At 33.1% G+C, this 57,671-nt stretch carries 57 protein-coding genes and 1 tRNA gene (1 of these 58 running past the window's edge); 16 read left to right on the top strand and 42 right to left on the bottom strand.

From position 1 onward, the window contains the following. Positions 1 to 342: 342 nt before the first annotated feature. Entirely contained in the window at positions 343 to 591 is a 249-nt protein-coding gene (locus tag FC70_RS03620; RefSeq protein WP_057889651.1) for a YkuJ family protein, read from the bottom strand. Between the two features lie 78 nt (positions 592 to 669). On the opposite strand from FC70_RS03620, the gene FC70_RS03625 reads away from it, so the two are divergent. After that, the gene (locus tag FC70_RS03625; protein ID WP_057889652.1) at positions 670 to 1,842 is read left to right on the top strand and encodes a pyridoxal phosphate-dependent aminotransferase; all 1,173 of its coding nucleotides are present in this window, start codon (positions 670 to 672) and stop codon (positions 1,840 to 1,842) included. Positions 1,843 to 1,899: 57 nt separating this feature from the next. Here the strand turns inward: FC70_RS03625 and FC70_RS03630 are convergent, their stop codons facing one another. The 5 genes from FC70_RS03630 to rbsK form a co-directional block, all read right to left on the bottom strand. After that, positions 1,900 to 2,922, bottom strand: coding sequence for a lysylphosphatidylglycerol synthase transmembrane domain-containing protein (locus FC70_RS03630; protein WP_057889653.1), 1,023 nt, complete (start codon positions 2,920 to 2,922; stop codon positions 1,900 to 1,902). A 2-nt stretch (positions 2,923 to 2,924) separates the two neighbouring features. Continuing rightward, positions 2,925 to 3,947 carry a glycosyltransferase family 4 protein gene (locus tag FC70_RS03635; protein WP_057889654.1) on the bottom strand — a complete coding sequence of 341 codons (1,023 nt, stop codon included), beginning with the start codon at positions 3,945 to 3,947 and terminating at the stop codon, positions 2,925 to 2,927. A 2-nt stretch (positions 3,948 to 3,949) separates the two neighbouring features. Continuing rightward, positions 3,950 to 5,152 carry a glycosyltransferase family 4 protein gene (locus tag FC70_RS03640; RefSeq protein ID WP_057889655.1) on the bottom strand — a complete coding sequence of 401 codons (1,203 nt, stop codon included), beginning with the start codon at positions 5,150 to 5,152 and terminating at the stop codon, positions 3,950 to 3,952. Positions 5,153 to 5,512: 360 nt separating this feature from the next. Continuing rightward, the gene (gene rpiA / locus FC70_RS03645; protein WP_057889656.1) at positions 5,513 to 6,217 is read right to left on the bottom strand and encodes a ribose-5-phosphate isomerase RpiA; all 705 of its coding nucleotides are present in this window, start codon (positions 6,215 to 6,217) and stop codon (positions 5,513 to 5,515) included. 24 nt (positions 6,218 to 6,241) lie between these two features. Then, positions 6,242 to 7,159 (bottom strand): ribokinase, encoded by a 918-nt coding sequence (rbsK, locus tag FC70_RS03650; RefSeq protein WP_057889657.1) that lies wholly within the window; start codon positions 7,157 to 7,159, stop codon positions 6,242 to 6,244. Between the two features lie 352 nt (positions 7,160 to 7,511). Here rbsK and rbsD point away from each other — a divergent pair, with 352 nt between their 5' ends. Further along, a complete protein-coding gene (gene rbsD / locus FC70_RS03655; RefSeq protein ID WP_057889658.1) occupies positions 7,512 to 7,907 on the top strand; it encodes a D-ribose pyranase in 396 nt (131 codons plus the stop codon). A 66-nt stretch (positions 7,908 to 7,973) separates the two neighbouring features. Further along, complete coding sequence (gene fucP / locus FC70_RS03660) at positions 7,974 to 9,326, top strand: L-fucose:H+ symporter permease (RefSeq protein WP_057889659.1); 1,353 nt, start codon at positions 7,974 to 7,976, stop codon at positions 9,324 to 9,326. A 130-nt stretch (positions 9,327 to 9,456) separates the two neighbouring features. Here the strand turns inward: fucP and ptsP are convergent, their stop codons facing one another. From ptsP to FC70_RS03675, 3 genes are all read right to left on the bottom strand, one after another. Continuing rightward, the gene (gene ptsP, locus FC70_RS03665) at positions 9,457 to 11,175 is read right to left on the bottom strand and encodes a phosphoenolpyruvate--protein phosphotransferase (RefSeq protein ID WP_057889660.1); all 1,719 of its coding nucleotides are present in this window, start codon (positions 11,173 to 11,175) and stop codon (positions 9,457 to 9,459) included. Beyond that, the gene (locus FC70_RS03670) at positions 11,175 to 11,441 is read right to left on the bottom strand and encodes a phosphocarrier protein HPr (protein WP_057889661.1); all 267 of its coding nucleotides are present in this window, start codon (positions 11,439 to 11,441) and stop codon (positions 11,175 to 11,177) included. The genes ptsP and FC70_RS03670 overlap by 1 nt, the downstream gene beginning before the upstream one ends. 130 nt (positions 11,442 to 11,571) lie before the next feature. Continuing rightward, complete coding sequence (locus FC70_RS03675; protein ID WP_057889662.1) at positions 11,572 to 11,754, bottom strand: hypothetical protein; 183 nt, start codon at positions 11,752 to 11,754, stop codon at positions 11,572 to 11,574. Positions 11,755 to 11,983: 229 nt separating this feature from the next. On the opposite strand from FC70_RS03675, the gene FC70_RS03680 reads away from it, so the two are divergent. Beyond that, a complete protein-coding gene (locus tag FC70_RS03680; RefSeq protein ID WP_057889663.1) occupies positions 11,984 to 14,209 on the top strand; it encodes an ATP-dependent Clp protease ATP-binding subunit in 2,226 nt (741 codons plus the stop codon). 50 nt (positions 14,210 to 14,259) lie between these two features. Here the strand turns inward: FC70_RS03680 and FC70_RS03685 are convergent, their stop codons facing one another. Beyond that, positions 14,260 to 14,853 carry an ECF transporter S component gene (locus FC70_RS03685; protein ID WP_057889664.1) on the bottom strand — a complete coding sequence of 198 codons (594 nt, stop codon included), beginning with the start codon at positions 14,851 to 14,853 and terminating at the stop codon, positions 14,260 to 14,262. A 122-nt stretch (positions 14,854 to 14,975) separates the two neighbouring features. On the opposite strand from FC70_RS03685, the gene FC70_RS03690 reads away from it, so the two are divergent. Further along, the gene (locus FC70_RS03690) at positions 14,976 to 15,671 is read left to right on the top strand and encodes a MucBP domain-containing protein (RefSeq protein ID WP_057889665.1); all 696 of its coding nucleotides are present in this window, start codon (positions 14,976 to 14,978) and stop codon (positions 15,669 to 15,671) included. 66 nt (positions 15,672 to 15,737) lie between these two features. Here the strand turns inward: FC70_RS03690 and FC70_RS03695 are convergent, their stop codons facing one another. The 6 genes from FC70_RS03695 to FC70_RS03720 all read right to left on the bottom strand — a co-directional run bounded on the left by FC70_RS03695 (position 15,738) and on the right by FC70_RS03720 (position 24,716). After that, the gene (locus tag FC70_RS03695) at positions 15,738 to 17,270 is read right to left on the bottom strand and encodes a C39 family peptidase (protein ID WP_057889666.1); all 1,533 of its coding nucleotides are present in this window, start codon (positions 17,268 to 17,270) and stop codon (positions 15,738 to 15,740) included. Positions 17,271 to 17,395: 125 nt separating this feature from the next. Next, entirely contained in the window at positions 17,396 to 19,318 is a 1,923-nt protein-coding gene (locus tag FC70_RS03700) for a DUF7657 domain-containing protein (RefSeq protein ID WP_057889667.1), read from the bottom strand. Positions 19,319 to 19,341: 23 nt separating this feature from the next. Beyond that, on the bottom strand, positions 19,342 to 20,415 hold the full coding sequence (locus tag FC70_RS03705; RefSeq protein ID WP_057890273.1) for an AI-2E family transporter: 1,074 nt from the start codon (positions 20,413 to 20,415) through the stop codon (positions 19,342 to 19,344). Positions 20,416 to 20,462: 47 nt separating this feature from the next. Continuing rightward, positions 20,463 to 22,040: a peptide chain release factor 3 gene (locus tag FC70_RS03710; RefSeq protein WP_057889668.1), complete on the bottom strand. Its 1,578-nt coding sequence runs from the start codon at positions 22,038 to 22,040 to the stop codon at positions 20,463 to 20,465. Positions 22,041 to 22,229: 189 nt separating this feature from the next. Next, positions 22,230 to 23,435 (bottom strand): hypothetical protein, encoded by a 1,206-nt coding sequence (locus FC70_RS03715; protein ID WP_057889669.1) that lies wholly within the window; start codon positions 23,433 to 23,435, stop codon positions 22,230 to 22,232. 171 nt (positions 23,436 to 23,606) lie between these two features. Further along, positions 23,607 to 24,716 (bottom strand): LCP family protein, encoded by a 1,110-nt coding sequence (locus tag FC70_RS03720; protein ID WP_057889670.1) that lies wholly within the window; start codon positions 24,714 to 24,716, stop codon positions 23,607 to 23,609. A gap of 179 nt (positions 24,717 to 24,895) precedes the next feature. Between FC70_RS03720 and tagD the strand changes: the two genes are divergently transcribed. Then, positions 24,896 to 25,285: a glycerol-3-phosphate cytidylyltransferase gene (gene tagD / locus FC70_RS03725; protein ID WP_057889671.1), complete on the top strand. Its 390-nt coding sequence runs from the start codon at positions 24,896 to 24,898 to the stop codon at positions 25,283 to 25,285. Between the two features lie 16 nt (positions 25,286 to 25,301). Here the strand turns inward: tagD and FC70_RS03730 are convergent, their stop codons facing one another. The 17 genes from FC70_RS03730 to recX form a co-directional block, all read right to left on the bottom strand. After that, positions 25,302 to 26,270 (bottom strand): glycosyltransferase family 2 protein, encoded by a 969-nt coding sequence (locus FC70_RS03730; RefSeq protein WP_057889672.1) that lies wholly within the window; start codon positions 26,268 to 26,270, stop codon positions 25,302 to 25,304. A gap of 23 nt (positions 26,271 to 26,293) precedes the next feature. Next, complete coding sequence (locus tag FC70_RS03735; protein ID WP_057889673.1) at positions 26,294 to 26,671, bottom strand: hypothetical protein; 378 nt, start codon at positions 26,669 to 26,671, stop codon at positions 26,294 to 26,296. Beyond that, complete coding sequence (locus FC70_RS03740; protein ID WP_083478627.1) at positions 26,664 to 27,572, bottom strand: glycosyltransferase family 2 protein; 909 nt, start codon at positions 27,570 to 27,572, stop codon at positions 26,664 to 26,666. The genes FC70_RS03735 and FC70_RS03740 overlap by 8 nt, the downstream gene beginning before the upstream one ends. Next, positions 27,565 to 28,425: a glycosyltransferase family 2 protein gene (locus FC70_RS03745; protein ID WP_057889675.1), complete on the bottom strand. Its 861-nt coding sequence runs from the start codon at positions 28,423 to 28,425 to the stop codon at positions 27,565 to 27,567. The genes FC70_RS03740 and FC70_RS03745 overlap by 8 nt, the downstream gene beginning before the upstream one ends. Before the next feature lie 4 nt (positions 28,426 to 28,429). Further along, positions 28,430 to 29,380: a glycosyltransferase family 2 protein gene (locus FC70_RS03750; RefSeq protein ID WP_057889676.1), complete on the bottom strand. Its 951-nt coding sequence runs from the start codon at positions 29,378 to 29,380 to the stop codon at positions 28,430 to 28,432. Between the two features lie 15 nt (positions 29,381 to 29,395). After that, positions 29,396 to 30,469 carry a glycosyltransferase gene (locus tag FC70_RS03755; protein WP_057889677.1) on the bottom strand — a complete coding sequence of 358 codons (1,074 nt, stop codon included), beginning with the start codon at positions 30,467 to 30,469 and terminating at the stop codon, positions 29,396 to 29,398. Beyond that, positions 30,469 to 31,821, bottom strand: a complete 1,353-nt coding sequence (locus FC70_RS03760) for a hypothetical protein (RefSeq protein WP_123827733.1) — start codon at positions 31,819 to 31,821, stop codon at positions 30,469 to 30,471. Before FC70_RS03760 ends, FC70_RS03755 begins: the two co-directional genes overlap by 1 nt. 35 nt (positions 31,822 to 31,856) lie before the next feature. Next, complete coding sequence (locus tag FC70_RS03765) at positions 31,857 to 32,450, bottom strand: YveK family protein (RefSeq protein ID WP_162253442.1); 594 nt, start codon at positions 32,448 to 32,450, stop codon at positions 31,857 to 31,859. A gap of 60 nt (positions 32,451 to 32,510) precedes the next feature. Further along, a complete protein-coding gene (locus FC70_RS03770) occupies positions 32,511 to 33,284 on the bottom strand; it encodes a DUF4422 domain-containing protein (RefSeq protein ID WP_057889680.1) in 774 nt (257 codons plus the stop codon). A 134-nt stretch (positions 33,285 to 33,418) separates the two neighbouring features. Next, entirely contained in the window at positions 33,419 to 34,852 is a 1,434-nt protein-coding gene (locus FC70_RS03775) for a flippase (RefSeq protein WP_057889681.1), read from the bottom strand. 3 nt (positions 34,853 to 34,855) lie between these two features. Continuing rightward, complete coding sequence (gene glf / locus FC70_RS03780) at positions 34,856 to 35,971, bottom strand: UDP-galactopyranose mutase (RefSeq protein ID WP_057889682.1); 1,116 nt, start codon at positions 35,969 to 35,971, stop codon at positions 34,856 to 34,858. Between the two features lie 23 nt (positions 35,972 to 35,994). Continuing rightward, the gene (locus FC70_RS03785) at positions 35,995 to 36,627 is read right to left on the bottom strand and encodes a sugar transferase (RefSeq protein WP_420835987.1); all 633 of its coding nucleotides are present in this window, start codon (positions 36,625 to 36,627) and stop codon (positions 35,995 to 35,997) included. A gap of 123 nt (positions 36,628 to 36,750) precedes the next feature. Continuing rightward, positions 36,751 to 37,842, bottom strand: coding sequence for an acyltransferase family protein (locus tag FC70_RS03790; protein ID WP_057889684.1), 1,092 nt, complete (start codon positions 37,840 to 37,842; stop codon positions 36,751 to 36,753). A gap of 75 nt (positions 37,843 to 37,917) precedes the next feature. After that, on the bottom strand, positions 37,918 to 39,639 hold the full coding sequence (locus FC70_RS09155; protein WP_083478629.1) for a glucosaminidase domain-containing protein: 1,722 nt from the start codon (positions 39,637 to 39,639) through the stop codon (positions 37,918 to 37,920). A 147-nt stretch (positions 39,640 to 39,786) separates the two neighbouring features. Continuing rightward, positions 39,787 to 40,722 (bottom strand): glycosyltransferase family 2 protein, encoded by a 936-nt coding sequence (locus FC70_RS03800; protein ID WP_057889685.1) that lies wholly within the window; start codon positions 40,720 to 40,722, stop codon positions 39,787 to 39,789. 18 nt (positions 40,723 to 40,740) lie between these two features. Next, positions 40,741 to 42,432 (bottom strand): hypothetical protein, encoded by a 1,692-nt coding sequence (locus FC70_RS03805; RefSeq protein WP_057889686.1) that lies wholly within the window; start codon positions 42,430 to 42,432, stop codon positions 40,741 to 40,743. A 24-nt stretch (positions 42,433 to 42,456) separates the two neighbouring features. Beyond that, the gene (recX, locus tag FC70_RS03810; RefSeq protein ID WP_112278658.1) at positions 42,457 to 43,254 is read right to left on the bottom strand and encodes a recombination regulator RecX; all 798 of its coding nucleotides are present in this window, start codon (positions 43,252 to 43,254) and stop codon (positions 42,457 to 42,459) included. 109 nt (positions 43,255 to 43,363) lie between these two features. Here recX and FC70_RS03815 point away from each other — a divergent pair, with 109 nt between their 5' ends. Both FC70_RS03815 and FC70_RS03820 read left to right on the top strand, forming a co-directional pair. Then, positions 43,364 to 43,570 carry a DUF1659 domain-containing protein gene (locus FC70_RS03815; RefSeq protein WP_057889687.1) on the top strand — a complete coding sequence of 69 codons (207 nt, stop codon included), beginning with the start codon at positions 43,364 to 43,366 and terminating at the stop codon, positions 43,568 to 43,570. Positions 43,571 to 43,602: 32 nt separating this feature from the next. Continuing rightward, complete coding sequence (locus FC70_RS03820; protein ID WP_057889688.1) at positions 43,603 to 43,836, top strand: DUF2922 domain-containing protein; 234 nt, start codon at positions 43,603 to 43,605, stop codon at positions 43,834 to 43,836. Here the strand turns inward: FC70_RS03820 and FC70_RS03825 are convergent, their stop codons facing one another. Both FC70_RS03825 and map read right to left on the bottom strand, forming a co-directional pair. Then, positions 43,837 to 44,745, bottom strand: a complete 909-nt coding sequence (locus FC70_RS03825; protein ID WP_057889689.1) for a YihY/virulence factor BrkB family protein — start codon at positions 44,743 to 44,745, stop codon at positions 43,837 to 43,839. Between the two features lie 174 nt (positions 44,746 to 44,919). Beyond that, complete coding sequence (gene map / locus FC70_RS03830) at positions 44,920 to 45,702, bottom strand: type I methionyl aminopeptidase (RefSeq protein ID WP_057889690.1); 783 nt, start codon at positions 45,700 to 45,702, stop codon at positions 44,920 to 44,922. Positions 45,703 to 45,841: 139 nt separating this feature from the next. Here map and FC70_RS03835 point away from each other — a divergent pair, with 139 nt between their 5' ends. Together FC70_RS03835 and FC70_RS03840 are read left to right on the top strand one after the other, a co-directional pair. Next, positions 45,842 to 46,294, top strand: coding sequence for a flavodoxin (locus FC70_RS03835; RefSeq protein ID WP_057889691.1), 453 nt, complete (start codon positions 45,842 to 45,844; stop codon positions 46,292 to 46,294). A gap of 11 nt (positions 46,295 to 46,305) precedes the next feature. After that, complete coding sequence (locus tag FC70_RS03840) at positions 46,306 to 46,713, top strand: GtrA family protein (protein WP_057889692.1); 408 nt, start codon at positions 46,306 to 46,308, stop codon at positions 46,711 to 46,713. A gap of 46 nt (positions 46,714 to 46,759) precedes the next feature. Here the strand turns inward: FC70_RS03840 and wecB are convergent, their stop codons facing one another. After that, positions 46,760 to 47,875 (bottom strand): non-hydrolyzing UDP-N-acetylglucosamine 2-epimerase, encoded by a 1,116-nt coding sequence (gene wecB, locus FC70_RS03845; protein WP_057889693.1) that lies wholly within the window; start codon positions 47,873 to 47,875, stop codon positions 46,760 to 46,762. A 252-nt stretch (positions 47,876 to 48,127) separates the two neighbouring features. Between wecB and ade the strand changes: the two genes are divergently transcribed. The 4 genes from ade (at position 48,128) to FC70_RS03865 (ending at position 52,266) form a co-directional block, all read left to right on the top strand. After that, positions 48,128 to 49,792: an adenine deaminase gene (gene ade, locus FC70_RS03850; protein ID WP_057889694.1), complete on the top strand. Its 1,665-nt coding sequence runs from the start codon at positions 48,128 to 48,130 to the stop codon at positions 49,790 to 49,792. A gap of 97 nt (positions 49,793 to 49,889) precedes the next feature. Then, complete coding sequence (locus FC70_RS03855) at positions 49,890 to 50,633, top strand: CPBP family intramembrane glutamic endopeptidase (RefSeq protein ID WP_057889695.1); 744 nt, start codon at positions 49,890 to 49,892, stop codon at positions 50,631 to 50,633. A gap of 555 nt (positions 50,634 to 51,188) precedes the next feature. Then, entirely contained in the window at positions 51,189 to 51,530 is a 342-nt protein-coding gene (locus FC70_RS03860) for a hypothetical protein (protein ID WP_057889696.1), read from the top strand. A gap of 79 nt (positions 51,531 to 51,609) precedes the next feature. Then, positions 51,610 to 52,266, top strand: a complete 657-nt coding sequence (locus FC70_RS03865) for a hypothetical protein (protein ID WP_057889697.1) — start codon at positions 51,610 to 51,612, stop codon at positions 52,264 to 52,266. A gap of 119 nt (positions 52,267 to 52,385) precedes the next feature. On the opposite strand, the gene FC70_RS03870 is transcribed toward FC70_RS03865, so the two are convergent. The 3 genes from FC70_RS03870 to FC70_RS03880 form a co-directional block, all read right to left on the bottom strand. Beyond that, positions 52,386 to 52,458, bottom strand: a tRNA-Arg gene (locus FC70_RS03870). 44 nt (positions 52,459 to 52,502) lie between these two features. Further along, the gene (locus FC70_RS03875; RefSeq protein WP_057889698.1) at positions 52,503 to 53,834 is read right to left on the bottom strand and encodes a DEAD/DEAH box helicase; all 1,332 of its coding nucleotides are present in this window, start codon (positions 53,832 to 53,834) and stop codon (positions 52,503 to 52,505) included. An 11-nt stretch (positions 53,835 to 53,845) separates the two neighbouring features. Beyond that, on the bottom strand, positions 53,846 to 54,847 hold the full coding sequence (locus FC70_RS03880; protein WP_057889699.1) for a Gfo/Idh/MocA family protein: 1,002 nt from the start codon (positions 54,845 to 54,847) through the stop codon (positions 53,846 to 53,848). 167 nt (positions 54,848 to 55,014) lie between these two features. Here FC70_RS03880 and FC70_RS03885 point away from each other — a divergent pair, with 167 nt between their 5' ends. Next, positions 55,015 to 55,383, top strand: coding sequence for a DUF4828 domain-containing protein (locus tag FC70_RS03885; protein WP_057890275.1), 369 nt, complete (start codon positions 55,015 to 55,017; stop codon positions 55,381 to 55,383). A 50-nt stretch (positions 55,384 to 55,433) separates the two neighbouring features. On the opposite strand, the gene FC70_RS03890 is transcribed toward FC70_RS03885, so the two are convergent. The 3 genes from FC70_RS03890 to FC70_RS03900 all read right to left on the bottom strand — a co-directional run bounded on the left by FC70_RS03890 (position 55,434) and on the right by FC70_RS03900 (position 56,944). Beyond that, complete coding sequence (locus FC70_RS03890) at positions 55,434 to 55,640, bottom strand: helix-turn-helix domain-containing protein (RefSeq protein ID WP_057889700.1); 207 nt, start codon at positions 55,638 to 55,640, stop codon at positions 55,434 to 55,436. Between the two features lie 8 nt (positions 55,641 to 55,648). Then, complete coding sequence (locus FC70_RS03895; protein ID WP_057889701.1) at positions 55,649 to 56,104, bottom strand: DUF2975 domain-containing protein; 456 nt, start codon at positions 56,102 to 56,104, stop codon at positions 55,649 to 55,651. A gap of 72 nt (positions 56,105 to 56,176) precedes the next feature. After that, entirely contained in the window at positions 56,177 to 56,944 is a 768-nt protein-coding gene (locus tag FC70_RS03900; protein WP_057889702.1) for a GH25 family lysozyme, read from the bottom strand. Positions 56,945 to 57,168: 224 nt separating this feature from the next. Between FC70_RS03900 and gntK the strand changes: the two genes are divergently transcribed. Continuing rightward, on the top strand, positions 57,169 to 57,671 hold the 5' portion of the coding sequence (gntK, locus tag FC70_RS03905) for a gluconokinase (protein ID WP_057889703.1). The gene runs 1,045 nt beyond the window's last position; 503 of the gene's 1,548 nt are visible here — the first part of the coding sequence; the start codon lies at positions 57,169 to 57,171; the stop codon falls past the right edge of the window.

Genomic DNA, 57,671 nt, shown 5'->3' on the forward strand with positions numbered 1-57,671 from the left:
ATTTGATTTGTCGAAACTTTATTCAGTTTTCAAAGTTCTACTCGATTGCTTAATTCGTAATTAAGCAACGTATATTATGTTATCATTCAAGCACTTCACTGTCAACAAGTTTTTTGATTTAATTTGATAATTAAAATCTCTCAAACCCCTGTAACAGCAAGAACAATCATACCAAGACAGTTAACGTAAGTCAACTAATTATTGTAATTTATTTTCAGTAATTAATTAACTTAAAATATCTTGACGAACTCTTTGACAACGAAAACAATCATAGCAAGAATACACAAGCTGGTCAAGCGTATTTAGTGATTTATTATCATTTATCTTGGTTTTATTCTAAATTTAGAATGTTGTTTGTAAATCAACTAAACAATCATAGATTTCAATAGCCGCTAAATCAGAATTATCAAATTCAAACTTTTGGTACGGACGATACTCTTCAACTTCATAAATACCAGAAGCATGCTTATAAGTAACTTTACATAGCTCAATACCAAATAATTCAAAACGTCTAACCTGAACAAGCTCATTTACATCTGTTTGCATTGCACCTAACCGATTAATTATTTTAACTAAAGACACCTGATTCATTAATTCACCTCATTTATAACTTACTTCTATAGATAATATGCTAAAATTGTAACTAATTTACATAAAGGAGATCTTCAAATGAGCCTATTTAGAAATGATTTAAACGAAACCCTTACTAAAATCGAGGTATCTGAAATCCGTCAATTTGATGAAGCAACAAGTTCAATTCCAGACATCTTAAAGCTTACGTTAGGTGAACCAGATTTCACCATTCCTGAGCACATTCAAAAAGTTGCCAAGCAGGCTATCGATGATAACTTCTCACATTATACTGGTAATGCCGGTATCCCCGAACTACGACAAGCCGCTGCTGACTTTCAAAACAAAAAGTATGGTTTACATTATAAACCAGAAAATGTTATTACAACCGTCGGTGCATCAGAAGCAATTGCTGCAGCACTTGGAACCATCATTAATCCTGGTGATGGTATTTTACTACCTGCACCAATCTATTCTGCTTATACGCCTTTAATTAATTTTTATCATGGACAAGAATTCCGCATGAACACTCGCGATAACGATTTTATTCTAACTCCTGAAATGATTGAAGATACCATTGCAGCAAATCCTAAAGTGAATTTTAAAGCAATCATTTTAAATTATCCAAGTAATCCAACTGGTGTAACCTACCGTCCAAATGACATTGAAGCAATCGTAAAAGTCTGTAAGCAACATCAATTATGGGTCGTTAGTGATGAAATCTATTCTGAACTTACCTATGGTGATCCTCATACTTCAATTGCAAGTTATCTACCAGAACAAACCATTCTTATTAATGGCTTATCAAAATCTCATGCCATGACTGGTTGGCGAATCGGATTTATTTTTGCAGACGTTGAAATGATTAACGAAATTAGTAAGGTTCATCAATATATGGTAACTGCGGCTACGTCTATTGTCCAAAAAGCAGCAGTTGAAGCCTTAACTAACGGAATTGATGACGGCAAAAAAATGGCCGTTGAATATCTCAAACGACGTGACTATGTCTATAGTGAGATGAAGGAAATGGGCTTTGAAATGGCCCGCCCAGATGGTGCTTTTTATATCTTTGCTAAGATTCCTAATGGTTATCTACAAGACTCGATGGCATTTTGTAAAGATCTAGCCCAGAAAAATCACTTAGCTATTATTCCTGGCCACGCTTTTGGAGACGAAGGTGAAGGCTACGTCAGAATTAGTTACGCTGCCGACTTATCTAAATTACATGAAGCGATGAAACGACTAAAAACGTACATGGACTCAAATAAATAACACGTAAAAAGAGGATGATTACAAACCAATTTGGTTGTGTAGTCATCCTCTTTATTTTTAATCACTAATTTTATGTTTTCTCTTTGGTTCAATTGCTAATGCAAACATCCCCGCAAACATCCCGAAATAATATGTTAAAATCCGCCATAGTAACATGGCTAAAATCAACTTACTATTTACAGTAATGAAGCTTGAGAATAAGACAGTAAAGCTATACTCTGCCCCACCCGAGCCACCAGGAATTGGAAATAACGAGATAATCATTACAATTAAGACATGCAAACTTGTTACCATAATTACATTAACGTGACTAATTCCTAACGACAGCATAATAAAGTATGGAATCAAATAGTAGAAGATTAATTGTACTAACGTCATGACTGCAACTTTAACTAATTTGAATCCTTCATGCTTCATTTTTAAGCTTTCCCGATAAAAGCTATCAATTTTAGCATCTAAATTAACTTTAACTGAGTTAAATTTATCTTCAGAACGAAACCACTTGACTGGGATAATAAATAAATTAACCAACCGCTTAGTCATACTATTCCAATACATAATCATTAATAAGCCAATTACTACCGCCAAATGAAAGACAAATCCTAAAATGACGAGTAGTGACAAAGCCTGCAATTTTTCCGCAATAAAGTGAAAGCCAATTACAAGACTAATTAAAAAATTAACTACAATCATGCTTTGAAAAATAACAAACTTCATTAACAAAACTGAGCTTGCCTGACCAGCATCGACTCCTGATTGCATCATCGCAATTAATTGTGCTGGTTGTCCCCCAGTTGAAAATGGAGTAATCCCATTAAATAGTTGTTCGACTAATGGCACTCTAACTGCATCCCTAAAAGTAAACTCTGTATCACGATCTGCCATAAATAATTTAACAATTAATGCTTCAATCAATATATAAACAATGATACAAATTAATGCAACTAACAGCCATCCCCAGTGCAATGTCTGAAAATCATGGACTAGCGATGCTAATTTAACCTTACGCAGTGAGTAAGCAAAAATGCCCATTCCAACGAGTAACATTAAAACTAAAACAAGTTTGTTTCGTCTTGACATTACTATACCTCTCTTGCTTGTTCCTCATAAAATTTATGCCATATTTTAGCTAGATTATCTTTAGAATATTTTTGTGATGCAATTACCGATTTATCATGTAGGAACTGAAGGCCTGCAGGATTATTTTGTAATAATTGAATTTTTTGATTCATTTCATCAACATCAGTTGCCGCTTCATAATAGCCATCAATGATTGCCCGATATAACTCTAAATCGCGTAATAACACTGGCGTACCACAACTGAAGGCCTCTAATACCGACATTGGAAACAATTCATTATATGAAGGTAATAAAAACAAGTCTGTCATATTATAGTAATCAACAATTTTTTCACGAGAAACAATCCCTGGAAAAGTTAAATTTACTGGTGGATTATCAACTACTTTTTTAAGTTCTGCATAACCGTCTGTCATTTTACCAAACGAAAAGCCACCCACCCAAACAAATTGCATATCTGGATTACGTCGAGCTAATTCAATAAAATCATTAACTCCTTTACGTTCTTGAATTTGGCCAGCACCCATTACCATAAATTTTGATTGATCAAAGCCAAGTTCGTCTCGAATTGCTGCTTTATGATCAGTAGTATATTCACTAAATTTATCTGGATCAACAAAGTTAGGAATATAAGTAATCTTCCCGCGATCAATCCCAACCGCTTCTAATTTACTAATAAATGAAGGATTAACCACCACGATATGATCCATTCGGCGATAAAAGGTAAGCACGTACCAATAAAAAATTGCTTTAAATGGTTGTGGTATTTTTAAACTTCCTTCTAATGTTTCAGGAAGGAAATGAACATATCCGATTTTTCGACCACGCCCAGGTAATAATGTCGACAAGAAAAATTGGGGGTCAATCGTATGGTAGTGGCTAATTTTAGAGCGTTGCAACTTATTAATTTTAATATCAAAGTCATCTTTAAAACGTTCATTTAATAAATTAACTAATTCAACATACGCACTACCAACCCCTTGTCCTGCAACTTTATTGGCTGATGAAAACATCGTAATTTTTATCATAACTACCCTCGTGGTCCTCTAAATAAATTAATTGGTTCACGTGCTGATTTAGCAAATTCAATTTCACTATCTTTATAAAATTGAATTACACGTGTTCCAAATGTTTGTGCTGAAATCTCATCTAATTTGGCATTTCGTTTGGCATTATCTTCTGTAGTAAAATTTGATCCACAATATTGCAACACACTAGTTACTAATTGTGATTTGGTTTCAAAGTTAACGCCAATTGCTGGATCGTCAATTAGCTCCATTGTATATGGACTCTTCATCACCACAATTGGTAATCCAGATGCTAATGCTTCAATGTAAGTTAACCCTTGCGACTCAGAATCAGATGCTGATACAAATACATTAGCTAGCTGATAATATTTTTGAACATCATTATTATTAATTTCACCAGTAAAAGTCACATGCCCAGCTAATTGAAGTTGTGCCGCTTGCTTTTCTAGCGTCTCTCTTGCTGGTCCATCCCCGACAATCAATAGTTGAATCTTTGGTTCAGATTCCAACATATCCGGTAGTGCTTCAATTAGTTCATGAATGTTTTTTTCAAATGCTAATCGACTCAATGATAATAACACTGGAGTCTCTGCTGTATAGCCTAGTTGTTCACGCATCAATTTAATTTGCGTTTCGTTATGCTCGATTCCATAACGATCCAAATTAACCCCAGTTGGAATTACCCGCATGGGCGTTTTAATTCCATATCCAGTTAACGTTGTCCGTACCCGTTCACTAGGAGCCACAATTCCCGTCATATTCATCATAAACACATTAACCATTTGTTTAACGTTACGAGGTTTTAAAATCCGTCCGTTAGCAATGTAATGTAGATAGTCTTGGTACATTGTATGATAAGTATGAATACATGGGATTTTTAATGAGCGTGCAGTAACTTTACCCATCCATCCTAATGAAAATTCAGTTTGCGTATGAATGATATCTAATTCTAACTCTTTACAAAGCTTATACGCTTTAAAAAGACCTCTAACCGCAATTCGACGATCAGAAAACGAAACAAACGGTACACTGGCAAAGCGATAAACACCTGGCTCAACATCTTCTGGTCCCACTTTTGGATCTGTAGTCGTAAAGATGTACACATTATGACCTTGCGCACGCAATTCATCTCTCAAAGTTTTGATAGACGTTGCTACTCCACTGACTTGTGGAAAATATGTATCTGTAAATAGCCCAATGTTCAATTTTCTACTCCTCCAGTCTCGTTAGCTACGCATTAATTTGAATTAATCTAGTTACAATTCTACTAAATGTGTGCTGTAAATTCAATTCAACCGTAAACACAATTATATCATTTTATCGCAGTTACACCGATTTTCCAAATCATTTATATCTGGAAAATATCGTACCATCTGTAGACTGCTATCTCATTAAATAACTTAATTTGCTCATCGACAATTATTATAGTCTTATCCCTGTCTAAAGCCCAAGTTATATCTTCGTCTTAACCCAATGTTAAACATATTATTATCCATAAAAAAGCTACTAACCCTTCATATTCAATGAAGAACTAGTAGCCAATGTTAAATACTTAATGTTTTAACTTATCCAAGTTGCTCAAAATCAAAACCATTTCGTGTACTTTTTTCAATTCCGTTTGGTGTCCCAACAATTACATAATCAACTAAATCTAAAAATAATCCATGTTCAACTACCCCAACCATGCTGATTAGTTCATCTGCTAAGGCATGAGCATCATCAATTTTGTCTAAATGTAAATCAATAATATAGTTTTCTGAATCAGTTAAGACATAGTTTCCATCAGTCATTCGGAATTCCGGTTGATATCCCTTAGCTTGTAATTTATCAAATAGATGTTTTGAGCCAAATGGAATCACTTCAACTGGTAATGGGAACTTACCTAATTGATGAACCATTTTGCTATCATCAACAATCCACATATTGGTTGTTGAATTAATAGCGACAATTTTTTCCCAAAGGTGAGCGGCACCACCACCCTTAATACCGTTAAAATCATCACTAATTTCATCAGCACCATCAATCGTTAAATCAATTTGATCAACTTCATCAATTGCTTTAACCGTAATACCTAAATTACGTGCCTGATTTTCAGTAAATTTTGACGTGGAAACACAAACAATATCCATGTTTTCATCGTGTACTCGTTTGCCTAAAGCATCTACCATGTAACGAATTGTGGACCCACTTCCTAGTCCAACAATCATGCCATTTTTAATATATTTAACGGCTTCATTACCAACCATTTGTTTTAATTCGTTTTGATCCATTTAGTTATCCTCCGATGCAATTAATTATTTACTAGCTTCTTCAATTTGAGCTAAAGTTGGGATTGATGGAATTGCACCCATTCCTTGAACTGTAATTGAGCTTGCACGTTGAGCAAATGAAATTGCAGTTTCCATGTTGCTTAAATCACTAGTTAATTGTGAACTAAGTGAACCAATAAAAGTATCACCGGCAGCAGTAGTATCCACGGCATTTACCTTAAACGCTGGTACAAATGCATGATCTGTATCATTTGCGTAAAATGCACCTTTATCTCCAACTGTGATTACTAAATTTTTAACGCCCATTTTTCTAAAGGCAGCAAAATTTTCTAACATTGATTGTTCGTCAGTAACTTTAATTCCAGTCAAAGTTTCACTTTCAGTTTCATTAGGAACCAAAATATCAGTATATTGTAGAAGTTCAGGTAAAATTGAATCCGCTGGAGCTGGGTTCAGAATAGTAGTAACACCATTTTCTTTAGCAAACTTAAATGCTTCCAGCGCTGCAGCTTGTGGCGTTTCAAATTGAGCAATCAAGAAATTTGATTCTTTAATTTGCGCATGGGCACTTGCAATATCTTCACCAGTTACTTCTTGATTAGTTCCACCATAAACCACAATACTGTTTTGACCATTTTCATCTAATAGGATAATTGCTGAACCGGTACCAACCTTATCATCTTTAGAAACATTACTGGTATCAACATTGTCATCGCTTAAACTCTTAACCATAAATTTACCGGCATCATCATTACCGACTTTACCAATAAAGTTAACCTTGGCACCAGCACGAACAGCAGCGATCGCTTGATTAGCACCCTTACCACCAGCAGCGCTACTCTTATCAGCAGAGGAAATTGTTTCCCCAGGTTGTGGAATTCGTTTGATTGTGACAATTGTATCAAGATTTAAGCTTCCTAGAACTGTAACTGTGTTTGACATGAGTGAATCTCCTTGAGTGTTAAATTTTATTTTTAAGTAAAACGTTTTACGTGTTATAAAATAACAACGTGTTTTCAACAAAATATATTATCATACCTCGAATTAATTGCCAATATATTTTTATTTTTTTATTAAAATCTACTTAGTTGTTTAAGCATACAATCCCTACTATATCAACGTTTTCAAATGCTGATATTTACCATAAACTATGTGACAATTTTAACTTACTTCCTTAAAAGGTGGTTGCAATCGTTTCCAATAAATGATATTATCTTTCATGTTGTTTTAAAAGTTTTACTTGCTAGGTAAAACGTTTTATCTATATTTATATTCACAGGAGGTACTACGATACATGAAGAAAACCACAGTAATAAATTCACACTTGTCAACTGTAATTGCCGGTATGGGACATATGGATTGGCTTAGTATAGGTGATGCTGGAATGCCAGTTCCTGCTGATACTGAAAAGATTGATTTAGCTTTAACAAATAACCTTCCTAGCTTCATTGATGTATTGAAAAACATCATCAGTGAACTTGAAGTCCAAAAGATTTATTTGGCTGATGAAATCAAAACTAAGAATCCAGAACAACTTACTGCTATTAAAGAAGTTTTACCTGGAATCGAAATTGAATTCATGCCACATACAGATTTAAAGAAGAGCCTTTCAAAGACGCATGCATTTGTTCGAACTGGTGAAATGACCCCATTTTCTAACATTATTTTAGAATCTGGCGTAACTTTTTAAGCTACTATAACAAATTTGTAAGCGGATTATTCACTAATATACAAGCATAAGGGAGAAACAAGAATCTTGGAAAACACTATTAAACCAGCCAAAAAACATAGCTGGACTCAACTATCTGATGGGTATTTAAATAAAACCCCATTACTACAATTCATTATCATCTCACTTATTTTTCCTATGTGGGGTTGTGCTGCCAGTCTAAACGACATTTTGATCACACAATTTAAAACAGTTTTTACATTAAATGATGCATCAACTGCTTTCGTTCAAACAGCTTTCTATGGTGGTTACTTCTTAATTGCCATTCCAGCATCACTAATTATTAAAAAGAGTTCATATAAAATCGCTATTATGACCGGACTTGTATTTTACATTCTTGGTTGTGCAATCTTCTTCCCTGCATCACAATTTGCAACTTATAGCATGTTCCTAGTTGCTATCTTTGCAATTGCAGTTGGATTAAGTTTCTTAGAGACTTCGTGTGATACCTACGTTTCAATGCTTGGACCTAAAAAATGGTCAACAATGCGTTTAAACATTGCTAACACACTAATCCCACTTGGTGACATCATGGGAATCGTCTTAGGTAAATACTTGATCTTTGGTAAGATCAGTAGTTTATCTGAAAAAATGGCTAGTATGCACGGTGCCGAACGTGTTGCCTATGGCGAAAAGATGTTGCAACTTACTTTGCAACCATACAAGTATATCTTGATTGTTCTTCTTGTCATGCTAGTTATCTTGGCAATTACACCAATGCCACATGCTAAAGCTACTACTGCTGCTGTTTCAGCAGACGGTGAAGCTAAAGAAGAAAGACCAAGCCTTAAAGAAACAATCAAATATCTTTGGTCAAACACTGGCTTTAAAAAAGGTGTTTTCGCTCAATTTATCTATGCTGGTATGCAAACCACTGTTTGGTCATTTACAATCCGACTAGCATTGAATTTAATTCACTTGTCTGATAGTGCTGCTGCTACCTTTATGATCTTTAGTTACGTTGCTTGGTTTGTTGGTAAGTTAGTTGCTAACGTATTCATGACTAAGTTCAGTAGTACGGGAGTCTTAACGTGGTTCTCAGCCCTTGGTGTTCTTTGCTTAGTTGTTACTTTCACGGTTCCAAATGCTACTGCTGTTTATGCTGCTGTCTTAACTAGTTTCTTCTTTGGACCTGAATGGCCAACCATTTATGCTCATACTCTTGATACAGTTACTGAAAAGCAACATACAGAAACAGCTGGTGCAATCATCGTTATGTCATTAATTGGTGGTGCAATCATGCCATTTGTTCAAGGACTTGTTTCTGATTTATCTGGTTCAATGCAATTTTCATTCATCGTTCCAGCTCTATGTTATGTCTTCATCACGGTTTACTTCTTCCTAGAACACCGTAATGAAAAACTTCAAAAAAATATTTAAGCTAGTAATTAACTAAATACCAACTAATATTCAATTACGAATATTAGTTGGTATTTTTATTTATTCTTTTATTAAACATCAAAAAAAAGCTAATTCTTAAAATTAAGAATTAGCTTTTTAAATATGTGAATTATTTACAAGAATTTTCAACTAACTTTTGAACCTCTTCATTTGATTCGGCTTCAAGTGCTTTTTCAGCTAGCACCTTAACATCTTCTGTATTCAAACGCTTCATTAATGAACGTGTTTGAAGCATTGATGTGGCACTCATTGAAAATTCATCCAGACCAAGTCCCATTAAAATTGGAACTGCAATCTGATCTCCTGCCATTTCGCCACACATCCCAGCCCATTTGCCTTCGGCATGAGCAGTATCAATTACTTGCTTAACTAAACGAAGTAATGATGGGTTATATGGTTGATATAGGTACGAAACATGTTCGTTACCACGATCAGCAGCAAATGTATATTGAATCAAATCATTAGTTCCAATACTGAAGAAATCAGCATATTTAGCTAATTTATCAGCAATAATTACTGCGGCTGGAATTTCCATCATCATTCCAACTTCAATATTATCAGCAACTGATTGACCCTCATCTATAAGCTTTTGTCGTTCTTCATCATAAATTGCACGAGCTTGTTTAAATTCATTAACTGTTGCAATCATTGGGAACATAATTGCAATTTTTCCGTAGTTAGACGCACGCAATAACGCACGTAACTGTGTCCGGAAAATTTCTTGACGATCCAAACTAATTCGAATTGCACGGTAACCAAGGAATGGATTCATTTCATCTGGTAATGGCAAGTAAGGTAAATGTTTATCCCCACCAATATCCATAGTTCGAACAACAACTTGTTTGCCATTCATTCCTTCGGCGACCTTTTTATATGATTCAAACTGTTCGTCTTCAGTTGGTAGTTCCGCAGAATTCATGTATAAAAATTCTGAACGGAAGAGTCCAATTGCTTCCCCACCATTATCAACAACCCCAGCTAAATCATCTGGCGTTCCAATATTAGCAGCAATGTCAAAATGTTTTCCATCCGCACTAACCGTCTTAGCATCTTTTAAAGCTTTCCATTCGGCTTGTTCAGCTGCGAATTTGGCAGCTTCGGCTTGGTAATGTTTAATTTCATCATCAGAAGGATCAATAATAATATCCCCAGTGTTACCATCAACAATTACCATGTCACCATCTTTAATCAAAGTAGTGGCATCACCAGTTCCAACAATCGCTGGAATTTCAAGAGTCCGTGACATGATTGCTGAATGAGAAGTTCTACCACCAATATCAGTAATAAAAGCTTTCACAAACTGACGATCTAGTTGTGCAGTATCACTTGGTGTCAAATCATGAGAAACGACAATCGAAGTAGAATCAATCAATGAGGGACTTGGTAATGTTACCCCTAATAAATGACTCATTACTCGTTTTGTAACATCTCGAATATCTCCAGCACGTTCTTGCATATAGGTATTATCAGTCATTGCTTCAAACATTCCAATATACATGTCGGTTACAGTTTTAACTGCTGATTCTGCATTAATCTTTTCGTCATTGATTTTAGTTTCAATAGCGCCAATTAATTCAGGATCTGCCAAAATTGTAATATGTGCTTCAAAGACTTCGGCTTCTTCTTCACCTAATGATTTAATTGCATGTTGCTTAATAATTTCAAGATCTTTTTTTGAGTCATTAAACGAATCGTGAAGCCTTTCGACTTCACGATTAGTATCCGTTATAGTTACCTCTTTAAAAGATAAATCGGGATCTACTAACATGTAAACCTTAGCAATTGCAATCCCATTACTGGCAGCAATTCCGCTGATTTGGTTTGACATTAGTCAGATAGACCTTCCTTCTTCATTGTTTCTGAAATAGCTGCAATAGCATCTTTTTCATCAGTACCTTCAGCTGAAATTGTAACAGCTGCGCCTTGGCCAACACCAAGTGACATAACACCCATGATAGATTTAAGATTTACACCTTTTCCATCATATTGTAGTGTAATATCTGAACTGAATTTTGATGCAGTTTGTACCAAAATAGTTGCTGGACGTGCGTGAATTCCTGTTTCTGCAGTTACGTTAAAATCTTGTTTTTCCATGATATCAATCTCCTTCAAGAGTATAAATTAATGAGAACTCCACTTTTATGGACAAACAGTTCTCGTTTGTTAATATTTTATCAATTGTAAGCGTTAAATTCAAGTTAAATAATGTAAACGTTTTATTTAGCTAGTTTTCAACCATCCGATAGATAATTTGACCGCCTCGCATTGCCTGTCCTTTAATTCTTTTTCGATATTCGTATGCGTGAAAAATTGATTGAAATTCTAAAAACTCACTTGCTTCGATTGAAAGTTCAGTAATCTCTCCAGCTCGTAGCTGTTCTAGCAATTGATTATAATCTTTATTCATCGTCATCCCCCTTGAGTAACATTATACCAGAAATTCATTATTACTTACGATTTTAGCTTACTAAAACCAAGAAATTTTTTTAATTATTGATGGCTTAGAAACACATACCCAGCAAGAGATGTAGGTGTAATACAAATCACTTGCATTCAAAATAAATGCATGTATAATATAACCAATGGTCAAAGAAGGTCAAAATATTTTTTGACCAATTATAAAGGAGGTTCACTTAATGTTGTGTCAAAATTGTCAACAAAATCCAGCTACGATTCATCTTCAAGTATCAATGAATAATGAGCAGATTCAAGTTGACCTCTGTCAAAACTGTTATCAACAACTCAAACAAACACAAAACTTCTTAAATATTGGAGGTAACAATATGGATAATAATAACAATAATGGCCAATTTGGCTTCGGGAGTCTTGATGAAATGTTGCGCGCCATTCAACAACAAAATCAACAACAATTCTCTCAAGCACAGTCAAACAAACAACCAAGTCAAAATGGACGTGGCGGTAATAATGGTGGCAACAGTCTCTTAGCTCAATTTGGACTAAACTTAACTGATCAAGCTAAGCAAGGTAAAATCGACCCCGTTATTGGTCGCGACGCAGAAATTAATCGTGTTATTGAAATTTTAAATCGTCGTACTAAAAATAATCCTGTTTTAATTGGTGAAGCTGGAGTTGGTAAAACTTCCGTGGTTGAAGGGCTTGCCTTAGCCATTATCGCTGGTCAGGTACCTGCTAAACTAGCTCACAAAGAAGTTATTCGATTAGATGTTGTTTCATTAGTCCAAGGAACCGGGATGCGTGGTCAATTTGAAGAACGACTTCAAAAGTTAATGGACGAAGTTTCAAAAAACGACAATATAATCCTATTTATTGATGAAATCCATGAAATTATGGGTGCTGGTAATGCCGAAGGTGGCATGGATGCCGGAAATATCCTTAAACCTGCCCTCGCCCGTGGTGAATTTCAATTAATTGGAGCTACTACTTTAAATGAATACCGTAAAATCGAAAAGGATGCTGCCTTAGCGCGTCGTTTCCAACCAGTACAAGTAAATGAACCTTCTATTGAAGAAACGCTTCAAATCCTTCGAGGAATCCAATCACGCTATCAAGACTATCATAATGTAAAGTATACTGACGCGGCAATTGATGCTGCAGTTAAGTTATCAGCACGTTATATTCAAGACCGTTTCCAACCAGATAAGGCAATCGACTTGCTTGATGAAGCCGGCTCAAAAAAGAACTTAACTTTAAAGACCGCTGATCCAGCTACGATTGAAAATGAGATTCATACCGCTGAAGCGCATAAGCAGCAAGCACTCGATAATGAAGATTATGAAAAGGCCGCCTTTTATCGTGACCAAGTTGCTAAACTGGAAACTGCGAAAAAAGATGCGGAAGAAAATCATACTGATCAATCAGCTACGGTTACTGAAAAAGATATGCAAACAATTGTTGAAGAAAAAACTAGCATTCCGGTTGGTGAACTGCAAAAACAAGAACAGTCACAACTAAAGGACCTGGATAAAAATCTCGAAGCCAATATTATTGGACAAGATGAAGCTGTCAATAAAGTAACGCGTGCGATCCGTCGTAACCGTATTGGTCTAAACAAATCTGGTCGTCCAATTGGATCATTCTTATTCGTTGGCCCTACTGGGGTTGGTAAAACGGAAACTGCTCGTCAGCTTGCAAAAGAACTATTTGGATCACCTGATTCCATGATTCGCTTTGATATGAGTGAATATATGGAAAAACACAGCACGTCAAAATTGATTGGTTCGCCTCCTGGGTATGTTGGTTATGACGAAGCTGGTCAATTGACTGAACAGGTACGCCGTCATCCATACAGTTTAATTCTTTTAGATGAAGTTGAAAAAGCCCATCCGGATGTAATGCACATGTTTTTACAAATTCTCGAAGATGGACGTTTGACTGATTCTCAAGGTCGTACAGTTAGCTTTAAAGATACCATTATCATCATGACTTCTAATGCAGGATCTGGCGATGCCGTTGTCAGTGTCGGCTTCGGCGCAGATGCGGCTGGTGAAACTCATTCTGTAATGTCTAAACTTGGCGACTACTTTAAACCAGAGTTCTTAAATCGTTTTGATGGCATTGTTGAGTTTAATGCATTAACTAAAGATGATTTATCAAAAATCGTTGGTTTGATGATTGATGATGTTAATAAAATGTTGGCTGATCGTGATTTATTCATCCACGTTACTAATCCAGTTAAAGATAAATTAGTTGAATTAGGATATGACCCAGCAATGGGTGCACGACCTCTTCGTCGTGTTATCCAGGAACAAATCGAAGATCGAGTTGCTGATTTTGTGATTGATAATCCTAAAATTAAGAATTTAAATGCACGGATTGTTGATGGCGAGATTACAATTGAAAATGCAACCACTACTTCAACAGCAATTGAAATAGATAAATAACAATTAAAGAGGAATCTCTGGTGAGATTCCTCTTTTTATATCCATTATTTTTAACGTTTTTGATAAATCTTTCTGAGCGGCATTGCAATCATTGGGGCAATAATTGCAGCCAGTACCATTTCAGCTAATCCATTAGTTACAAAGATAGCCGATAAGGCTTTAAATAAATTACTTACATTAACTCCATACAGCTTAGCCACTTCCGGCGTATGATAAAAGATATAAATGAATCCTAGCACCAAAATTGTATTAGTAAGTGCCCCTAGAATTGAAGCAATTACCATTGAACTAAGTAAATGTTTAAAAAACTTAAACAAAATAATAAAAGTCCAACCTGCTACTAAACCAATCATAATTCTGGGTAAGACCGATACCAATGGATTAACAAATACTAACGGTGCTAACGGACTACTTGGAAAGACAAATGCTCTAATCCAAGTTAACACACCCCACACACCACCAACGATAGCCCCATCAACCGGACCCAACACAATTGCCGTAATAATCACCGTTACATGCAAAGTTGTCAAACTCAACGGTCCAATCGGAATGTTGCCCAACATAGGAATAAAATCTTGTAAAATGATAATTGCAGTTAAAATTGCTAAAATACTGATATGATATGTTGATTTTTTCTTTCTCAATTTGGTCACCTCGGCTACTTAATGTTATTATTATAACGTGTAAGATAAAAAAATAGAAACATCTAGTAATAAGTTTTTCAAAAAAGACTATACTAAATTAAAATAATTGGGAAGTGTAAACTATGAGTAAAAATCCAGTACTTGGAATGCCGGTTTGGGCATACTACATTAACATCGATGATCAATCAAATATCCTCGCCCCACAACTTCTAAAAGGTTTATATGGTCAACATTACGATGTCGAGAAAACTACCTTTGATAAATTCCGCTTTATTGAATCTGAAGGCCAACTAACAGGAACTTTTGGTGATACACCAGGAATTGTTAAGCTTTATTATCGCCAAGCAAACTGGGCCGAAATGGAATCTGTTGATATGTATCTTTTGTTAAAAGAAAATACAACAATCTACGATGGCATTGAAGGCTTAAAGACTTCCAGCTCACTCCCTGAAGGGATGACTATTCGTGCATTTAAGCGAGTTGCCACTACCGATGGTGAGTTCTGGTATGAGATTAGCCCTGACCAATGGGTCCTTTACAAGGACATGGAAATCACAAATAATCCATATGAAAACATTGAACTTTCTGCTACTGGTGAACAATTAATTTTTGAACCAGTTGGTGAAGTAAAAGCTGAAATCGATTATATCCCTGGAAAGAAAATCCAGGCCTATAACAAGCCTTACGGTAAAATCACTAATGAACTAGAAGATGGTACTGAGATTGTTGTCGTTGCCAGATCTACTGATAACGGTGTGACTTGGTATAAAATTCAAGGAAACGAATTTATTAACGGCTCATACGTTAAATTAAAATAATACTATACCATCAAAAAACGCTTAATTCTTAATGAATTAAGCGTTTTTGATTACGATAAATAAAAGTTAATAACTTAACGCGTTTTGATAATCAGAATTCCAATGAGAATAGAAAGTACCATAACTCATATTTTCACGTCTATTTGTCCAAGGATTATTATAATTAAATCCTTTTTGATCGTAACCAGTTAGTGTAATAGTATGTGAACCAAATCCGTTCATATTACCTTGCCATACAACAACTAAATGTCCTTGATTTAATTTGTCCTTAATTGAATCTATTGAAGCACCATTTAAAACATTACTCCAACCAATGTGATTACTAACAACAGAAGCAATCCCAGTTGCTAGAACCCATAAACCAGAACCTGAATTACTATAAGGATTACCAACAAATCCATAATTAGGATTACTACTTCTTGGTGTTTCATTTGCAACCTGTTCCTTAGTAATATTAACGCCGGCATACTGCAACATCATTGTAACAGCAGTCATTTCACAGCCGGTAGGTAAGTTTGGCAGTTGACCAATTAATGGAGTATTTGAATTTTGACTTGAATAAATAACTCCATCTCCATAAGCCCATATATCAGTTTTTTGATATTTAAAATATCCTCTATACAACGAGCCATCGCTTCCAAAGAAATAATTATTCCCCCAATTACGATAAAATTGATTTGTTAACCGAGCACCATTACCATCAAAATAGTATGTTTGTCCCCAGTTCGAATAAAATGAATTAGTTAGACGAACCCCGTTACCATCAAAATAATAAATGTTGCCCCAATTTGAATAGAAATTATTGGTTAAACGTACACCATCGCTATTGAAATAATAAACATTTCCCCAGTTAGAATAAAATTGATCATCATATCTAGCGCCATCCGCTCCAAAATAATAAACATTTCCCCAATTTGCATAAAATTGGTTAGTATATCTTACCCCATCTTCACCAAAATAATAAGTATGTCCTGAAGCAGATAAAAATTGATTAGTATATCTCACACCATCGGAGCCAAAATAATAATTATGACCCCAGTTTGAATAATACTTATTATCATATCTAGTGCCATCCGATCCAAAATAGTAAATATGGCCCCAATTTGAATAAAATTGATCTCTAAACATTTTCCCATCATTTCCAAAATAATAAATTTTATTATTTTCTGAATAGAAAGAGTTAGTCTGTTTTACACTATTAAAGTAATAATAAAACGATGAACCTTCTTGCACGATTCCATTCTTGGACGCATCTGCTTGAGATTCTACTGTGACTTCAGCATTACTTTCAGCTGTATTATTGGTTTCATTAACTTCAGTATTATCATTACTACTTTTACTACTTGATTCTGAACTGCTACTTTCACTGATTGAATCTGAATTATCACCTTCAGAACTATTGCTTGATTCTGAACTACTTGCATTAGATTCTGAACTACTTGAACTTTCATCATTAACGATAGTTGCCGGAGTACTTTTAATTTCACTGCTTGAATTATCTACCAAAATTGCATCTGCTTTAACAAATCCACCAGATATAATAATAGATAACGCAAAAACAAATGATGTTAACAATAAAAATCGCTTCTTAAACCTCATAAAATCTTCTCCTCCAAATAAATATATAAGAGTAGTATAACAAAAAACTTAATACATAACGTTCATACAAAATAAAAAAGTTACTAAGTTTAAATTCTTAGTAACTTACTATTATTCATTAAATATTAAACATTAATTAATTTATATATTCTCCAACCATGAGAATCGATATTTGAAACCTGTTTAAAGGTTAACTTAGAATCATTAAAACTAGTTAAATCTACCTGAGTACAAATATAATTAATTTTCATTTGTAATAAATCAGAAGTATTCATAAAGATCGTAAAATTATCAGGTGCATTTAAGGTAAAACTAGTTTCACCCTTAGTTACTTCAACTTGAACATGCGCATATCTATTATATATATCAATATTTTTTTGTTTTGGGTCAAGCTGTTTCCATGTCTTCATATTAGGATAAAAATCAACTGAATTAAATGTTTTTACGCCTAAAGCTGGCAGGTAATTGTACGACTGTCCCGAACCAATCCATCGTGCATTGGGATTAGATTTACGTATACTACTTACTTCATGAGCAACTTGTGTTTTCGTAATTGCCCCTACACCGATATTAATCGGATTAACGAAGATTCCACCAACAATAATTAGCATTAACATTAAGGGATAAAATAGTTTACGTATTTTTTTATACAACAGTGTAAATACTAATAATGCAAAAAATACAATAGTTAGATATTTACCTTTAGGTCCAAAATATGATGCTAACGACGATGAAGAAATTACAAAGTAATATATACCACCCATCAATGTAGTAACAATTAACGATAATTTCAATCCAAATCCCTTACCTGTTAACAATTTGCTAATAAACCAAATCGAAGCCAACATTCCAAAGAAATTCATACAAATTATTGAACGACTTGAAGTAACATAGCTAAGTAATGTCATTTTTGCAATGGACTCTGGGAAAGATACAAATGACCAGATTAAGAAAATCACTGGACTAACAATTAATCCAAGCCCAATCCAATCAATTTTTTTATTTTTGAACATCAACCATGGACTTAAAACTAAGACTACTGGCAAGAAATTAAAATAATTGCTCACTTCACAATTATTGGAAAAATTTATATCTCTAAATGGAATTAACCAATTAGATAGATATCCAAACATATCCATCAAGGTGGCGCCACCACCAAGACTAACACGGTGCCCAGGATAAGCAGTATTCATTAATAATTTCAGATCATTTTTTGAAATTAAATATACATGAATTAACACCATTAAAATTATCAGCACACTCACAAAAATACTAATGAAATCGAATTTTTTTAATTTAATTGATTTCCAATATTTTTTAATTGTAACCACAAACATAATAATTAAAAAATAGGCCATCGGTACTTGAATGGCAGGATATATAACTAAAACAAATCCAATACTACTTGATACAAAAAGTGAAAGTAACCCGATTTTTTTAAATTTACTGTTATCACCAACTAAGTAATTCATGTAACTAACAAAAATAGCTAGCGTAAAGAATGCTAAATCACCTACATGTTGCATGAACCACCACTGAATTGCCGGTGATAGAGTAATCCATAAACTTCCTAAAAGAGCTAAATATTTCTTTTTATGCGTAATTATTAAGCATGTTTCAAACGAAATTAATAGTAGTCCAATTACTTTTGTTCCCCAATACCAAGACAATGCACGATCGGGTTTTAAAAATAGAAAGCCCCAATTAAATGGTTTTCCAATAATCGAAATATCTTTAACTGGCGCATTATATTGTAAAATCATATTTTGCCCGTCATTAGAAATATTACTATTATGCACCTTAAAATCATCATAATATTGTGCTAAAGCTAATGGCGTTTGAACTTTCCATTCGTCACTTCTAACCGTTCTTGTTTGACCTGATATTTGCGTATTATTACTAGAAAACACATCTTGCCAAGCATTGATTGAAGACCCATTAATTTTAAAAACGACAATTATAATTATCGCAAATATTCCAATTATAAATCTAAATCTTATTAAGCTGTCTAAAACTTTTTTTAGGATATTTTGTAATTGTACTAGCATGAATATTTTAAATCCCTTTTAAACTATGACTTATCTAAATTATAAATATCCCAAAAATATATAACAATTGTTCTAACAACTGCATAAAATGGAATACATAAAATCATCCCAGCAATCCCTGCAATATTACCTGCTGCAAGTAATAACACAATGATTGTTAACGGGTGAATGTTCAGACTCTTACCAATAATATTAGGATAAATAATATTCCCATCAACTTGCTGTACGATAATTACAATAATAATAACCCAAATAATTTTATCTTGCGCCATTGTTAACGATACAATCAAAGCTGGTGCGATTCCAATATAGGGACCAATATATGGAATAATATTTGCTATTCCAGCAATAATTCCCAAAACAACCCCTAGTGGTTGACCAATGATTAAATACCCAATAGTAGTAAATACTGCAACAAATAAACACTCAATTACCTGTCCAGAAATGTAAGAAGATAATGTAGCACTCATTTTTTGCAGTAATCCACTAACTTCTTCACTGCGTTTTCCTGGTGCCATTTTTTGAATGCTTGGAATTAATTTCTGACCATCTTTAAGCATGTAAAACAGCATCACGGGAACCGTAATTGCAATTATAGTCACACTAGTAATTGTACTAATAATTGTTCCTAAACTTTTTGATAATCCGGTTAAGAACGTTTCAGCATAGGTACCAATTTGTGAATCAATTTTACTTAAATAAGTTCCAACATCAATATGTTTAAAAATCTGTGAATGGCTAATTTTATTAACCACCGTATTCATTTGACTAGCGGTATCAGGAATTGCCTTAACTAATGATGTGAATTCGCTAATAATGGTTGGAACTAACAACGCAATTCCACCCACTACAATTAATACCAATACTAAAACGATAAATAAACTAGCAAAGCTTCGATTCAGACCAATTCTCTTATACTTTAATTTTGATAATTTTGTTACAAGTGGATTTAACATATAAAATAAAAATCCAGATATCACAAATGGTACAAAAACCACTGACACGAATGTGAACAGTGGTTCAAAAACAAATTTAATTTTAGTACAAACAAAAATTAAGGCAGCGACTGCCAATAATTCAATTGTCCAAAAAAACATTTTATTTTCTTTTATATTTTTCAATCGAACTCCCCCCAATATTTAAATTACAATTTAGACGTTAGTTCAACATCAGGATACTTTCCTTTAAACCAGTTTTCTGCAAACTTGTTTTCAAATAAGAACAGTGGTGCATCTTGACGATCTTTAACCAATAAATTACGTGTTGACGCCATTTTTTCGTCTAGTTGATCCGGATTAATCCAACGAGCGGTTTTATGTCCTAATGATTCCATTACAATCTCAGAATTATATTCATTCAACATTCTAAATTGGAAAACTTCAAATTGAAGCTGACCAACTGCACCTAAAATATATTCATTACTATTGTAACTTCTATATAATTGAATGGCACCTTCTTGAACAAGTTGCTCAATTCCTTTATGGAAAGACTTTTGCTTCATAACATTTTTAGCCATTACTCGAACAAATAATTCTGGTGTAAATTGTGGGAGCTTTTCAAATTCAACTTTATTTTTACCTGAGTAAATTGAATCTCCAATTTGGAAATTACCAGTATCATACAGACCGATAATATCTCCGGCTACAGCAGTCTCAACAATTTCACGACTATCAGCCATAAACTGGGTAGAATTTGAAAGCCTAATCCCTTTACCGGTTCTGCCTAATGTAACATCCATTCCGCGATCAAACTCACCTGAACAAATTCTTACAAATGCAATTCGATCTCGATGCTGTGGATTCATATTAGCCTGAATCTTAAAAATAAATCCTGAAAATACAGTATCATTTGCTTTAATAATAGATTCATCTAAAGTTTTATGATTACTTGGTTTAGGTGCATAATTTAAATATGTTTGAAGAAATGTTTCGACCCCAAAATTAGTTAAAGCTGATCCAAAGAATACTGGTGTTAAATCACCAGTAGCAATTTTATCTTCATCTAAACTATTTCCAGCGGCTTCAATTAATTCCACTTCATCTAATGTTTCTTGCCAGATACTATCTTGACGTAACGGATGATCTGCAGGTATTTGTCCATCCTTATCTAATTGGATATATGGATTATTTTCATCTTCGGGATGTGTTAAAGCTACACGGTGATTATAGCGATCATAAAGTCCCTTTAGTCCACGACCCATTCCAATTGGCCAATTCATTGGATATGTTTCAACACCCAGAACATCTTCAACCTCAGATAGTAAATCCAAGGGTTCTCTTGCATCACGATCAAACTTGTTCATGAAGGTGAATATTGGAATTCCACGCATTTTACAAATTTGAAATAGCTTTTTAGTTTGTGGTTCAATCCCTTTAGCTGCATCAATAACCATGACAGCAGAATCAACGGCCATTAGAGTTCGATAAGTATCTTCAGAAAAATCTTCATGTCCAGGGGTATCCAAGATATTAATTCGCTTACCGTCGTAATCAAATTGCATCACTGAACTAGTAACTGAAATTCCACGTTTTTTTTCAATTTCCATCCAATCTGATTTGGCAAACGTTCCAGATTTTTTAGCTTTAACAGTCCCAGCTTCACGTACAACTCCACCAAATAAGAGCATTTGTTCTGTAATTGTTGTTTTACCAGCATCCGGATGAGAAATAATGGCAAACGTTCTTCGCTTATTTACTTCATTTGCTAATTCAGCATTATTCATTTATTTTATGTCCTCTTTCAAAAAATCATTCCTTCTAATTTTAATATAGATAACGATTAAAGTCTATGTAAAACAAAATTTGAAATTAATATTTAAGCCAATAAATAATCATTTATATTTTTAAAATAAAAAATCTCCATAAACATTAGACAGTAACTAATTCTGCCTAAATTCATAGAGATATTCTATTTATTTACTAAATTTTTGTTTAACTTGATTCCAGTCAATACACGTTATTGCAAAACAAAGGATACCAAATACTGTTATTGCTTGAGATCTAAAAGTCATCCAATAATGGACTTGTGAATGATTTCCTAGTACCAAATACCAAATATATGGGAAAGTTGATACTATCAAAATTGGTGATGCTTTAAGAATTGTTTTAAATTGTTTTTTAAAACAAATGAATAATAATAACCAAATAATAAAAATAAAAGCTAAAATAGCAAGGAACTGTTTTGAAAAAACCAACTGCATATTTTCTTTCAACATAAATGATCTATTTAATACTGGATTGTTGTTTGAAATTGCAGTATCTCCTGATCCTTCAGTTCTTAAAACAATCGCATTAAAAGCATCTAAAATAACATTCTTTTTTAAAATTGCAGAAGCAATAATCCATTTGCTGAACCAAGTTATCCCGTATCCAAGTGACCAACCAATACCTGACTGTAAGATTTGCTTACAGCTTTCAAAAAAGCTTTGGTTATATCTTTTTTCTTTTAAATTAAGTAATAATACAACAATTAACGGTATTCCTAATGTAATAATTGGATACGTCAATAAATCTAAAAAATTAGTTATTGAACCAATTGCTCCAAATAAAGCCAAATTTTTATGTAACTTTTTATTAGTTAGTAAATAGATAATGCTAAAGTTTAAAATATAAAACAAGCTTGAATACTGTAAACAAAACGGAATCACCATAAAAGATATACTACACATTGCAACAGCAAATGACAATCCTACAAGAGTTGATATTTTTTTAGCTAATAAATGAACAACAAATGCAAAAATTAGTAACATAAAAAACATATTAAAATATCTAATTGATGATAAAGAAAAAAGCATTAATATTGGCCTAAGTATAACTAAGTACCCATGCCAATATCTACTATATCCATCTATCGACATCCCTGCTTTAATAGGATTACTTTGATCTTTTTTTGCTGCATTAATCATAAAATTATCTGTATAATTATCAATTTTAGAAGCTGACTTGGCGACTGTATCAAATATCTCTGGATATACTCCTTCGCTAGCAATTAATGTTGAGCTTTCACTAACATTATTTTTAACCATATTATTATTAGGTATCATTACTACAGTCATGAGTACAAAGTAGCTAACTAATAATAATGAAATTACCTTAAAAAAACTTTTAATTGAATTCAACTTATAATCATCCTTTTTATCATATTAAATATATAATTCTTGAAAGTAACTAATGCTATAATTATAACCAACATCACATCCTTTTACTTACTAAATTATAAATAAATTTTATTATACAAAAAGCTGCTAATTTTCATTTATGAAAACTAGCAGCTTTTTTAAACTTAATTATTAATAGTAACTATCTGTACTATTTGAAGAGCTACTGTAACCACTACCTGGGGAGTTATATGAAGCTCCATTAGGAAGTACAAAAGTTACATTATTATAACCATCAAAATTGGTCTGCGCATTATACATTTTAGTTTCATAATTAGTTACAGTTGTAGCTTCAAGACCTTGAGCTTTTTTAATCAACTTAGAAACACGATTAATTTCTTTAGTTGATGCAATTTGGAAAGAAGTTCCTTCGATAGTTGCATTTTCACCTTGGAATTGATTAGTAACAACATTATTCATTGCTGTATGATAATTAGCATATAACGTTGCGATACTATTAATCGGAACATCTGTTTTTAATCCATCTTTAGCAACATCTAGCAACTTATTAATTGCTGTTACTGAGCTTGCTGACTTGAATTTTTTAATAACAGCCTTCATAACTTGTTGTTGTCGTTTTTGACGTCCGTAATCATTATTAGGATCATCATAACGCATACGTGAATATTTTAAAGCATTGGCTCCGTTTAAGGTTTGTTTCCCTTTAGGGAATGTATGACCTTCATAGGTGAATGCAAATGGATTATTAACAGTTACACCACCAACAGCATCAACAACTTTTTCAAGTGCTCCCATATCAACATTTGCATAATAATCAATCTTAATATCTAATAACTCAGCAACTGCAGCTTTAGTCTTTTTAATCCCACCAATTGAATAAGCAGCATTAATTTTAACGTAATCGTCACCATCATCTGTCTTTAATTTAACCAACGTATCCCGCGGAATACTGGTAAATGTAATTGTTTCTTTCTTAGGATTAATAGTTGCAACTTCAAGTGTATCTGTATTTCCAACACCATAAGTAGTCTTATTTCTACCAATTGCTCCTGAATCAATCCCCGTAATTAAAACATTAACTGCTTTACCATCTCGTAGCTTTTTACTTACTTTAGTTGAACTGTTACCAAAAATCCCCTCAGCAGTCTGATGAATTTTGTAGTACTCATAACCACCAACTGATAACAGTACAAGTGCCACAATTATTGTAATCCATCGTCCCCAATGCCGCTTACGTCGTGGTGCTCGATGACGTGAGGTTCTAGTTTCTTCTTCATCCATGATTTATCCTCAATATTCTATAATTAACTTACACAACGTTATCATTGTATTCACTAAATCGTCAAACAAAACACAAGATTTTAATACTTTTGTAAACTTTAAAACAAGACATTTATAATCACTTATTAATAAAAATATGGTAGTCTATTACTTAATATATCGTGAAAGGACTGACGTAAATGAAAACAGTATTAACTTATGGAACGTTTGATTTATTGCACAAAGGACATGTAAAAATATTGGAACGAGCCGCTTCAATGGGTGATCGCTTAATTGTCGGTCTTTCTACTGACGAGTTCAATATTAATCAAAAAGGAAAACGTGCATATACTAATTTTGAAGATCGAAAATATATGTTGGAAGCAATTAAATATGTCGATTTAGTAATTCCAGAAAATAATTGGAATCAAAAAATTCATGACATACAAAAATATGATGTCGATATTTTTGTAATCGGAAATGATTGGGCTGGGAAATTCGATAACTTAAAAGAATACGTAGATGTTATTTATCTTGAACGAACAGATGGCATTTCAACTACCCAAATTAAACATGATTTATCTGAATAAAAGCTTAAATCAGTTACTATTCTTTATATTTTTTGCTATTAAGTATATTCAACTTTTGAAAAATAACGTTTTGTAGTCTAAATTCAAACTCACGTTTTTCTTTTTGAACGATGGAATCTAAAATCAATCCACATGAAATTAATAAAATACCTGTTAACAATAAAAATCCATCCACAATCAAGGTTGGAATTTTTTCTACTATTCCAGTATTCAAATATGGTAACCAAACACTCGGAATAAATGAAATAATTGAAATTGCAATTAGAATTGCTGCGATAATTGAAAACAACTTAAATGGATGGTAATTTTTGAATAATTTAAAGATAGTCGTTAATACTTTAAAGCCATCTGAGAAAGTATCAAGTTTAGATTCACTACCTTCAGGTCGATCACGATAAGTAATGATTTCATTATCCACTTGCATATTATTTTCAATTGCCAAAATGCTCATCTCAGTTTCAATTTCAAACCCCTTGGATAAAACTGGATAGGTTTTAACGAAGCGATAACTAAATGCCCGATAACCGGTCATAATATCTCGAATATCATTTTTAAAGAATACATTGATACTCTTTCTAACTAGCTTATTTCCAAATCCATGACCAAATCGCTTGTTCTCTTCAAAATAACTTGAAGATAATCGATCACCAACAACCATATCTGAATTTTGATTCAAAACCTTTTCAACCATACTTGGAATATTTTCAACTGGATAAGTATCGTCACCATCAATCATGATATAGCAATTTGCATCAATTTCTTGAAACATTCTTCTAATAACATTACCTTTACCTTGTCGATATTCATGTCGAATGACTGCTCCGGCTTCTTCAGCTAGTACAACTGTATTGTCATTAGAATTATTATCATACACATAGACATACGAATTACTGATGCCTTTTAAACTATTCAAACAATCCTTAACAACCTTGCTAATCGTTTTTTCTTCATTATAGACTGGTATTAAAATTGCTACGTTATCCATTACTTACCCCTACTGTGACCATACTAATTTCTTGTCAAATGTACTCGAATATAATTACTCTTTTCATGCTTTTTCTTAGTTGATTCAATATCATAAACAGCTTTTTTTACATTTTTTTTGACTTTGATAGTTGCTTTAAAATTACCTTTAGCATCAGCTTTAACCTTAAAGTCTTTATAATTTTTTTGATTTTCTAATATGAGTTTAGCTTTTTTAGTGGTCTTACCCTCAATGATGATTTTATTACCACTAAATTTACGATAAATATCTCCAGAATCGCTAACTTGATCACTGTTCTTAGCTGATATCAATAATTTTACAGCATCAGCTTTAACAACTAACACAGACGATACACTAACGAAACAAACCATCATCAAAAATAATGCAATCTTTTTAGTCAACTTGATCACCCACTTTTCTAATTTCAGGATCAAATCCGATACCGCTTAAAGTACCTTTTAATTCAGCCATTGCACGTTTAACACGATGATCTTTAGATTTAACAAAAACTCGAATTACATCAACCAAATTAACCCGAATCATCTTTCTAAACTTCTTATTTCCACGATAGTGCTTTGTAATATACATATTATTTCTAAATTGATAAAAATAACGCGGAATTCTATCAACAGTATCATTTTGTACTAAAAATGTCCCTGGCTTTGAATTAGATTTATGAATAGCGATGGCTTTTTTAACAAAGTATGATGGCCCAAATTGATTCATTCTAAGGCAATATTCAACATCATCTTGCCAAATAAAGAATTCTGAAATTGGAAGTCCACCTTTAACTACGTTATCTCTTGACGTAAAGAATGACACAAAGGTAGTTGTTTTAACTTTTACTAATCCTTCACCAATTAAGTCTGGCCAATCATCGGTAACTTCAGCAACATTTGTAGGAGTATTATCTTTCCAACGAACGTTAGATGCCAAAAATCCAAATTTATTTTCTAGCTTAATTGCTACATCAGTTAGCATTTCATTACACTTTAGGTCAACAATTGTATCATCATCCATTAACCAAAAATATTCGTCACTAGTTTCTTCAACAGCTTGCTTCAATCCATAACTAAAGCCACCAGCGCCACCCAGATTTTCAGTTAAATTATATATAATTACTTGACTACTTTTAATAGTATCTAGGTATTCTTTCGTTCCATCATTACTATTGTTATTTACAACAACAATATGACTAACTACATTAGTCTGGTTTAAAAGTGCAGAAACACATTCTTTCAATAAGTCTAACCGGTTATAGGTCACGACAATTGCACTTGTTAGTTTCTCGTTATTAATGATTCTTCACCTTCCAATCTGCCTTAACTGGCATTGACATTCCGTCTTTGATACCTTTAAAAATTGATTTTAACTTTGAACCTTTATTGTCCTCAAATAATATTGTTTTAATAACTAACTTCATCTCATCCCATAAAACTTTTCGATCACTTAGCTTTTTGTATTTTTTATAATAATAGATACTATTTCTTGCTTGATAGTACTTTCTGAATGCAGAGTGATTATCCACTGGGATTCTACGACCGAAAACAAATACCTGCTTACTATGACCAATCTCTTGACGCAGGACAACACTGTTAACCCGAATAATTTTTTTGTGATTAATAAGTAATCGACGACAATAATCAAAATCAACTAAATCAATAAACATTTCATCATCGAACCCACCAATTAATTTCCAATCTTTAACTTTAATTAATGAACCTGAAGTAATTGGGTTTTGAATCTCATCAATTTCTTTATCAGTACGTTCAGGATCATTTTCATTTTCACTTAAATCCCAAATTACAGGTGAAATTAATGATACATCACTTAAATCAGTATATTTTTGATATTCTGACAACATATTTTTTGGTGGCATTGAATCTTGATCCATCGTTAATACCCAATCAACATTATCAGCTACAAAATATTTAATGATTTCATTAAGTGCTCTAGCAATGCCTTCATTAGTAGGTAATTTCTTAATTGTTACAAATTCATTATCTCCATACAACGATTCAACTGCTGCAATATTGGATGATCCATTATCAAGTAATAGAATATTTTCACATTGTTTAAGCAATGTATCCACATTTTGACTTAATCTTTTAATTTCCGGATTATATAAAACAATCCCTACGCCAAACTTTTCCATTTGATTACCTAACCTTTTTAAAATTAAAAGTAAGTATAAACCACATAAATACAGTTCCTTTTAATGAACTTTTTCTGATTTTATAATTCATTAATGTTTTTAAGTTTTTAAATGCTGACGCTGATCCACTCGTCATTTTTGAAATAGCAATTAATTGCGACTTTTTATCTGTATCCATTTGATCACCGAATACATCAAGCAAATAGCTATCTTGTTTTAAAACTAACTTAAAACGTTCTGTTTCACTATCTAAATTGAATAACCGCTTAAACTTTTTGAGCTTTGAAACGTCGGCTCCAAAAGTATTATCACCATGTTGTCGATATAAAATTGGTGCGAAGTTTCCAAATTCAACACTACCAAAAGTGGCAGCAATAGCTGCAAACCACCAATCATGCATTACAATTTGATCTTTATCAATTGGATTATCTAAAATCATATTTTTTAAAGATTCATTTAACATCATCGTGCACCCTGTAACGCTATTAGAGAAAAGGACATCCTTAAAAGAATTGGCATATTCATTACCATACATTAATCCTTGGTCATTTAACTCGTTGTCAACAACCATTAAGTCTGTATGAACTAATCGTGGCTTTACTGGATTTTCATTTTTCTTCATCAAGTCCAGTGTATCAACAACTTTATTTTCTAACCACACATCATCTTGGTCACAAAACATTACGTATTTCTCGGCCGAATGTTGTAACAGATTAACAAAGGAATTTATTACGCCCATATTAGTGATATTGCCTTCATTAACAAATGTAACTCTTTCATCATTTGTCACCATTGCAGTGATAATATCTACTGTTTTATCCGTTGACCCATCATCACGAATATATACATGAATATTTTGATATGTCTGATTCAAAATAGACGTAATTTGATCAGCTAAATATTTTTCACCATTATACGTAGATATATCAATCGCAACTGTTTCAGTTTCTGACATAATACATTCCCCTAACTAAATTCTGTCGATACTTGCTTGAACTCGTAATATATATGCATCTAATTCTAGAAATTTAACACTATCTTGAATCATATGTTGACTTGGTAACGATTCACCATCTACAATTTGTTGTAACTGAGTAGCTAATTGTAAAATATTTCCATCTTGATACAAATAACCATTTTCACCATCTTTAATTATATCGGCAGGACCAGTTTCAATATCTGATGAAATCATAAACATGCCATACGATGCTGCCTCAGCTAACACCATTGGTAGACCTTCATATTTAGATGTCATAACTAAGGCATCACCATTTTTTAATGATTTCCATGGTTGCTTGTTAAAGCCACGCCAAACAATTTTATCTTGAATTCCTAAATTATTTACGTAATCTTTTAATAAAGATAACTCAATCCCATCACCAAACACTTCTAACTTCCAATTACCAGTTACTTTAGCTAAAGCATCAAATAAATCCTTCAAATTTTTTTGGCCATGCAACATTAAGCGGCCAACATACACAAAGGTTGTAGTCAAATCTTGACTTCTTTTGACTAGGTAGTCATTGGTATTAATCGGGTTATATATTAATGATATTTTTTCATCTGAAATTCCTTGTCGCTTTAATTGTTGTTTAATGCCACCACTAATTGCCCAAAAGTAGTCCGCACTCTCAAGTGCCCGTTTTGATAATGGCTTTTTTGAAAGTGAATAATGATACCATGCAATTATTTTTACCTTCGAGTTATAATATTTACGCCAATATTTTGCAATAATCCAAATAACCGGATTCGTTGATACGACGATGTCCGGCTTTTCTTGCTTTAAAAGCTTTAACATTATTAATGGTAAAAATAATGCGTATTCCAAACTTAGCAATTTTTTATTATTTTTAAATGGTAGGTTTACTAATTGATAATTTATACCTTTTAACCACTCTTCATGATTAGTTCCACCAATATTAATTAATTTAATATCAAATGATTTTTCATCGAGTTGCTTATAGGCTTCAAAAAAATTAGTCATTACCGTTTCTGTACCACCAGATCCAGACATAAATGGCGTTAATATTAATACTTTTTTCATTACTTTAGTCCTAACTTACTTTTTAAGCGGCTAATTGTTACCACATAAACAAAGAACATAATTACATAATAATTTTCATTCCACGTAAAAATTAATGGTGATAAACATAAATACATAATTAAAAAGAATACAAAACTATTCATAACTGTACGATACAATTTTTGAGTTGAATCATCTAAAATATCATTCGATTTACTCAAAATTAAGCGTGCATCTTTAACTTTTTTTACAATATAAACAGTGATTGGTGCCATAATAATTAATCCAAATTGAGCAAACCAGCCCATAAAGTTACTTAAAATAGGGTATCCTGAAGCAGAATAAACTGCAAAATATTCCGAGTTAAATCTTGTGCTCCATGGGACGTACTTCAACAAGAAGTAGTTAGTCATACTGTTTCCAACGCCCGTAATTGGATAATGTAAGAATGTATATAATAATCCTTTAGTCCCACCAATTCGGTTACTTGTACCTGTCTTATGGAATAAATATTGATCAATTAAATCTCTAATTGGTGAAACAAAGATATATCCAACTAAGAGTATACCTACTGCTACACCAGCAAAGATATAAACGATATGTCGATCTTTCTTACTAATACAAAACAGCAACATTAAAGCTGTAATCCCAATAATGTAAAATCCTGTTGAAGTTTTAGCGAAAAATAACACGATAATCGATAAAATTAGTAAAATCCAATACATTCTTACCTTGTGCCAATATTTACCAAAAAAGTCATATTCATTTTTTATACAAGCTAGTATAACTGGAATAAACACAATTCCAATCTGTGAGGCCAAGTAACCAGCTTCAGGTGCAAATCCATTAATTCTTCGTAAACTTGTCACATAACTACCATGAACATAAAAGTTCCGACCTTGCCACCGCTGTTCAAATAATTTACCTATAACGTTTAGTAATGGATCAATTACTTTAGTTAAAGTACCAATTAATTGCGGCAATAATACAGCTACCATATAAATAATAAAGGTCATAATGAACACTTTAAAAAATTTAATTAGAGCTTTATCAGAATAAATATTTTGTCTAACAATTAAAAATATCATTACAATAATTAATTCAACCACCGTAAAATCTAGCCACGCATGAAACACGCCTGGATTAGCGGCGCTGGCTGGTAAAGTTGCAATTCGAGGTTGAAAATAAACCATCGTGATTAATTGAATAACATTGATTGATAACGCGAAAATAAGAGCTTTAAAATTAATTATATTTTCATCTTTAAAATTCTTGTTTTTAAAAAAATAATACAATCCAAATGCAAAAATCAACCATGTTGAAATTTCAGAAAAATTTCCTGGTAGCATTCTGAAGTATTGCTTTGTAAACATTGAAAAAGGAAGTAGCAATGATTCCATTTTTTGAATTACCTTTCTAACTTACTAAAATATTTATTTCGTTTTATTATCAGCATTCCAATCATTCCAACTAGCATTCCAGAAATTGCACCATAAGCTGCATACTTAGTAGTATTAGGCCGATTAGCTGGAACGGCTGGCACAGTTGCTAACTCAGATACTGTTGGATAAGCATGCTTTAAAGATCGATTATAAACTTGCACACGTTTTTGAAAGAAAGTGGCCATTGAATTAGTTATTGCAGTAGCAAATTTCGGGTCTGCGCTTCGTGCATGAATGATCATAATTAATGAATCCGGACTTCCCTCAAAAGTTAGCATATTTTTCATTTGTTGTTGCGTAACCTTATATCCTGTTTTACTAGCAACATACTTAATCATCAGTTTAAGCGTATTATTATCAATTGCTTGAACTCGATGAACACCTAATGCTGATGCATTAGCAATTACTTGATTAGATTTTCGATCAGCTTTATTTTTTACTTTCTTAATGTGTTCGGGATGAAAAGTAATTTGGCTCGTTGCAATATAGTATGGTTGATATGATACTTTACCAATCCAATATCCAACTCCGCTACCAACAATTGCTAATGCAATAAACACCAATATATTTTTCCATATAAATATGGTTAATTTTTTTAATGAAATCAGAACTTTCATCTCCTACTTTTTACTAAAAACATATTTAAACTTTCTCCATAAGAAAGAAAAACCTTTTTTTAGCCAATTTTGTTTTTCCATATATACAAAGTTAACTTCAGTTGTTTGATAACTTGAATTAACATTAAGCCAAGTGTCTAATAATAATTCACTAATAAAGCCATAAACCCTTGATTCATAAGCATCATATTCGGAAATATCTATTCTTGACTCTACTTGATTAAGAATATCAAACATCCATTCACAATATTCATTAAATGGCTGTTTCTTCATAATAAAGATATTGAACATATGAGCACTTGTTTTCTTCATAACTTTATCAAATGAAGCTAAATATTCAGGGAAATTTTCAGCAATAACCATTCTTGTTAAATCAATTGGTTCTTGCTGATGACTATGAATATAATGCGAATAATTAGATTCAATAAAATAATTACGTTTTTTAGGTAAAATTATGTCATTTTTTTCTAGTAAATCGTCAACCTGTTCTTTAGTTAAAATAGAATTTAAATTTTTATTCTTATTTAGTGACAAGTATCGTCTGTAATGCACTAGTCCATATGCTTCCGCATCAATGTTTTTCCATGCCCAATATACAGCAGTTAATTCGTTATAATTAGGATTCTTTTCAGAGATATTTAATCCATCGTTATCTGAATGATATGGTAGATCTAATTCTGGATGCAAAGCTTTACCCACAAAAACTGGGTAATATAGTTCTGAATCGGTTGGCATTTCTGCAGATTTATGTGCCGCCACAATAATTTTAGTATTCACTTTTCCACCCCAAAAAATCATTATAAATTATATAATATCACTTAAAATTATACCTAAAGAATGCACTAAATACAATCGTCATCAGACTAAGCGGTTTAATTTTAGATAATATTAAAAAAAGACAACTAGGTTAACTAGTTGTCTTTCTTAATTCTAGATGAAATTATATCACGCGCTTGATCTACAACGGGAGTTTTTAACATAATAATACCTAATACATAAATCATCATTCCAACTATCACTTGTAAAGTTAGGTTAGCAAAATTCATTTGCATAATCTCGTTCATTCGATAAACAACGATGAACATTACTAATCCACTCAATAAATATTTCCAAGTTACAGCAAACAACTGGCGTCGTCTAATCGTATTTCTAATAAAGTATATTTGTAATGCAGCAACTAAAAATTCAGAAATCAAGGTTGAAACAGCTGCTCCATTAGCACCAAAGGCTTCAATTAAGAACAAGTTAACAATCACATTAACTATCGCCCCTATTGTAACTGATGCGGTATACTCCTTGACCCTGTTAACGGGCATTAAATATTGCGTCCCCGTTACATTACTCCAAGCAATGAACAAAATAACTGGAGATTCAATCATCATAATTCTAGCAGTTGGACCAAACTCTGCTCCAAGGAACCAGGGCGCAAATTTAGTAGCAACTGCTGCTAATCCAAACATCATTGGCATCGATAGTGCCGTAACGAAATCAAACGAGTTGTACAAACTTTTTCTAATACCACGAACATCACCATTTGAAAATTTGTTAGCAATATGTGGTAACATCACGGAGCCGGTCGCCGTCACAACAGCTAAAATAATTTTAGTGATTTTATCTGCATAATCAAACTGTCCCACTGCTTCAGTATCTGCCATTCTCAGCATAATTCGGTTAACAACTAAATATACCTGAGTACTTATTGTCGGAATAAACAATAATAGCGATGGATAAAAGTGTTTAAATGGTCTCAATAGTGATATTTTAACTTTTTTTACACTTCCCTTAAGATATGGCCATAAGGTAAGATTACCAACAACTTGTGACATACCAAGTAAGAATATATATTTACCTAAATCATCGGGGGTTCTAACAAAAATAAAAATAAGTGCAATCGATGAAACCTTAATAATCATATTTCGAACAACGATCTTTTTAAAATCTTCTAGCCCCATAAAATACCAGGACACATCCATTCCACCAGCGATAATTAAAATCGACTGAATCAAGAAATATCCACGATATCCATGACTAAAGATAAACAAGAAAATAATGAAGACAATATAAGCAAAGATAATTGTTAAGCTTTGTAATCCTTCAATTTCCCAAAATATTTTTGAGCGAGCTTCTTTATCATCCCGATGATAGGCAACTTCTCGATTTCCATATAATGAAATTCCCATCTGACCGAGCAACAAAAAAAAGGTAACCCATGAGTTAGTATATGCATTTACACCAACACCATGGACACCTAACACCCGACCAACATACGGAACCGTAATTAGTGGTGCTAATAGCGCAAGAACTTGATAACTCGCGTTATACAAATAATTTTTAATAACTTTCATACGCTATTTATCAAACTCCTGAGAAATTGTAGTTAAGGCCGCATGGATTACTTGATGCATATCATAATAACGATATTGACCTAATCGACCGCCAAACATAACACTTGGTACGGTTTCAGCTAATTTCTTATATTGTTTATATAATTCATTATTCTTGGCATCATTCATTGGATAATATGGTTCATCACCACGGCTCCAGTTAGCTGGATATTCACGCGTAACAATTGTTTTATCCTTATCACCTTTACCATATTCAAAGTGCTTATGTTCAATCACACGTGTATATGGCGTTTCTGCATCGGTATAATTTACCACTGCATTACCTTGATAATTATCAACATCCATTTCTTCAGTTTCAAAATGTAAACTACGATATTCAAGTTCACCTAATTCATAATTAAAGAATTGATCAATCATTCCCGTAAAAATAATCTTAGGATATTCTTTGATATATTCATCTTTGTTATCAAAGAAATCAACGCCAGTTTCAACATCAATTAAATCACTAGCTAACATTTTTTCAACAATTTGTGTATAACCACCAATTGGAATACCTTGATAAGTATCGTTAAAGTAATTATTATCGTAAGTCAAACGAACTGGAAGTCGACGAATAATAAAGGCTGGAAGTTCTGTTGCTTTTTTGCCCCATTGTTTTTCTGTATATCCTTTAATTAACTTTTCATAGATATCAGTTCCAATTAAAGAAATTGCTTGTTCTTCTAAATTCTTTGGTTCGCCAGAAAGGTTAGCCGCTTTTTTTTGTTCCTCAATTTTAGCAACTGCTTCTGCCGGTGTCTTGACGCCCCAAAGTTTATTGAAAGTATTCATATTGAACGGAAGATTGTACATTTCCCCATTGTAATTGGCAACCGGACTATTAGTATAACGATTAAATTCAGCAAACTGTTGAATATAATCCCATACTTCTTTATTTGAGGTATGAAAAATATGGGCCCCATATTGATGAACTTGAATGCCATCAACTTCATGCGTATAAATATTTCCTGCAATATGATCACGTTTTTCAATAACTTTTACACGTTTTCCACGTTGCGCTGCTTCATATGCGAACGTTGCTCCAAACAATCCAGAGCCAACAACTAAATAATCGTACATTATATTTCCTCCGATATTAATTATCAATAAGCACCATCAGATTTAACGATACTCAGTAAATTTTGGAATAATATTTTAACATCAAACCAAAACGATGCATGATCTACATAATATAATTCAATTTCACTACGTTCTGGATATCCAATATTACTTCGACCACTAGCCTGCCAATAACCCATTGCTCCAGGTTTAACCGATAGAAATTTTTCTATCTGATCACCATATTCTTGTAATTCTTCTTCCACAACTGGTCTTGGTCCAATTAATGACATTTCACCCCGTAATACATTAACAAATTGAGGCATTTCATCCATAGAAGTTTTTCTCAACCATTCACCAAAGTTTGTTATACGTGGATCTTCACCAGGTTCAAGTTTATAACTATTTTTTACATACTTCTCATATAGTTTTTTATCACTGCGTAAAACCTTATCTGCATCAACAATCATTGACCTAAATTTATAGATAAAAAAGTGTCGGCCATTTTTACCGACTCTTTCTTGTTTATAAATAACTGGGCCCTTATCACTACCAAACGCATATAATCCCCAAATAACTAAAAATACAGGGCTTAAACATATCAACGCTAAACAGGATAAAATAATATCTACAGTTCTTTTAAAAAATAAATAAATTAAACTTTGTTTTTCTTCCAACATTTATTTCACCAATCAAATCATATTAGATACTAAGTATAACAATACTTCACTCTAACTAATTTACCATAATTTAAGTATCTCGCAACTATCTTGAATAAACAATAACAATTCTTTATAATTTCATCGAATTGATTTGAAAAGGTTCTTAATAGGGTACTTTCGATTCATATATAAGCTGTTTATTACCGGTATTTTACTTACGATTAACGTTGCAATTATCACAAAGATAATTCTATACATAATACCAATAATAATCGCAACTAAGTATGGAAAATGAACTGAAGAGAATTCAACTACCTTTGGCCATATATTAACTGAATCTAAATCAATTAAATGAAAACAAAGCATCAAAAGAGAGTTAGCACCAAAGAAAACTAAACTTTTCTTTATCCAAATTCCAAAATTATTTTTCAATACTTCATCAAGATAGATAGAAAATTTTATAACAACAATACTTGCCACAATACCACCTAATACACTTACATAAATATTAGGTGATGTCATATTAACCATTCCAAAAATACCTACTGTCGCAGCAAAAATCCAGATTCCCGTTAATACAACAACAGACGGTAATTTAATTTTTTGAATAATGTCTTTTTCTTTAATTAAATATCCACTAAAGAAAAATATTTGTGAACCTAACGCAGAATTTAGAGAAAATGGGAGCACAAACTTTGTCGCCATAATAATTCCAATAAGTGTCAGCAGCAATGACAAGATTGCTTTACACAATAAATCATATTTCTTAATATTCAATTTCATAACAATATTAAATATCAAACTACCAAAAAACATCGCCAATAAAAACCAAATAGCTCCGATTGACATAATCGAGATTCCAAAGAAGTTAGTACCAATACCAATTCCATAACTTCCTGAAATTAGTAACTGTTTAATTGATCCAATTCGACTATATAACACACCATTTGGAATGATTCGACAGATAATAATTACGATTACTTCTAATAAAACAGTCGTAATATACGGAATTAATAAATTAAAAATATTACTTTTAGTTAGTGTGAAATTATTTTTGGGTCGATATAAGTATCCACTTAGAACAAAAAATATTGGCATATGAAAAACAAAAATAAATTCCGCAAGAAAGTTTGGCCAATAGGTCCCAAGTGAGTGTCCGACAATTACACAAATTATTGCAATTCCTCTTGCAATATCTATCCAATCAACTCTTTTTCTCTTAACAACCACTATTAAATCTCCTTCAAAGTTGAGTTATTTTAAATAAAAAACAGTTGATGTTTTCACATCAACCGTTACTTTATTTTACATATAGAAAGCAATCCAATTCCATGAAGTTAAATCATAGTAATTCATGGTATTCATTAATGTCTTCGCATACGTAGGACTAGTTGCATATCCATCTTGTTGAATTAACATTGCAGCAATATTTGAATCAGTTACGCCAATCAAATTTGCATAACGTGAATTATCTAATAAAAATTGTGAGTGATCAGACATACTTTCAGCATAACTAGCATATGCTCTAAATTGAGCATTAACTGTTACATATTGCCCATTATAATACTCACCAGTTGCCATTGTTATAGAATTACCATTATAACTACCTTTAATACCAAATAAATTATTTGCCATAGTTGTTAAATCAGAGTTTCCCCAACCACTTTCAATAATAGCTTGGGCAGCTGTTAATGATGGTAAAATTTTATGATTTACCCATTCCGTAATCGCTCCATATAAAATCTTATTCATGAATGTGTTGTTAGCAGTAGACAAACTGCTGTCATGGAATGTTAAAACTCCATCATTATTAAAACGTAAATATCCATCACCAGAATCAGCAACTTGATTCTTTTTCAATGCTCCATTACCATCAAAAGCATATATATTGCCCCAGTTAGTATAAAACTTATTGGTATATCTTGCTCCATCTGATCCAAAGTAATACGTACTTCCCCAATTTGAGTAGAAATTATTAGTATATCTTGCTCCATCTGATCCAAAGTAATATACATTACCCCAATTTGAATAGAAATTATTAGTATACCTTGCTCCATCTGATCCAAAATAATATACGTTACCCCAATTTGAATAAAATTGGTTATCAGATCTTACACCATCATTTCCAAAGTAATACGTACTTCCCCAATTCGTATAAAATTTATCAGTATATCTTGCTCCATCTGATCCAAAGTAGTACACATTGTTCCAATTTGAGTAGAAATCGTCAGTATACCGAGACCCGTTATCGCCAAAATAATATACATTGCCCCAATTTGAATAAAATTGGCTTTTATACATTTTCCCATCTGAACCAAAATAATAAACTTCATTATTATCTGTATAGAAAAAATCTGTCTTCATTCTATAGGTATAATCATCAAAATAATAAGTACTATTATTAACTGTTTGTTTACCACTTACTTTTTGACCATTTACATAATAGTAAGTTTGACCATCTTCGTTAACTAACCCATTTTTAATTGCATCACTCATTATAAGTGCATCAAGTACATCATTAATAGAATCATCGCTTGGCACAGCATCTGAATCGGTATTTGATGTTTCATCTGTTACACTTGAAGCAGCATCTGAATCGGAACTTGTTGTTTTGTCCGTTTCACTTGAAGCTGAATTCAAGTTAGCACTTGATGTTTGATCTGTTGCACTTGAAGCTACTTCTGAAGCAGCGTTTGATGTTGTATCTGTTGCACTCGCGATTACTTCTGAAGCAGCATTTGATGTTGTACTTGAGGCTACTTCTGAATCGGCACTTAATGTTGCAGAAGAGTCAGCAGAACTTGCTACAGTTGTATCTGTGTTTCCCAATACCACAGAACTACCTTGCGTGACATTATCAACATTGCTAATAATAGCTGCACTGTTATCAGTAGAACTAGCAACTTCATCAGCACTTACATCAGATTGTATTGCACTAATTCCTACAACCATTGAAGCTGTTGCAGCTGCTGCAACACACCACATTTTTCCTTTTTTAAACATCTTAAATCTAGGACTTTCTTTCATTCTAAATACTCCTCATTTTTTAAACTTTTATTATTTTTCTTTATTAATGAATAATACCACATTCTTTAATGATTGTTTTCAATTAAATTAAATTGTTACCCCCATGTAATGCTAAAGTAACATTTTTTAAATGTTCTATGAATTAGATTACTCACTTTTCTCTTTTACTATAAAAATAGGCCGGTTTTTCGTTTGTAAATATATTTTACCAATATATTTACCCACAATTCCTAAACACAACAGCTGAATCCCACCAAATAGTAGGAACACACAAATAAGTGATGCCCAACCATAAACACTACTTCCTGGGATAATTAATGCACGAACAACGATAAATATAATTCCAAGAATGGATCCAATAAATGACAGAGATCCAACCCAAGATGCAATTGATAATGGCGCCTCAGAAAAATCGGTAATGCCATCTATTGAATATCTAAGAAGTGACCAGAAGGACCAACTCGTAGCCCCTTTTTTTCTCTCCACATTAGTATATTCAATATACTTTGTTTTAAAACCCACCCAACTGAATATCCCTTTAGAGAATCGATTATACTCCGTTAATTGTAAAATAGAATCTACCATTTTTCGTGACATCAATCTAAAATCACGTGCTCCATTAACTATAGGAGTACTGGAAATAAGATTAATCACTTTGTAGAACATATTAGCAAAGAACGATCTAATCGCAGGTTCTCCATCCCGATTCACTCTTCTAGTTCCAACACAATCAATGTCTTCCTCTTTAAGGATAGCTAACATTCTTTCAATCAATTCAGGAGGATCTTGCAAATCAACATCCATTACAACAACATAATCACCAGTAGCATTCTCAAGCCCTGCTAATAATGCTGCTTCTTTTCCAAAATTCCGTGAAAAATCAATAAAATGAACAAAGTCTTTATTATTTAAATAAATAGCTTTTATTTTTTCTAAACTTTTATCGGAAGATCCATCATTAATAAACCAATATTCTGTTATAACATTGGTTAGTTTAGTAATGTTCTTTTGAACTTCATCAAAAAAAACAGGTATCATTTCTTCTTCATTAAAGCAAGGAACAATAATTGATAGTTTGTCCATATTGATCTCCTCATATAATTATATCTTGATTTTTTTCTTTTTAATATATATATAAACATATAGTATAAAACCAGTCATGCTAATAATAATTGACAGGATAAACAGTTGCGGTGCCACAAACTTAATTTTAATTGTATTGATACCTTTTTTTACATTAACTCTAATACCACCGTAATAAGATGACGTTTTATTAGCTAATTTTTTATTAACATAAGCTCTAGTATTACTATAATTAATAATAGGTAAATCAATATTATCTTTTTTATTAACATAAACTTTATAAATAATATAATTTGATTTTATTTCTCTTCTTACGTATTTAATCTTAGCTTTATCTGTCTTTATTTTATGGTTTGCAAAATAACTTAAGTGCGCTGTACTTTCAGATAACCAATAATCAGTTGAGCCCACTCCACTATTATAGGCAAATAAATTATTGAAAGTCTTTTCTGTAACTTTATAATGTGTTGAATCAAAATACTTAGCTTCACTAGGGGTAAAATTAACATTTGCATTAGTATTAGTATCATTAAAAAACTTATAACTGCTACCTGTAAAAGTTATCACCATCAAACATATACATACTACCGTCAAACACTCTTTATATTTCATACTTTTATTAACTATATTTATCGATATTATCTCAGTACAAAAAACAGTCAAAAATATAACAGCAATTGTAAAAATCCTGTGCGGAAATTGTATAACACTAAAAGGTGTATTTTGTAATACAGACCATGGAAATACACTTGTTCCAAAAATAAGTAACAATAAACCAATTATACCAATAACTTTAATCATTTTAGCTATATTTTTCCAGACAGCTGTAGAAAAAATTATTAAAATAATAGGGACAACACCTATCCCACCATTATTTAAACTGGCATCAAATATTGCACCCAATTGTATCGCTCTTGACTCTAAATCAAATACTGCCGTAACATTCATATGATTATTTAACATCATTGTACAAAAATTAATTAAGAAAAACGCACTACATAATAGTGTCATTCCAACAGCGAAAATTAAATATTTACAATTCCTCCAAAAATCATCAGTAACAACTGCAGCAACTACAATTATAATAAATACTACAAATGAAAAAAGTGCAACACTTAAAACGTGATTGTAAACCGTTCCCGTCATCCCTACAACTAAATAAAGCCAATTTTTTGATTTCTCAAAAAAAATAGAATAAGTTCCATAAACAACTAATGGTAGAAAAATTGAAGCCGTAACTTCTCCAAAAGAAAATCCAACAAATAACAACTGAAACATGTGTGCTGATGCACTGTACATAACTGAAAAAATTATACTTTTAGTTTTATTTCCATTCCAAAATTTCATTCCAGTAATAAACGAAATTATCATCGAAAGAAAAATAATTAACTGTATACCCATATAAGTTGCAGCAATAGGATTTTTAATAAAAAGTCGAATTATTGCAAATGGATAAATAAATAAGCTTGGGTATACTAGCTCTGTTGGAGTCCCTACACCATTAAAAGAATATACAGATCCAAAAGAAAACCAACTTCCATGTAATAAATGATTATATAACTCGTTTATTCTATTTAAGTGAAATTGCATATCATAACCACTGATTAGCTCATTCTTTAAATAAAACGGAATCATCATTATTGTACTTATTAATAAAAATAGACCAACTATTAATATTGAACTCTTAACTCTATTTTGCTTTCCAGTCATAAATAGTTCCCCAACATCAAGATTTTAATAATTATTTTCTTCCATCCACCGATTTACATCATCCATTTGATAGCCCTTACCAAATAGGCTCTGTTTAGTTTTCATAATTCTCGTTCGATTATCATATTTTCGATTACGTTGCCAAACTTTTTCGGCCTGCACGGTTAAATTATACCATTCATCCTCTTCGTCTGTCTCTACGACCAAATCGTTCAATACTTGATTAATCAAGTCAGTACTGAATCCCTTAGTCATCAAGGCTACTCTAACCTTTTGTAGCCTCATTTTTTCTGGAATTCGATGATAATGTTTCATGGACTTTTCTGCTGCTTTAGTTGCATTTTCAACTAGCGTATTATTATCAAATTCAGCCAACGCGTTTTCAATAATATTATCGTCAATTTTTTTTGCTTTTAAATTTTGTCTAATTACAGTTGGTCCCTTATCGGACGTAATTGCCATGGTTCTAACATAACTATCAGCAAATTTTTGATCATTAAGCAGGTTTTGTTCGTATAGTTTAGCCATCACTTCAGCCATCGTTGCTTCATCAACTTCTAATTTCTTTAGCTTTTCGATGACTTCACTTTCAGCTCTTAATTGATGAGAAATATAATCTAAAGCTTTTGAATATGCTTTGGACACACTATCTGATTTAGTAATATCAGATTGCATATTTTTATCAATCTCCATACCTTTCATCAGTTTAAAGTTAATTAGTACACTTTCACTGACACCAAATTCATATTCTCCATCTAAGTAGATATTATATCGACCTGCATGCTTTTTTTGTGCTTCAATCATTGTAATTTTTTTAACCAAAATTTTACTCCTTTCAATTTTCTAGTTTACATTTTTAATCTCAATTCTTAATTATGTATGTAAGCAGCGGCCGCCACTTATCAAATAAATATACTAAGGAGATCTAAATATGATTCGTACATTCAAAACTGCAAAAGTTCAATTACTAATGGTTGGTGACGGCCATGAAGATGGCATTAATCGCTCATTTAGTCACATTGACGAAAATGCAACTGATGATCAAATCCAAAAGCTTGGTACTATCCTTGAAACCATCACTAGTGATAAGTTCGAAAACGCCATCGTAATCTCATCATATCGTATCGATAAAAAATAATCTCACTCAACTAGAAAGGAAGTTATTATAATATGAAATCATTAAATCTTGCATTCACAGGTAGTCTTGGAAAATCTCACAGTTTGAAACTAGCTTATGCTAATGACGGTTTAGATTCCGCCGTAATTAAATCTGCAATGGAGCAATTATCAGAAATGAAGATGTTCAGTTCTGAAGGCGAAAATATTTACGCTACACCGGTTTCAGCTAAGTATGTTGAAACAATTACAACACCAATTTTTACAGCTGCTAAAGTAACTGCATAATTATTTTTCTAAGTCTCGCTTATTGCGAGGCTTTTTTAGTACCCTTCTTTTCCAAAAAGTTTGTTTCTCAACAATCTCCCCTTGTCGTAATGACTGCAAGGTGGCGTTAATCACTGCTCCTATCATCATTACCATCCCCGAAATGTCCAACCAAATCATGAATACCACAAACGCACCCATGGTTTTATAGGTGGCTACCGCGGTACTAAAGACTACTGTATACACTGAGAAAACTTGTGATAATAACATCCATAGGATAGTTGCAATCAATGCTCCCCAAAATACATAGCGATACATTACCTTGGCGTTGGGCACAAAGTAATACAATAAGCTTAAGGCGACAAAGACCCCTAAAAAGGCAACTGGCCAACGAAGCTGATTAACTGCGTCAATTAAACTAGTTTCAATATTGAAGGTACTCTTGAAGCGAACCATTAATAGTTCACCAACTCCGTAGAATAGAATCAGCGCTCCCATAATTAATATTACTAATAGCATCCATAAAAATGACAAGATTCTATTTGTAATTGGATCTTGATCTTTTCCGACACCATACGCTTGGTTAACGCCTCGCTGAAATGCTGCTACGGCTTTACTAGTTGACCACAAAGTAATCAATGCCCCCGCAGTTAAGATTCCACCACTTCCAGTTGAAAGCGAATCTTCAACAATTGGTTTGATAAATTCAAAAACTGATTTTGGAATAATAGTTGCCAGATAATTTAGAAGTGTAGTTGCGTGAACCCCAACAATTGGCAGCATGTTTCCCAATACAATTAATGCTGGAAAAATTGATAACAGTAAATAATAGGCCAATACATTAGCGGAGGCTGAGACTTGCGCCATAAAATAATGTTTGATAAATTCTGAAATACAAATTTTTATTTTTTGAAATAACGTTGGTTTCATTGAGCCGTCTCTCCTCCTATTCGTTTTAATACCTTCTGAAATTATACACGAAGTATTTAAAAATGAAAGTTCATAATATAGTAATCAATTAAAATTAAGGTAGTTTTTACCCCATAAAAAAAGCAATCATACTATTAAAAGTATCAATTGCTTGATAGTAATATTTAACTAGTTTTATAGATATTTTGCGTCAAATTCTGGATCTTGTGATGTCAAAATTTTAGGGCCATCTTTGGTAATTGCTAGTGTATGTTCATACTGACAACTCCAACCACCATCTTCAGTCACTGCAAGCCAACCACTAGGATCACTTACATCAGCTTTCCAAGTTCCCATATTAATCATGGGTTCGATAGTAATGGTCATTCCTTCCTTCAAGCGTGGTCCACGACCAGCTTCACCATAGGCAGGCACTGAAGGATCTTCATGCATTGTAGGTCCGATACCATGGCCAACAAATTCACGAACATCCCCGAAACCATTTTCATCTTCCGTATAATGTTGGATAACGGCACCAATATCACCAATCCGGTTACCAATCACGGCTTGATCAATTCCCATATACAATGATTTTTTAGTAACATCCATCAGCTTTTGAACTTCATCGCTAACTTCACCGACTGCATAGCTCCAGCAAGAATCACTAAAGGCGCCATCAAGTTCTACCACTGTATCAACTTTAACTAAGTCGCCATTTTTTAACATCACATGCTTGCGTGGAAAGCCATGACAGATTTCCTCATTGATACTTACACAAGTTGCATATTCGTAACCTTCAAAACCGATTTGAGCGGCTACTGCTCCGTGACTTTCAATGTAGTCACGACAAAAGTCTTCAATTACCCAACTAGAAATGCCTGGTTTGATAATATCGCGTAGTCCAATATGCATTCCGGCAATAATTGCCCCTGATTTTCTCATTGCTTCAATTTCACGTGGTGATTTTATACTAATCATTAGTCTATCTACCTCTTTGTCCAAAAATTACTTACTAAATCATTATACTCTTATCTACAAATTTGTTTAGCTTTATACGCATAATTCTATATTTCTGCTATACTACTATGAATAAACTACTCGAAAGAAGGAAACAATAATGGCAAGTGCACTAGTCGTGTTTGCAACAATTACTGGAAATAATGAAGACGTCGCTGATATCGTTACCGAAGCATTGGAAGACTTAAACATTGACGTTGAAGAAACTGAAATTACTCAAGCTGACGCGGAAGACTTTGAAGACGTTGATATCTGTGTGGTCTGTCCTTATACCTATGATGAAGGTGCCCTCCCTGAAGAAGGACTTGATTTCTATGAAGATTTACAAGAACTTGATTTATCCGGTAAATTTTTTGGTGTTGCCGGTTCTGGCGATACCTTCTACTTAGATGATTACAATGTGTCCGTTGATAAATTTGCTGCCGCCTTTGAAAAAGCTGGTGCCAAGAGTGGTACTGAAAAAGTTAAGATTGACCTGGATCCTGACTCAGATGATATTAAAACTTTAAATGCATTCGCGGCTGACTTAGTCAAGGCAGCTACTGATAAGTAATAAGGGGAAACATTTTGTACAAACTATTTAAAAAGTATCAATCACTAATTGCCTATGCATTTTTCGGCGGTGTAACCACCATTGTTAATATCGGCGTTTTTGCTGGTCTTGACTGGCTAGGTTGGAATTACCAAGTAGCTAACGTAATCGCTTGGTTCTTATCCGTCTTAGTGGCATACCTAACTAATAAAGTTTGGGTATTTTCATCTCACTACACAACGGTTAAAGATTTCATTATTGAGATATCTCAATTTTTCTTCTTCCGTATTTTAACCTTAGTCATTGATATTATTATTATGTACGTCGGAATCACCTTGCTCGATGGTAATTCAATTATCGTTAAAATCATTGATAACGTTGTCGTAATTGTGATTAATTATGCCTTTTCAAAATGGTATATTTTCAAAAAAACGATCTAAATAAAAATGTGAGTAACTTCTTGTATATCGAAGTTGCTCACATTTTTCATTCCAAATATTCGTCTAATTCTTTCAAAATTCGTTCAGCCGCATGACCATCCCCAAATGGATTTTTTACATGTGCCATTTTTCGATACTCTTTTTTATCATGTAACATTTGAAAAATTCCTTGTTGGATACCTTCAATGGTTGTTCCAACTATTTTAGTTGTTCCAGCAGTAACACCTTCTGGTCGTTCAGTTTCATCACGCAGTAATAATACCGGAACATTCATTGAGGGTGCTTCTTCTTGAATTCCACCAGAGTCAGTGACAATCAAAAAACTTCGTGCCGCAAAATTATGGAAATCATACACATCCATTGGTTCAACCAAATGAATGCGATCACGTCCACCTAAAATAGTTTCAGCTAAACTTTCAACTTCAGGATTTGGGTGCACTGGATAAACTAATTCTACATCTGGATTAGTTTCAACGACATCTCGTAATGCATGGAAAACACGTTTAATTGGCTCTCCCATATTTTCACTGCGTTGAACCGTGACTAGAATCACTCGGTGCTTAGCCGGAATCATTCGTAACACCGGGTGTTGATAATCTTCAGCAATTGTATAATTCAATACATCAACCGAAGTATTACCAGTAATAAAAATCTGATCCGTATTTTTATTTTCAATTAATAAATTCTGCTTACTTTGTTCAGTCGGAGCAAAATATAAATCGCTCAAAACATCAGTTAATTGACGATGCATTTCTTCAGGAAACGGTGCGTACTTATCATGTGTCCGTAATCCGGCTTCTACATGGCCAATCGGGATTTGATGATAAAAAGCACATAAACTAGCTACCAAGGTCGTCGTTGAATCGCCAATCGTCAATATCATTTCTGGTTGTGATGCATTTACAATATTTTCTAAATGATGCAACATTTTACTCGTTCGTTCTGATTGGCTTTCTCGTGGTGCCATTAAATTCAAATCAAAATCGGGGTGGATATCAAATATTGATAATACTTGATCCAATAATTTTCGATGTTGTGCAGTAACAACTACAACCGGCTCAAACCGATCAGCTTGAGCTTCCATGGCTTTAATAATCGGTGCCATTTTAATTGCTCCTGGTCGTGTACCAAAAATTAACATTACTTTATGTACTTTCGTCAACTAAATCCCCCCTTTAATCAACATTTTACACTTTTTATCAAGGTGATGCACTCACCATCTTTTTAAAAACTCAAACTCTATTAAAACGCTAAATTGCATATAGCAATTATTTTCGTGATGAGTTTTAAATTTTTAATTGCATATAACAATATTACATATTCAGAAACATTTTCAGTAACTGGTGTTGACTTTATATGTTGAGTGTCATTTAATGTAACATTAAATAAACAATTTAATCGGAGGCATCTGCAGATGAAACAGGTCGAAACTAGTATTCAAAATGGATTAGTATTAAACGTCTTTACTAGACAATTTGAAGCCATCACCTTATGGATTAATGATGGTAAAATTGTCGCTACTGGCGAACAGCCTAATTACATAGCCAATAAGACAATTGACGCAACTGATCAGTATATCGTCCCCGGATTCATCGATGCTCATATGCACATTGAAAGTTCATTAGTCACACCTAGTGAAATTGGTAAAGTATTACTCCAACATGGCGTCACTGGAATCGTCGCTGACCCACATGAATTAGCCAACGTCGAAGGAATTAATGGTATTGAATACATGATTAAAGATTCTCGGCAAACGCCCTTAGACGTGTATTATATGCTCCCATCATCCGTTCCTTGTACTCCGTTTGATCATTCCGGTGCGATTTTAAAAGCGGCTGATCTAAAACCATTATATAAATATCCAGAAGTCCACGGGTTAGCCGAGGTCATGGATTACCCTGCTGTTGCAGCTGGTGATCCAGATATCATCGCTAAAATTAACGATTCAATCACTGCCGGTTATCATGCCGATGGTCATGGTGCTGGTTTAAACATCAACCAATTAGACGTCTTTCGTCGAAATCATATCCATACTGACCATGAAGCTAATAACATTCAGCAAGCCAACGACCGATTAGCAACTGGTTATTCAATTTTTTTACGAGAAGGTACTGTGGAGCGTGATTTAGCCAATACCATTGATGCAGTTACCCCTGAAAATGCTCATAACTTTTCATTTTGTACTGATGATAAAATCATTGACGATATTCTAAATGAAGGTTCAATTGATTATTCTATTAAGTTAGCCATTAGCCTTGGAATAAAACCAGCATTAGCCTATGTTATTGCTAGCTACAATGCGGCCATTGCTCATGATTTGTCAGATGTTGGTGCACTCTCTACTGGATACCAAGCTGATTTAGTTATTTTAAATGATTTAAATACCGTCGATATTGATTGTGTTATCAAAAATGGTAACTTAATTTCTGATTTAACGACAACGCCATTATCACCTGACGCCTCAACCGTTCATCATCATTTAAAGCTTTCCGATTTACAGCTGCCACTTAAAACTGATTTAGCTAACGTCATTGGCATTCAACCTAATCATATTGTCACGGACCATTTAAAATTAAACGTGTCGATAGAAAATGGACAATTTGTATCTAATTCACATGACGACATTATCAAGATTGCGGTCATCGAACGTCACCACAATTTAGGTACCGTTGGCGTTGGACTAGTTAAAGGATTCCAACTTAATGAAGGCGCAATCGCTACAACCGTTGCCCATGACTCACATAATTTAGTCGCTACTGGTACCAACGACAAAGCAATCTTTCGTGCAGTTCAAGCAGTTACTGCGGTTGGTGGTGGTATCGCAGTCGTGGATAACAAAAATACCCTAGCAGTCATGCCCTTATCAATTGGTGGTCTGATGTCAGCAAAAAAATATCCAGATGCCTTAATCGATCTTAAATCAATAACGGATGCATACTACAAGATCAGTTCAAATCAGGATTTCAATCCATTTTTAACTTTATCATTTTTAACTCTACCAGTTATTCCATCGATTAAAATCACTGACCAAGGACTGTACGATTTTGATAAACAAAAATTTATTAGTGTTGGAATTTAGTTTATTAGCGCATATAACTATATATTTTTAAGCGTCTATGATAGGATTTTTAGTTGTTACACTTATCTTTTATCCCCTACAAAATGGAGAAATAACAATGAAAAATCGTTTTAAACAAATGTTCCAACCCTATCAAGGTGAAATAAAATTAAGTTTCTGGCACCTACTCTTTCCGATTTTGATTTGGGGAATTGTCTTATTTGTTGGTTATACAGTGCCAAACATGCTGCATATTCCTGAATCGGTACCTGGTAGCGATGGTCTAGAAACACCATGGCTACGATTAGCTTTGACATTACCACTACCGCTAATTGCATTTTATTTCATTTGGAAAGCTAGTAATGGCATTATGGGTCGCCACTGGGGTGCATTTAAACAGCATCTATGGCGAAATTTAGCAATTACCTTATTACTCTTTATTGGAATTCAATTAATTGCTTACGTTATCTTCAAGCCACTTCTTAATATCGTGATGGGTCCTGCTTCAGCAGTTACCTTAAATACTAGTACAAGTCTGTTATTAGGTAGTTTAATTCCATTAACAGCACCTTTTTCAGAAGAACTAACTGTTCATTATCTAATCTCTGAACAATTTACGGATACTAAAGCCAAATTATGGCTAGGAATTATTGTAAGTAACGTGCTGTTTGCAGCGCTTCATGTCTACGCTTTAAATTTTTCACCTTACATGTTAATCTTTTATTTTTTATTAGGAATGATGTTCCACTTTGTATCACTCTACTTTAAAAATATTTGGTTCAACATCTTTGTGCATTTTTGGTGGAATTTACTGGGTGCACTGGCAGGAATAATTTCATTCATCATTATCTTGTTCCAATAAAATGCAAAAAATAGGCAACATACAATCAGTTATCTGATCGTATGTTACCTATTTTTTTATATTTAACTTATCATCTGATACATTATTATTACTATTGGTTACTGAATTATTATGGTTACTGCAGTTATCCCCAAGACTGCCAGAATTGATAAACTAGAGATAATTAATCCTACTCTGATCGATTTTAATTTCATCATTATTCCCCCCGAATAATTTACCTCTAACTGCTTATAATCATACTATAACTATCACATTATAAATTATCGAAATAGTATTTGTAAACTGCGCTAACTAACTTATATTTTCATTTTAAATAACGAATATTGATTATATTTGGACATATTTTAAATATTTACACGCTTTTATACTAATATGTTAAAAAATAAATAAAAGCAAACAAATTCATTATAAGAAATGAAATATTGTAAACATTTGTAAAATATAAACTTTTAAGCTGTTTGACATGCTACAAAGCGCATGATATTAATTCTATAAGTGTGAGTATACGTCCAAATCTGAATGACGTTAAAAAGCTGACTTTGGAGGAGTTATATTATGGAAGAAAATGGTGTAGTAGTACCACAAGAAGTTAAAGGTTGGAACTGGGGAGCATTTATGTTTAACATCTATTGGGGAATTGGAAATAAATCATATTTACCATTATTAACATTAATCCCCATATTTAATATCATTTGGATATTTGTAGTTGGCTTTAAAGGTAATGCATGGGCTTGGCAAAAAGGTGGCTATAAAGATGTCGCTACTTTTAAAGCCGTTCAAGCAACTTGGAACCGTGCTGGTTTAGTCGCATTTATCCTTACAATTATTGTTGTCATAGCGTACTTCTTAATGTTTGCAACACTCATCAACGCCGTAATTAGTGACGCTACTTATTAATATCTTTTGCTATTTTTAGTTTCACCCCCACTACACGTGGGATACATATAATAAAATAAATTGCTTGGAGGAATAAAACATGCCAACGCATAAAATAACAAAAAAACATCGAAATATTTTTTTGTTGTTTTTAGTTTTAATTACTATCATCCTATTTTTTAATGGTATCAAAAATAATATTTCAGGTTCAAAAGACGTGGTAGAGTTAGCAAACGGAACCTATAAAGTTGGTTCAGCTATAAAAGCCGGTAGATACATCGTAACTACAGAAAACGTTGATGGTGGCAATCTTTTTAATAGCGATAATGATGAGACAAGTTTAATAAACGTCATCCTTGGAAAATATGTTAACAACGACTTGGGAACAGTTGATTCCTATACAGTAACTTTAAAAAAAGGAGAAAAAATAACTCTTACTCAATATCAAAATGATGAAAAAAAAGAAAAATCACCTGTAACTACAAAATTTTCACCAACAAATGCAAAAAGAAAATATCAAACAAAATTATCTGCAGGTTCTTGGGTAGTTGGCAAAGATATAAAACCTGGAAAATATGTTATCTATGCTAATGAAGGTCGTGGTTTACTAATTAATAATAATGGTTCTTTAAATCAAAATTTAAGTAAAGACGCACAGCCAGATATTGACGAAGTTACCAAAATCACTACGAGACTTTATCGAGGTGAAGTGCTTTATTCTAATTTAAAAAGTATTACCTTAAAAAAAATTAACTAAATTCCTAAAATACACTTAACATTTTATATTGTTAAGTGTATTTTATTGACTACTTTTAATTTCAATTATAAACACGTATTTTTTAGGTGTTACAACATATTTAGTTAAACTAACAAAGATGTTCTTACTCGGAATCGAACCGAGATCATCCGCTTAGGAGGCGGGTGCACTATCCAGTTATGCTATAAGAACACAATAAGAAATATTTTCTCATTGTTACTTAATTCTGTAAAGGTTTATTCGAATTCTTTCTTCGCAGCTTGACGCTGGCGTTTTAATCGAATTCCCTTGTCTTTTTTATTCTTATTTTTCTTACGACGTTTAGCTTTTGGTAAACTCGCATGTTTTGGATCAAGCGTTTTATGCACTCGCTTCGTTACTTCACTTGTATCCTTATTTTGCGTTTCACGAACTTGCTTACTACTAGTCTCTTGGATTGTGGTTGCTTTATGCGCAACTGACTTTGGACGTTCACTAGTTAACTTACTTTTATCAAAGTAAACTGGTTCTAATTCATAATCAACTTCGGCAATTAACTTTTTAAAGTCACGTAAATCATGATCATTTCCTAAGTTAATTACTAATCCCGGTTCACCTTGTCGCCCAGTTCTACCAGCACGATGCGTATAAGTGATTGCATTAGTTGGTAAGTCAAAATTAATAACCGTTGGCAACTTAGCAATATCTAATCCACGCGCAACTACATCCGTCGTTAGCAATAATTTTAATTGGCGATTTCTAAACATCCGCATTGATTTTTCACGATCAGTTGAACGCTGTTGACCACCCAGTACACCTACTTGAACATGTTCATGTTTCAAACGTGAGGCGACATAGTTCATCGTTTTTAATTGGTTAAAGAAGACTAAGGCGCGCATATCTTTAACCCGACTCAAGCGTTTTAAAATTTCAACCCGTTTTTCATTACCAACTTCTAACCCAGTATGTTTAACCACACCCTGTGTATGATCTTCATTTCGCACATCAAATTCGATAATATCACGACCAAACATCATCGTTAAATCATCTAAGACTTTAGTTCGTGTGGCTGAAAAGAAACCAAGTTGTGAAGTCATTGGTGTTGTTCGTTCAATATCTTCAATCACTGCCAATGTTTCATCTTGCAACATATCATCAGCTTCATCGATGATCATTGTTTCAAGTTTTCCAAGTTTTAATTTACCTTCATCAATCAAATGTAAAATTCGTCCTGGAGTTCCGACAACAATTTCTGGATGTTGCTTTAATTTATCTGTTTGGCGGGAAACATTAGCCCCACCAGTAACTGCAAGTACCTTTAAATCAAGCAATTTTGCCCAGTCCCGAATTACACTCGTGGTCTGCATCGCTAATTCTTGTGATGGTGATAACACCAACATTTGAACCCCTTGCTTCGGCATTAACTTAGGTAACACTGGCAAAGTAAACGCAATTGTTTTTCCTGATCCGGTTGGCGCAATTCCCAAAACTGATGTATCTTCGCTTAACGCACTAAAAACGGCCGTTTGAATGGCCGTTTGTTCACTAAATCCTAATTGTTCAAAATGCTTCTGAAAAACTTCAATCAAATTGTTTCCCCCTACTGGTTATCAGCTGGAAATTCTATTCCAGCTGATTCACGCAATGTAAATAAAAGACCATTAACTTGCTTACTCATTAAGAACCACTTTTGATAATTCTTGATTTGAGTTTCGTTAGTTGGATCTTCTAAAATCTGTGTAAACACATCAATTTCATATTTCATTGGATTATCAGCTGCTTCAACCGCTAATGCATGTTCTACTTGTTGATCATCAAAATATGATGCTTTAGAAAAGTCTGCAATGTTGTCTAAAACAATGGTATCTTTCAAGCCATAAATTTCAGATGGCATATGTGAGTTAGTCGTTTTCCCAAAGTTTAAGGTAACTTCAAAGTCCTCATATCCCAAAATAGCAATTCCTTTTCCATCGACCCCAGTCTCAATCAAGGTTGGAAAATAAACGACACTTTCTGGCTCACCAAATAAAGCAACGGCTGCATAAACTGGGTAGACACCTAAATCATAGAGTGCCCCACCAGCAAAATCTAAAGTAAACACGTTTGGCTTTTCACCCGCTAATACTTTGTCATAACGTGATGAATACTTCATATAAGTCAATGTGGCACCTTGAATTTTGTCCATTTCCGTCAACTTAGCTTGGACAGCTTTAAATAACGGTGTATGGACATGACGTGCGGCTTCAAGCAATCTAACATCAGGATGAGCTTGCAATAATCCTTCGATTTGAGCAAATTCATCGACATTAGTAAATGCCGGTTTTTCAACAATCACATGTTTATCATTGCTGATTGCTTGCCGAGCATATTGATAATGCATTGAGTTTGGCGATGCAATATACACTGCATCAAAGAGCCCTTCTTCAAAAAACTGATTAATATCTGAAAATGATTCTTTAAACCCAAATTTAACTTGATACGCAGCCGCTTTTTCAGCGGTCCTAGAATAAACTGATGCTAATTCCCAACGACCATCATCTTTAATTTCATTTATAAACTGATCAGTGATCCAATTTGTCCCGATAATTCCTAATTTCAGCATAATCTCGCTCCTTATCGACTTATTATTGAATTGTTACATTAAGTTTACCAGATTTTTGAATATTTTACATATTTGTAACCAAATTTTATTGACGATTGTTGTATACTCGACAGTATAGTACATTCGTCTTCAAATATTTACTAGAAATGGGGGGGAGGACTTTGGAATTGAGAAAAAGAAGTTGGCTATTGTTTGGCACTGGATTAGTTGCTGGACTTTCGAGCTCTTTGGGGAAAGTATCGAAATCGCACAAACAACACCAGAGTCAAACTCTTTTACCACTGCTGTATGCTGGCACTTGGCAATATAAGGATGAAAATCGCAATCGGATTCACTACGTTGAGATTTCACAAGAGCTTAAATTAACCATTGATCAACGACCAATCGAGGCACAAGTTAAATTAGTTGATTCACATAACTTAATTTTTATTGATAGCTTTGGTTATCATATTACCTTCACTGCTAATGAATCACGTCCGGTTCAAATGATGGATGAAGCAGATGATCAAGTATACATTATTAATTCGGTTAAATAATTACCATAAATAAAGGTGGGCAAAAACATTTGTTTTTGCTCACCTTTATTTTAATCTTCTTGATATTCTAAAATGTCGCCTGGCTGACAATCTAGTACTCGACAAATTGATTCCAATGTCGAAAATCGGACCGCCTTAGCTTTTCCATTCTTTAAAATGGAAACATTCGCCATCGTAATCCCTACCTGACTAGCCAGTTCTGTCACACTCATTTTTCGTTGTGCAAGGATGACATCTAGATTTACATTAATTGCCATTTTCCACCTCACACTGTAAAATCATTTTCTTGTTTTAACTCAATTGCATTTTGTAACAGATGTTGCAGTACCGCCACAAATGTTGAAATAATAAATGGTAACATCATTACTGCTACCCCAATTAGTACCATCCCCGGTGCATCTTCTTCATTAGCTACCACAAAAAATTGTGGTAACAAAGCAATATAGGCTATGCCAATCCCACCCGCAGCTAATTTAATATTACGAACTGCTGTTAAACATTTACCAGAAAAAGCTAGATTACGTTCAACTAAGGATAAAATTTTAAAGGCTTCAAAAACAAGCCAATAAAATAATAATGCCGACGTATATAAAGCTCCAATAAAAAAGTAATTTTGAATAACATGTAATGGGAATCGAGGAAACAGGTAGATATTAAATAGTAAAACAATTCCAGTTACTAATGCTAAACTAAATTTTAAAAAGAATGTTCTGATTTTCATATATTTTACCTCATATTTAAAATACCAAACTTTTTATCGTTTATCAATAAATACATATCGAATAACAGCTATTTATTTTGAATAACTTTTCCATTCTTTGGTGTTCCCGTTAAAAACAGCTGGTAACAAGTTGGAACTTTTCCGATTAATCCTTAATTTATCTTTACCCACATATTGAATGAATTTCACATCGCTTCGTTTAGAATGTAGCTTATCACTGGTTAACATCCGTTTACTCTTAGTTACAAATGGATCAACCATCTGTTTTTGAATCGAGGGACTGGCCCAGACAATACAATCTTGATCGTAATGGTTAGCTAACATTTTTAACAATCTAGCTAACTTCTTTCCTTGCGTATCGGTATTTGGCGTCTTTCCTTGATAGTACGTTACATGAACGACAATTGGTAATGTCCCGCTCTCTTTTTTTATCTGACTAACAATATATTCATATTGTTCTTTTGCACTCGTTGTAAAGCTAAAATCATGGTAAATTCCTACTTGAACATCTGAGCCAGATACCCGATTATAATTATTCTCAAATTGATCATCCTTATAGGATGCACCTGAAGTTGCTTTTAAATAAACAAATTTAATTCTGCTATCTTGAAGTTGCTGAAAATCTACATATCCATCATCTTGCGTAATCATTGCTCCTCGCACTTGATACGAAGAGATACTTGAAGACTTATGGACATACCAAAAATAACTACCACCACCAATTAAGATCAGACTAATAAGCAGCGTAATCAAAATATTGCGATGCCGATGACTTTTCTTTGGCTTTGACCGTTTTTGAAACGTGTCATTATAAATCGGTTTTAAATTGTCTTTTTCCATTATTTTTTCCAGTCGGATTTTATCATAAATTCAAAATAACTTTATTATCGAATTATTTTACTATTTTTTCAAAAAAACTCAATTATATTCTTAAATTTGCCTTCTTTTTAAATGGAATCGGTTGCTAATTGTAACCGATTTCCATATAATACTATATGTATATTTTACATGAAATTGTTTATTTTTATTAGCAACGATTTGATAAAGGCAAGGGAGATTTATTTATGGATTACATGATTGGAATGGATTTAGGAACAACTAGTACCAAGGCTGTGCTTTATGATATGGATTGTAATGTTCTGGGATATGCTAACAAGCTATACCCACTTTACCAAGATCAACCAGATATGGCTGAAGAAGATCCTGAAGAAATATTTGATGCAGTTGTCGATGCATTGACTGAAGTATTACGTAAAGCTGACTTAAAGAACGGTAAGTTACAAGGAGTTTCATTCTCGTCAGCTATGCATAGTTTAATCGGTCTTGATGCTGACCATAAACCAACTACCCGAGTTATTACTTGGGCTGATAATCGTGCTGAAAAATATGCCAATGAATATAAAAAGAATGGTAAAGGGTTCGAAATTTATTCACGTACTGGTACCCCAACCCATCCAATGTCACCACTTTATAAATTAATCTGGCTTCGTAATGAACACAAAGATGTTTTTGATAACTCAAAATACTGGGTTGGTATCAAAGAATATATTTTCTACCGTTTATTCGG

The organism is Paucilactobacillus oligofermentans DSM 15707 = LMG 22743, from assembly GCF_001434315.1.
In the GTDB taxonomy this organism is placed as follows: Bacteria; Bacillota; Bacilli; order Lactobacillales; family Lactobacillaceae; genus Paucilactobacillus; species Paucilactobacillus oligofermentans.

What these genes read in the sequence shown, in the direction of transcription:
- FC70_RS03620 (WP_057889651.1), bottom strand. Translation starts at nt 591, where the DNA reads ATGAATCAGGTGTCTTTAGTTAAAATAATTAATCGGTTAGGTGCAATG.
- FC70_RS03625 (WP_057889652.1), top strand. Translation starts at nt 670, where the DNA reads ATGAGCCTATTTAGAAATGATTTAAACGAAACCCTTACTAAAATCGAG.
- FC70_RS03630 (WP_057889653.1), bottom strand. Translation starts at nt 2,922, where the DNA reads ATGTCAAGACGAAACAAACTTGTTTTAGTTTTAATGTTACTCGTTGGA.
- FC70_RS03635 (WP_057889654.1), bottom strand. Translation starts at nt 3,947, where the DNA reads ATGATAAAAATTACGATGTTTTCATCAGCCAATAAAGTTGCAGGACAA.
- rpiA (WP_057889656.1), bottom strand. Translation starts at nt 6,217, where the DNA reads ATGGATCAAAACGAATTAAAACAAATGGTTGGTAATGAAGCCGTTAAA.
- rbsK (WP_057889657.1), bottom strand. Translation starts at nt 7,159, where the DNA reads ATGTCAAACACAGTTACAGTTCTAGGAAGCTTAAATCTTGATACAATT.
- rbsD (WP_057889658.1), top strand. Translation starts at nt 7,512, where the DNA reads ATGAAGAAAACCACAGTAATAAATTCACACTTGTCAACTGTAATTGCC.
- ptsP (WP_057889660.1), bottom strand. Translation starts at nt 11,175, where the DNA reads ATGTCAAACCAAATCAGCGGAATTGCTGCCAGTAATGGGATTGCAATT.
- FC70_RS03670 (WP_057889661.1), bottom strand. Translation starts at nt 11,441, where the DNA reads ATGGAAAAACAAGATTTTAACGTAACTGCAGAAACAGGAATTCACGCA.
- FC70_RS03675 (WP_057889662.1), bottom strand. Translation starts at nt 11,754, where the DNA reads ATGAATAAAGATTATAATCAATTGCTAGAACAGCTACGAGCTGGAGAG.
- FC70_RS03680 (WP_057889663.1), top strand. Translation starts at nt 11,984, where the DNA reads ATGTTGTGTCAAAATTGTCAACAAAATCCAGCTACGATTCATCTTCAA.
- FC70_RS03690 (WP_057889665.1), top strand. Translation starts at nt 14,976, where the DNA reads ATGAGTAAAAATCCAGTACTTGGAATGCCGGTTTGGGCATACTACATT.
- FC70_RS03695 (WP_057889666.1), bottom strand. Translation starts at nt 17,270, where the DNA reads ATGAGGTTTAAGAAGCGATTTTTATTGTTAACATCATTTGTTTTTGCG.
- FC70_RS03700 (WP_057889667.1), bottom strand. Translation starts at nt 19,318, where the DNA reads ATGCTAGTACAATTACAAAATATCCTAAAAAAAGTTTTAGACAGCTTA.
- FC70_RS03705 (WP_057890273.1), bottom strand. Translation starts at nt 20,415, where the DNA reads ATGTTTTTTTGGACAATTGAATTATTGGCAGTCGCTGCCTTAATTTTT.
- FC70_RS03710 (WP_057889668.1), bottom strand. Translation starts at nt 22,040, where the DNA reads ATGAATAATGCTGAATTAGCAAATGAAGTAAATAAGCGAAGAACGTTT.
- FC70_RS03720 (WP_057889670.1), bottom strand. Translation starts at nt 24,716, where the DNA reads ATGGATGAAGAAGAAACTAGAACCTCACGTCATCGAGCACCACGACGT.
- tagD (WP_057889671.1), top strand. Translation starts at nt 24,896, where the DNA reads ATGAAAACAGTATTAACTTATGGAACGTTTGATTTATTGCACAAAGGA.
- FC70_RS03730 (WP_057889672.1), bottom strand. Translation starts at nt 26,270, where the DNA reads ATGGATAACGTAGCAATTTTAATACCAGTCTATAATGAAGAAAAAACG.
- FC70_RS03745 (WP_057889675.1), bottom strand. Translation starts at nt 28,425, where the DNA reads ATGGAAAAGTTTGGCGTAGGGATTGTTTTATATAATCCGGAAATTAAA.
- FC70_RS03750 (WP_057889676.1), bottom strand. Translation starts at nt 29,380, where the DNA reads ATGTCAGAAACTGAAACAGTTGCGATTGATATATCTACGTATAATGGT.
- FC70_RS03755 (WP_057889677.1), bottom strand. Translation starts at nt 30,469, where the DNA reads ATGAAAAAAGTATTAATATTAACGCCATTTATGTCTGGATCTGGTGGT.
- FC70_RS03760 (WP_123827733.1), bottom strand. Translation starts at nt 31,821, where the DNA reads ATGTTTACAAAGCAATACTTCAGAATGCTACCAGGAAATTTTTCTGAA.
- FC70_RS03775 (WP_057889681.1), bottom strand. Translation starts at nt 34,852, where the DNA reads ATGAAAGTTATTAAAAATTATTTGTATAACGCGAGTTATCAAGTTCTT.
- glf (WP_057889682.1), bottom strand. Translation starts at nt 35,971, where the DNA reads ATGTACGATTATTTAGTTGTTGGCTCTGGATTGTTTGGAGCAACGTTC.
- FC70_RS09155 (WP_083478629.1), bottom strand. Translation starts at nt 39,639, where the DNA reads ATGAAAGAAAGTCCTAGATTTAAGATGTTTAAAAAAGGAAAAATGTGG.
- FC70_RS03800 (WP_057889685.1), bottom strand. Translation starts at nt 40,722, where the DNA reads ATGGACAAACTATCAATTATTGTTCCTTGCTTTAATGAAGAAGAAATG.
- FC70_RS03805 (WP_057889686.1), bottom strand. Translation starts at nt 42,432, where the DNA reads ATGACTGGAAAGCAAAATAGAGTTAAGAGTTCAATATTAATAGTTGGT.
- FC70_RS03815 (WP_057889687.1), top strand. Translation starts at nt 43,364, where the DNA reads ATGATTCGTACATTCAAAACTGCAAAAGTTCAATTACTAATGGTTGGT.
- FC70_RS03820 (WP_057889688.1), top strand. Translation starts at nt 43,603, where the DNA reads ATGAAATCATTAAATCTTGCATTCACAGGTAGTCTTGGAAAATCTCAC.
- FC70_RS03825 (WP_057889689.1), bottom strand. Translation starts at nt 44,745, where the DNA reads ATGAAACCAACGTTATTTCAAAAAATAAAAATTTGTATTTCAGAATTT.
- map (WP_057889690.1), bottom strand. Translation starts at nt 45,702, where the DNA reads ATGATTAGTATAAAATCACCACGTGAAATTGAAGCAATGAGAAAATCA.
- FC70_RS03835 (WP_057889691.1), top strand. Translation starts at nt 45,842, where the DNA reads ATGGCAAGTGCACTAGTCGTGTTTGCAACAATTACTGGAAATAATGAA.
- ade (WP_057889694.1), top strand. Translation starts at nt 48,128, where the DNA reads ATGAAACAGGTCGAAACTAGTATTCAAAATGGATTAGTATTAAACGTC.
- FC70_RS03855 (WP_057889695.1), top strand. Translation starts at nt 49,890, where the DNA reads ATGAAAAATCGTTTTAAACAAATGTTCCAACCCTATCAAGGTGAAATA.
- FC70_RS03860 (WP_057889696.1), top strand. Translation starts at nt 51,189, where the DNA reads ATGGAAGAAAATGGTGTAGTAGTACCACAAGAAGTTAAAGGTTGGAAC.
- FC70_RS03865 (WP_057889697.1), top strand. Translation starts at nt 51,610, where the DNA reads ATGCCAACGCATAAAATAACAAAAAAACATCGAAATATTTTTTTGTTG.
- FC70_RS03880 (WP_057889699.1), bottom strand. Translation starts at nt 54,847, where the DNA reads ATGCTGAAATTAGGAATTATCGGGACAAATTGGATCACTGATCAGTTT.
- FC70_RS03890 (WP_057889700.1), bottom strand. Translation starts at nt 55,640, where the DNA reads ATGGCAATTAATGTAAATCTAGATGTCATCCTTGCACAACGAAAAATG.
- FC70_RS03895 (WP_057889701.1), bottom strand. Translation starts at nt 56,104, where the DNA reads ATGAAAATCAGAACATTCTTTTTAAAATTTAGTTTAGCATTAGTAACT.
- FC70_RS03900 (WP_057889702.1), bottom strand. Translation starts at nt 56,944, where the DNA reads ATGGAAAAAGACAATTTAAAACCGATTTATAATGACACGTTTCAAAAA.